Source organism: Blastococcus sp. SYSU D01042, assembly GCF_054050515.1.
Window position 1 is genome coordinate 228,676 of the sequence record NZ_JBJGZM010000006.1, and the last position, 54,690, is coordinate 283,365.

At 75.0% G+C, this 54,690-nt stretch carries 56 protein-coding genes and 1 riboswitch (2 of these 57 cut by a window edge); of the genes, 36 read left to right on the top strand and 20 right to left on the bottom strand.

Annotated elements, in window-relative coordinates; genetic code table 11:
* Nucleotides 1-412, bottom strand: the 5' portion of a protein-coding gene (locus ACI79H_RS13275; RefSeq protein WP_456554868.1) for a DUF3097 domain-containing protein. 398 nt of this gene lie to the left of the window's left edge; the window shows 412 of its 810 coding nt (coding positions 1-412); it begins with the start codon at nt 410-412; its stop codon lies off the left edge, out of view.
* Nucleotides 413-752: 340 nt separating this feature from the next.
* Between ACI79H_RS13275 and ACI79H_RS13280 the strand changes: the two genes are divergently transcribed.
* Nucleotides 753-1,619, top strand: a complete 867-nt coding sequence (locus tag ACI79H_RS13280) for a DUF2382 domain-containing protein (RefSeq protein ID WP_456554869.1) — start codon at nt 753-755, stop codon at nt 1,617-1,619.
* Nucleotides 1,620-1,717: 98 nt separating this feature from the next.
* On the opposite strand, the gene ACI79H_RS13285 is transcribed toward ACI79H_RS13280, so the two are convergent.
* Entirely contained in the window at nt 1,718-3,013 is a 1,296-nt protein-coding gene (locus ACI79H_RS13285; protein ID WP_456554870.1) for a M18 family aminopeptidase, read from the bottom strand.
* Nucleotides 3,014-3,040: 27 nt separating this feature from the next.
* On the opposite strand from ACI79H_RS13285, the gene ACI79H_RS13290 reads away from it, so the two are divergent.
* From ACI79H_RS13290 to ACI79H_RS13305, 4 genes are all read left to right on the top strand, one after another.
* Complete coding sequence (locus tag ACI79H_RS13290; protein WP_456554871.1) at nt 3,041-3,616, top strand: molybdenum cofactor biosysynthesis protein; 576 nt, start codon at nt 3,041-3,043, stop codon at nt 3,614-3,616.
* 26 nt (nt 3,617-3,642) lie between these two features.
* A complete protein-coding gene (locus tag ACI79H_RS13295) occupies nt 3,643-4,308 on the top strand; it encodes a phosphotransferase (RefSeq protein ID WP_456554872.1) in 666 nt (221 codons plus the stop codon).
* 73 nt (nt 4,309-4,381) lie between these two features.
* The gene (locus ACI79H_RS13300; RefSeq protein WP_456554873.1) at nt 4,382-5,053 is read left to right on the top strand and encodes a hypothetical protein; all 672 of its coding nucleotides are present in this window, start codon (nt 4,382-4,384) and stop codon (nt 5,051-5,053) included.
* A 100-nt stretch (nt 5,054-5,153) separates the two neighbouring features.
* Nucleotides 5,154-7,031, top strand: coding sequence for an AAA family ATPase (locus ACI79H_RS13305; protein ID WP_456554874.1), 1,878 nt, complete (start codon nt 5,154-5,156; stop codon nt 7,029-7,031).
* Nucleotides 7,032-7,055: 24 nt separating this feature from the next.
* On the opposite strand, the gene ACI79H_RS13310 is transcribed toward ACI79H_RS13305, so the two are convergent.
* The gene (locus ACI79H_RS13310) at nt 7,056-8,183 is read right to left on the bottom strand and encodes an NDMA-dependent alcohol dehydrogenase (RefSeq protein ID WP_456554875.1); all 1,128 of its coding nucleotides are present in this window, start codon (nt 8,181-8,183) and stop codon (nt 7,056-7,058) included.
* A 159-nt stretch (nt 8,184-8,342) separates the two neighbouring features.
* On the opposite strand from ACI79H_RS13310, the gene ACI79H_RS13315 reads away from it, so the two are divergent.
* Genes ACI79H_RS13315 through ACI79H_RS13325 form a run of 3 tightly spaced genes read left to right on the top strand, consistent with a single transcriptional unit; the run spans nt 8,343 to nt 10,375 of the window.
* Nucleotides 8,343-9,776 (top strand): bifunctional 3-(3-hydroxy-phenyl)propionate/3-hydroxycinnamic acid hydroxylase, encoded by a 1,434-nt coding sequence (locus ACI79H_RS13315; protein WP_456554876.1) that lies wholly within the window; start codon nt 8,343-8,345, stop codon nt 9,774-9,776.
* A 17-nt stretch (nt 9,777-9,793) separates the two neighbouring features.
* Complete coding sequence (locus tag ACI79H_RS13320; RefSeq protein ID WP_456554877.1) at nt 9,794-10,129, top strand: hypothetical protein; 336 nt, start codon at nt 9,794-9,796, stop codon at nt 10,127-10,129.
* A 48-nt stretch (nt 10,130-10,177) separates the two neighbouring features.
* Complete coding sequence (locus ACI79H_RS13325; protein ID WP_456554878.1) at nt 10,178-10,375, top strand: hypothetical protein; 198 nt, start codon at nt 10,178-10,180, stop codon at nt 10,373-10,375.
* 88 nt (nt 10,376-10,463) lie between these two features.
* Here the strand turns inward: ACI79H_RS13325 and mftD are convergent, their stop codons facing one another.
* Together mftD and ACI79H_RS13335 are read right to left on the bottom strand one after the other, a co-directional pair.
* Nucleotides 10,464-11,705 (bottom strand): pre-mycofactocin synthase MftD, encoded by a 1,242-nt coding sequence (gene mftD, locus ACI79H_RS13330; protein WP_456554879.1) that lies wholly within the window; start codon nt 11,703-11,705, stop codon nt 10,464-10,466.
* Nucleotides 11,706-11,868: 163 nt separating this feature from the next.
* A complete protein-coding gene (locus ACI79H_RS13335) occupies nt 11,869-12,471 on the bottom strand; it encodes an acyl-CoA-like ligand-binding transcription factor (protein WP_456554880.1) in 603 nt (200 codons plus the stop codon).
* Between the two features lie 125 nt (nt 12,472-12,596).
* Between ACI79H_RS13335 and mftA the strand changes: the two genes are divergently transcribed.
* The 8 genes from mftA to ACI79H_RS13375 all read left to right on the top strand — a co-directional run bounded on the left by mftA (nt 12,597) and on the right by ACI79H_RS13375 (nt 20,049).
* Complete coding sequence (mftA, locus tag ACI79H_RS13340) at nt 12,597-12,713, top strand: mycofactocin precursor MftA (protein WP_456554881.1); 117 nt, start codon at nt 12,597-12,599, stop codon at nt 12,711-12,713.
* A gap of 17 nt (nt 12,714-12,730) precedes the next feature.
* A complete protein-coding gene (mftB, locus tag ACI79H_RS13345) occupies nt 12,731-13,033 on the top strand; it encodes a mycofactocin biosynthesis chaperone MftB (protein ID WP_456554882.1) in 303 nt (100 codons plus the stop codon).
* The gene (mftC, locus tag ACI79H_RS13350; RefSeq protein ID WP_456554883.1) at nt 13,030-14,262 is read left to right on the top strand and encodes a mycofactocin radical SAM maturase; all 1,233 of its coding nucleotides are present in this window, start codon (nt 13,030-13,032) and stop codon (nt 14,260-14,262) included. The genes mftB and mftC overlap by 4 nt, the downstream gene beginning before the upstream one ends.
* A 136-nt stretch (nt 14,263-14,398) precedes the next feature.
* Nucleotides 14,399-15,235: a mycofactocin-coupled SDR family oxidoreductase gene (locus tag ACI79H_RS13355; protein ID WP_456554884.1), complete on the top strand. Its 837-nt coding sequence runs from the start codon at nt 14,399-14,401 to the stop codon at nt 15,233-15,235.
* Entirely contained in the window at nt 15,235-16,071 is an 837-nt protein-coding gene (locus tag ACI79H_RS13360) for a mycofactocin-coupled SDR family oxidoreductase (RefSeq protein WP_456554885.1), read from the top strand. The genes ACI79H_RS13355 and ACI79H_RS13360 overlap by 1 nt, the downstream gene beginning before the upstream one ends.
* A 71-nt stretch (nt 16,072-16,142) precedes the next feature.
* A complete protein-coding gene (locus ACI79H_RS13365) occupies nt 16,143-17,099 on the top strand; it encodes an AAA family ATPase (protein ID WP_456554886.1) in 957 nt (318 codons plus the stop codon).
* A 24-nt stretch (nt 17,100-17,123) separates the two neighbouring features.
* The gene (locus ACI79H_RS13370; RefSeq protein WP_456554887.1) at nt 17,124-18,092 is read left to right on the top strand and encodes a vWA domain-containing protein; all 969 of its coding nucleotides are present in this window, start codon (nt 17,124-17,126) and stop codon (nt 18,090-18,092) included.
* 73 nt (nt 18,093-18,165) lie between these two features.
* Nucleotides 18,166-20,049, top strand: coding sequence for a putative bifunctional diguanylate cyclase/phosphodiesterase (locus ACI79H_RS13375; RefSeq protein ID WP_456554888.1), 1,884 nt, complete (start codon nt 18,166-18,168; stop codon nt 20,047-20,049).
* A gap of 6 nt (nt 20,050-20,055) precedes the next feature.
* Here ACI79H_RS13375 and ACI79H_RS13380 read toward each other — a convergent pair whose 3' ends face one another.
* Together ACI79H_RS13380 and ACI79H_RS13385 are read right to left on the bottom strand one after the other, a co-directional pair.
* Nucleotides 20,056-20,535, bottom strand: a complete 480-nt coding sequence (locus ACI79H_RS13380) for a pyridoxamine 5'-phosphate oxidase family protein (protein WP_456554889.1) — start codon at nt 20,533-20,535, stop codon at nt 20,056-20,058.
* A gap of 44 nt (nt 20,536-20,579) precedes the next feature.
* Nucleotides 20,580-21,179, bottom strand: coding sequence for a TetR/AcrR family transcriptional regulator (locus tag ACI79H_RS13385; RefSeq protein ID WP_456554890.1), 600 nt, complete (start codon nt 21,177-21,179; stop codon nt 20,580-20,582).
* A 77-nt stretch (nt 21,180-21,256) separates the two neighbouring features.
* Between ACI79H_RS13385 and ACI79H_RS13390 the strand changes: the two genes are divergently transcribed.
* Nucleotides 21,257-22,807: an MFS transporter gene (locus ACI79H_RS13390; RefSeq protein ID WP_456554891.1), complete on the top strand. Its 1,551-nt coding sequence runs from the start codon at nt 21,257-21,259 to the stop codon at nt 22,805-22,807.
* A gap of 6 nt (nt 22,808-22,813) precedes the next feature.
* Here the strand turns inward: ACI79H_RS13390 and ACI79H_RS13395 are convergent, their stop codons facing one another.
* Entirely contained in the window at nt 22,814-23,191 is a 378-nt protein-coding gene (locus tag ACI79H_RS13395; RefSeq protein WP_456554892.1) for a YchJ family protein, read from the bottom strand.
* 45 nt (nt 23,192-23,236) lie between these two features.
* Here ACI79H_RS13395 and mftE point away from each other — a divergent pair, with 45 nt between their 5' ends.
* A complete protein-coding gene (gene mftE / locus ACI79H_RS13400; protein WP_456554893.1) occupies nt 23,237-23,929 on the top strand; it encodes a mycofactocin biosynthesis peptidyl-dipeptidase MftE in 693 nt (230 codons plus the stop codon).
* A 22-nt stretch (nt 23,930-23,951) separates the two neighbouring features.
* On the opposite strand, the gene ACI79H_RS13405 is transcribed toward mftE, so the two are convergent.
* A complete protein-coding gene (locus ACI79H_RS13405; protein ID WP_456554894.1) occupies nt 23,952-24,950 on the bottom strand; it encodes an iron-siderophore ABC transporter substrate-binding protein in 999 nt (332 codons plus the stop codon).
* A gap of 99 nt (nt 24,951-25,049) precedes the next feature.
* Between ACI79H_RS13405 and mftF the strand changes: the two genes are divergently transcribed.
* From mftF to ACI79H_RS13425, 4 genes are all read left to right on the top strand, one after another.
* Nucleotides 25,050-26,486 carry a mycofactocin biosynthesis glycosyltransferase MftF gene (mftF, locus tag ACI79H_RS13410; protein ID WP_456554895.1) on the top strand — a complete coding sequence of 479 codons (1,437 nt, stop codon included), beginning with the start codon at nt 25,050-25,052 and terminating at the stop codon, nt 26,484-26,486.
* A 73-nt stretch (nt 26,487-26,559) separates the two neighbouring features.
* The gene (locus ACI79H_RS13415) at nt 26,560-27,822 is read left to right on the top strand and encodes a multidrug effflux MFS transporter (RefSeq protein ID WP_456554896.1); all 1,263 of its coding nucleotides are present in this window, start codon (nt 26,560-26,562) and stop codon (nt 27,820-27,822) included.
* Nucleotides 27,823-27,826: 4 nt separating this feature from the next.
* The gene (locus ACI79H_RS13420) at nt 27,827-29,083 is read left to right on the top strand and encodes an MFS transporter (protein WP_456554897.1); all 1,257 of its coding nucleotides are present in this window, start codon (nt 27,827-27,829) and stop codon (nt 29,081-29,083) included.
* Nucleotides 29,084-29,165: 82 nt separating this feature from the next.
* Entirely contained in the window at nt 29,166-30,263 is a 1,098-nt protein-coding gene (locus ACI79H_RS13425; protein ID WP_456554898.1) for an SRPBCC family protein, read from the top strand.
* Nucleotides 30,264-30,275: 12 nt separating this feature from the next.
* On the opposite strand, the gene ACI79H_RS13430 is transcribed toward ACI79H_RS13425, so the two are convergent.
* Genes ACI79H_RS13430 through ACI79H_RS13440 form a run of 3 tightly spaced genes read right to left on the bottom strand, consistent with a single transcriptional unit; the run spans nt 30,276 to nt 32,238 of the window.
* Nucleotides 30,276-30,899 carry an alpha/beta hydrolase family protein gene (locus ACI79H_RS13430; protein WP_456554899.1) on the bottom strand — a complete coding sequence of 208 codons (624 nt, stop codon included), beginning with the start codon at nt 30,897-30,899 and terminating at the stop codon, nt 30,276-30,278.
* On the bottom strand, nt 30,896-31,564 hold the full coding sequence (locus tag ACI79H_RS13435) for an HAD-IA family hydrolase (RefSeq protein ID WP_456554900.1): 669 nt from the start codon (nt 31,562-31,564) through the stop codon (nt 30,896-30,898). Before ACI79H_RS13435 ends, ACI79H_RS13430 begins: the two co-directional genes overlap by 4 nt.
* Entirely contained in the window at nt 31,561-32,238 is a 678-nt protein-coding gene (locus ACI79H_RS13440) for a DedA family protein (protein WP_456554901.1), read from the bottom strand. Before ACI79H_RS13440 ends, ACI79H_RS13435 begins: the two co-directional genes overlap by 4 nt.
* Nucleotides 32,239-32,310: 72 nt before the next feature.
* Here ACI79H_RS13440 and ACI79H_RS13445 point away from each other — a divergent pair, with 72 nt between their 5' ends.
* The 3 genes from ACI79H_RS13445 (at nt 32,311) to ACI79H_RS13455 (ending at nt 34,533) form a co-directional block, all read left to right on the top strand.
* Nucleotides 32,311-33,609, top strand: a complete 1,299-nt coding sequence (locus ACI79H_RS13445) for an amidohydrolase family protein (protein WP_456554902.1) — start codon at nt 32,311-32,313, stop codon at nt 33,607-33,609.
* Nucleotides 33,610-33,697: 88 nt separating this feature from the next.
* Nucleotides 33,698-34,051, top strand: a complete 354-nt coding sequence (locus ACI79H_RS13450) for a metalloregulator ArsR/SmtB family transcription factor (protein ID WP_456554903.1) — start codon at nt 33,698-33,700, stop codon at nt 34,049-34,051.
* Nucleotides 34,048-34,533: an SRPBCC family protein gene (locus ACI79H_RS13455; protein ID WP_456554904.1), complete on the top strand. Its 486-nt coding sequence runs from the start codon at nt 34,048-34,050 to the stop codon at nt 34,531-34,533. The genes ACI79H_RS13450 and ACI79H_RS13455 overlap by 4 nt, the downstream gene beginning before the upstream one ends.
* Before the next feature lie 78 nt (nt 34,534-34,611).
* Here ACI79H_RS13455 and ACI79H_RS13460 read toward each other — a convergent pair whose 3' ends face one another.
* Nucleotides 34,612-35,430, bottom strand: a complete 819-nt coding sequence (locus ACI79H_RS13460) for an MBL fold metallo-hydrolase (protein WP_456554905.1) — start codon at nt 35,428-35,430, stop codon at nt 34,612-34,614.
* A gap of 66 nt (nt 35,431-35,496) precedes the next feature.
* On the opposite strand from ACI79H_RS13460, the gene ACI79H_RS13465 reads away from it, so the two are divergent.
* From ACI79H_RS13465 to ACI79H_RS13495, 7 genes are all read left to right on the top strand, one after another.
* Nucleotides 35,497-37,365 carry a cation:proton antiporter domain-containing protein gene (locus ACI79H_RS13465; RefSeq protein ID WP_456554906.1) on the top strand — a complete coding sequence of 623 codons (1,869 nt, stop codon included), beginning with the start codon at nt 35,497-35,499 and terminating at the stop codon, nt 37,363-37,365.
* Between the two features lie 14 nt (nt 37,366-37,379).
* Nucleotides 37,380-38,891: a TldD/PmbA family protein gene (locus ACI79H_RS13470; protein WP_456554907.1), complete on the top strand. Its 1,512-nt coding sequence runs from the start codon at nt 37,380-37,382 to the stop codon at nt 38,889-38,891.
* Nucleotides 38,888-40,276: a metallopeptidase TldD-related protein gene (locus ACI79H_RS13475; RefSeq protein ID WP_456554908.1), complete on the top strand. Its 1,389-nt coding sequence runs from the start codon at nt 38,888-38,890 to the stop codon at nt 40,274-40,276. Before ACI79H_RS13470 ends, ACI79H_RS13475 begins: the two co-directional genes overlap by 4 nt.
* A gap of 270 nt (nt 40,277-40,546) precedes the next feature.
* Nucleotides 40,547-40,849 (top strand): hypothetical protein, encoded by a 303-nt coding sequence (locus ACI79H_RS13480; protein ID WP_456554909.1) that lies wholly within the window; start codon nt 40,547-40,549, stop codon nt 40,847-40,849.
* 44 nt (nt 40,850-40,893) lie between these two features.
* Nucleotides 40,894-41,382: a hypothetical protein gene (locus ACI79H_RS13485; protein WP_456554910.1), complete on the top strand. Its 489-nt coding sequence runs from the start codon at nt 40,894-40,896 to the stop codon at nt 41,380-41,382.
* Nucleotides 41,383-41,564: 182 nt separating this feature from the next.
* Nucleotides 41,565-42,593: a C40 family peptidase gene (locus ACI79H_RS13490; RefSeq protein ID WP_456554911.1), complete on the top strand. Its 1,029-nt coding sequence runs from the start codon at nt 41,565-41,567 to the stop codon at nt 42,591-42,593.
* A 67-nt stretch (nt 42,594-42,660) separates the two neighbouring features.
* Complete coding sequence (locus ACI79H_RS13495; protein ID WP_456554912.1) at nt 42,661-44,130, top strand: APC family permease; 1,470 nt, start codon at nt 42,661-42,663, stop codon at nt 44,128-44,130.
* Here ACI79H_RS13495 and ACI79H_RS13500 read toward each other — a convergent pair.
* Nucleotides 44,118-44,699, bottom strand: a complete 582-nt coding sequence (locus ACI79H_RS13500; RefSeq protein WP_456554913.1) for a YdeI/OmpD-associated family protein — start codon at nt 44,697-44,699, stop codon at nt 44,118-44,120. The genes ACI79H_RS13495 and ACI79H_RS13500 overlap by 13 nt on opposite strands.
* Before the next feature lie 99 nt (nt 44,700-44,798).
* Here ACI79H_RS13500 and ACI79H_RS13505 point away from each other — a divergent pair, with 99 nt between their 5' ends.
* The 4 genes from ACI79H_RS13505 (at nt 44,799) to ACI79H_RS13520 (ending at nt 48,361) form a co-directional block, all read left to right on the top strand.
* Nucleotides 44,799-45,539 (top strand): histidine phosphatase family protein, encoded by a 741-nt coding sequence (locus ACI79H_RS13505; protein ID WP_456554914.1) that lies wholly within the window; start codon nt 44,799-44,801, stop codon nt 45,537-45,539.
* On the top strand, nt 45,520-46,410 hold the full coding sequence (locus tag ACI79H_RS13510) for an NAD(P)H-hydrate dehydratase (RefSeq protein WP_456554915.1): 891 nt from the start codon (nt 45,520-45,522) through the stop codon (nt 46,408-46,410). The genes ACI79H_RS13505 and ACI79H_RS13510 overlap by 20 nt, the downstream gene beginning before the upstream one ends.
* Before the next feature lie 67 nt (nt 46,411-46,477).
* A complete protein-coding gene (gene gdhA, locus ACI79H_RS13515) occupies nt 46,478-47,821 on the top strand; it encodes an NADP-specific glutamate dehydrogenase (protein ID WP_456554916.1) in 1,344 nt (447 codons plus the stop codon).
* A 9-nt stretch (nt 47,822-47,830) separates the two neighbouring features.
* On the top strand, nt 47,831-48,361 hold the full coding sequence (locus ACI79H_RS13520; protein WP_456554917.1) for a gamma carbonic anhydrase family protein: 531 nt from the start codon (nt 47,831-47,833) through the stop codon (nt 48,359-48,361).
* On the opposite strand, the gene ACI79H_RS13525 is transcribed toward ACI79H_RS13520, so the two are convergent.
* The 6 genes from ACI79H_RS13525 to ACI79H_RS13550 all read right to left on the bottom strand — a co-directional run.
* Entirely contained in the window at nt 48,362-49,423 is a 1,062-nt protein-coding gene (locus tag ACI79H_RS13525; RefSeq protein ID WP_456554918.1) for a threonine aldolase family protein, read from the bottom strand.
* 42 nt (nt 49,424-49,465) lie between these two features.
* Entirely contained in the window at nt 49,466-50,536 is a 1,071-nt protein-coding gene (gene metX, locus ACI79H_RS13530) for a homoserine O-acetyltransferase MetX (RefSeq protein WP_456554919.1), read from the bottom strand.
* A gap of 4 nt (nt 50,537-50,540) precedes the next feature.
* Nucleotides 50,541-51,833 (bottom strand): bifunctional o-acetylhomoserine/o-acetylserine sulfhydrylase, encoded by a 1,293-nt coding sequence (locus ACI79H_RS13535; RefSeq protein WP_456554920.1) that lies wholly within the window; start codon nt 51,831-51,833, stop codon nt 50,541-50,543.
* A gap of 42 nt (nt 51,834-51,875) precedes the next feature.
* Nucleotides 51,876-51,994: riboswitch (SAM riboswitch) on the bottom strand.
* A 67-nt stretch (nt 51,995-52,061) separates the two neighbouring features.
* Nucleotides 52,062-52,850 carry an amino acid ABC transporter ATP-binding protein gene (locus tag ACI79H_RS13540; protein WP_456554921.1) on the bottom strand — a complete coding sequence of 263 codons (789 nt, stop codon included), beginning with the start codon at nt 52,848-52,850 and terminating at the stop codon, nt 52,062-52,064.
* An 8-nt stretch (nt 52,851-52,858) separates the two neighbouring features.
* Nucleotides 52,859-53,815, bottom strand: a complete 957-nt coding sequence (locus tag ACI79H_RS13545; RefSeq protein ID WP_456554922.1) for an amino acid ABC transporter permease — start codon at nt 53,813-53,815, stop codon at nt 52,859-52,861.
* Nucleotides 53,816-53,832: 17 nt separating this feature from the next.
* Nucleotides 53,833-54,690, bottom strand: the 3' portion of a protein-coding gene (locus tag ACI79H_RS13550; protein ID WP_456554923.1) for an ABC transporter substrate-binding protein. It continues 69 nt past the right edge of the window; the window shows 858 of its 927 coding nt (coding positions 70-927); its start codon lies off the right edge, out of view; the stop codon is at nt 53,833-53,835.

Consider the following 54,690-nt stretch of genomic DNA (forward strand, 5'->3'; position numbering starts at 1 on the left):
CGACGACCACGCCCTCGATGCGCAGGTCGTGGCCCCACACCTTCTCCACGAGCTCTGCGTCGTGCTTGCCCTCGACGTAGATCCGGCCCTCGCGTGCGACGCGGGCCCGTGCACCGGCGACGTACGTGGAGCCCGACGCGCTGCGGGCCGGGGCGGTGGGGGCCGCCTGCTTCGGCCGCACGAGGACGACGGGGCGCCCGTCGACCCAGAACCCGGGGCCCAGCGGGTAGCCGCGGACGCGCCCGTGCCGGTCCTCGAGGTGGACGACGTCCTTCTCGCAGCGGACGACCGCACCCACGAACCCGGAGCTCGGGTCCTCGACGACGAGGTCCTTCTCGGCCTCGACGGTCGGCACGGGCTTCTTGACCGTCCGGGGGTGGACCAGGTTGTCGTACGGCGAACGGGGAGGCACCTGCCGACGCTAAGCAGAGCCTGCGGCGCGGCCGGGACGACGCGCCGTGACGGCCCGGGCAGGACACGCCCGGCACCGGTGGCCGGTACGGAGCGTGATCGGCCCATAGGAACAGTTGCGTTCCGCACCCCGGTCGTTCGTGCGCCGATGCGCGCGCGGCTGACCTGCACAGACGCACCGCGAGTCGCGGTAGCGGTGCCCGCCCGTCACGGCTACCCGTCCCGAGCCGTCCACGCGGCCGGGCGTGGCGGACCTGACGCGCCCGTTTCGCGCCCGTGAGCACGGTCACCCATCCCGCTGACCGTGAACACCCTCAGCAGTGACGGGAGCGCACTCCACGATGATCGGAACCGAGACCCTCGACCGCGTGATCGGCAAGGACGTCTACGACGAGGCAGGCCAGAAGATCGGCTCCGCCGGCGAGGTCTACCTGGACGACGAGACGGGCCAGCCCGAGTGGGTGACCGTCCGCACCGGCCTGTTCGGCACCAAGGAGTCCTTCGTCCCGATCCGCGACGCGGACCTGACGAACGACGGCCTGCGGGTGCCCGTGAGCAAGGACCGGGTGAAGGACGCCCCGAAGATCGACACCGACGGGCACCTCTCGCCGCAGGAGGAGCAGGAGCTCTACCGCTACTACGGCATGGGCGCCGGCGGCGGCACGCAGACCACCGGGCGCGAGCACCTCGCGGGCACCGAGACGACCACCGGCATGGCGCTGGAGGACACCTCCGGGCGGCACATGGCCGGCACCGGCACGGTCGGCACCGACACCGACACCAACCGGCACGGGACGGTCGGCCACGACACCTCGGGCCCGACGACCGACGACGCGATGACCCGCTCCGAGGAGCGCATGACCGTCGGCACCACCTCGCAGGAGGTCGGTCGCGCCCGGCTGCGCAAGTACGTCGTGAGCGAGAACGTGACCGAGACCGTGCCCGTGACCCGCGAGGAGGTCCGGGTCGAGCGCGAGCCCATCACCGACGCCAACGTCGGCAACGCGATGGACGGGCCGGCCATCAGCGAGGAGGAGCACGAGGTCACGCTGCACGCCGAGCGGGCCGTCGTGGAGAAGGAGGCCGTGCCGGTCGAGCGCGTCCGCCTGGACAAGGAGACCGTCACCGAGCAGGAGCAGGTCTCGGCCGACCTCCGCAAGGAGGAGATCGAGGTCGACGGCGTCCGGGACGACCGGCGCGGGATGTGAGCACGGTCCCCGGCGCGGCCGGGGACGAACACGGCGGCGGCCGGCCGGGCGACCTCTGATGCCCCGGCCGGTCGTCGTGCGTCCGGGGCCGGCCGGGGTCAGTCGGCGAAGCAGGCGGTGAGCGCGCCCACCATGAGCGGGACGTCCAGCGCCGAGGCGACCTCCCGGCAGGAGTGCATGGCGAGCTGGGCCATGCCGACGTCGACGGTGGCGATGCCCAGCCGGGTGGCGGTGAGCGGGCCGATGGTGCTGCCGCACGGCAGGTCGGCCCGCATGACGAAGGACTGCACCGGCACGCCGGCCTCGGTGCAGCGCTCGCGGAACCAGCCCCCGGTCGCGGCGTCGGTCGCGTAGGCCTGGTTGGCGTTCAGCTTCACCACCGGCCCGCCGCCGAGCCGCGGCTGGTGCGCCGGCTCGTGCCGCTCGCCGCGGGTCGGGTGCACGCCGTGGGCCATGTCGGCCGACACCAGCACCGAGCGGGCGATCGCCCGGTGCACCGCCTCGCCGTCGCCGGGGTCGGTGATCGCCGCCAGCCGGCGGACGACGTCCTCGAGGAAGCTGCCGCGGGCGCCGGCCGCCGAGCCGCTGCCGACCTCCTCGTGGTCGTTGCAGACCAGCACCTGGGTGCGCTCCCCCGCGGGTGCGGCGAGCAGCGCGAGCAGTCCGGCGTGGCAGGAGGTCTGGTTGTCCAGCCGCGGCGCGGCGACCCAGGTGCCGTCGGCCCCGGCGCGGGCGGCCGGCTGGGTGTCGGCCAGCACGAGGTCGTGGGCGACGACGTCGTCCGGCGTGGTGCCCGCGGCCTCCGCGACCGCCTCCAGCAGGCCCGGCTCGTCGCCGAGGTCGCCGTCCCAGACGGGCACGAGGTGGCGCTGCGGGTCGAGGGTGAGCCCGTCGCGGACGGAGCGGTCGAGGTGGATGGCCAGCGAGGGGAAGCGCAGCGGCGCGCCCGGCAGCCGGACCAGCGCCGTCCCTCCGCCGCGCAGCACCACCCGGCCGGCCACGGTGAGCTCGCGGTCCAGCCAGGTGTGCCACAGGCCGCCGCCGTAGGGCTCGACGCCGACCAGCCGGTACCCGGCCTGGCGGACGTCGGAGTGCGGGCGGACCTTGAACGTCGGGGAGTCGGTGTGCGCCCCCACGAGGCGCATGCCCGTGTCGCCGAGCGTGCCGGTGCCCACCCGGAAGGCGATCAGGCTGCCGCCACGGACGACGAAGCAGCGGTCGCCGGGCGCCAGGCGCCACCGGTCGACCTCGGCCAGCTCGGTCCAGCCGGCGTCGGTCAGCCGCCGGGCCAGCTCGGCCACGGCGTGCCCGGGGGAGGGCGAGGCGTCCACGAACGCGCGGAGGTCGTCGCCGAGGGCGAGGTCGTCGGCGGGGGAGGCATCCGGCGTCGGCATGCGGCCATGGTGCCCGACACTGCGGACGTGGACCTCCCTGCCCTGCCGCACACCTACGACGTCGAGGTCCTCGGGCTGGTCGCCTCCTCCGGGCACCGCTACGACGGCCGTCCCGGCGGGAGCGTGCCCGAGCAGGCCGGCGACAGCCGGGAGCGGATCGAGGTGCGGGCCGGCCACGGCGTGGTGGGGGACCGCTACGCCGGCCGGCCCGCCCACCGCGACGCCCAGCTCACGGTGCTCGCCGTGGAGGCCCTGGAGGCGCTCGCCGCGGAGCTGGGCGCCGGCCGGCTGGACCCGCTGCTCGCCCGGCGCACCGTCGTCCTGCGCGGCGCGGAGGTGGAAGCGCTGCGGGGGGCGGAGTTCGCGCTGGACTGCGGGGAGGGCGAGGTCCGCCTGCGCGGCGGCCGGCCGGCCAACCCGTGCGCCTGGCTGGACACGGTCCTCGTCCCGGGCGCGCACCGGGGGCTGCGCGGCCGCGCGGGCATCCGCTGCGCCGCGCTGACCGACGGCGTGCTGCGGCTGGGGCCCGCGGTGCTGCGCTCGGCCGTCCCGCTGGACCCCGCGGCGGCCGGGCAGGTGCGACGCCCGGCGCGCCCCGCCTGAGCGCCGGTCCCTGCCAGAATCCGCCCGTGCAGCTGCTGGGTGCGGGCCGGGACGCCGACGTCTTCGCCGTCGGGCCCGGCCGGGTGCTGCGCCGCTACCGCGACGCGCGGCGCTCGGCGGAGCGCGAGGCGCGGGTGATGGTCCACGCCCGGGGTGCGGGCCTGCCGGTGCCGGAGGTGTTCGACGTCTCCGGTCCTGACCTGGTCATGGCCCTGGTCGAGGGGCCGACCATGGCCGCCGTGCTGGTGCGCCGGCCGTGGACCCTGGCCGCGCAGGCGCGGGTGCTCGCCGGGCTGCACCGCACGGTGCACGCGGTCGCGGCGCCGGACTGGCTGGACGCCGTCCCCTCCGCCGAGGGCGGCGCGCTGCTGCACCTCGACCTGCACCCCGAGAACGTGCTGCTGACCGACGGCGGCCCCGTCGTCATCGACTGGACCAACGCGGCCCGCGGGCCGGCCGAGGTGGACGTGGCCGACGCCTGGCTGGTGATGACCGTGGCGCGCCCGTCCGGCGGCCGCGCGCAGGCCGCCGTCGTGGCGGCCGCCCAGGGCACCTTCGCCCGGCTCTTCCGCCGGTCGGCCGGGCTGGACCTCCGCGCGGCGCTGCCGGCCGCGGCCGCCCGGCGGCTCACGGACCCGAACCTCGGACCCCGGGAGCGGGACGGCATCGAGCGGCTCGCCCGTCGCGGATGAGCGGTACGGCGCCGTGGCCTGGCAGTATCCACGGCGCCCGGGGCCTCCGGGTCCCGCGAGACGAGGAGTTCCATTGCGCACGCGTTCGCTCACCGCCCCTGCCGCACTGCTCACCGGCGCGCTGCTGCTCGCCGCGTGCGGCGGCGACAGCCCGCTCGAGGGCAAGACGGGCCCGGAGGTCGCCGCGCTGGCGGCCGACGCGCTCGAGGAGGCCGGCGCCGTCCACGTCTCCGGCACCATGACCACCGACGGCGAGGAGGGCGAGGTCGACCTGCAGCTGCAGGGTGACGACGCCGCCGGCACCATCACCCTCGGTGGGCTCGAGATCGAGCTGATCAGCGTCGGTGGCGACGTGTTCATGAAGGCCGACCCCGAGTTCTGGGCCTCCTTCGGCATGCCCGAGGACGCCGCCGCGCAGCTCGACGGCGAGTGGGTGGCCGTGCCCGGTGACGCCGCCGAGGACTTCGCCGACTTCTCCCTGTCCGGCATCGCCGACGAGCTGCGCTCCGAGGACGAGGTCCAGGAGGAGACCCGCACCGACGAGCTGGACGGCGAGTCCGTCGTCATCGTCGAGCAGGAGGACGGCAGCGAGCTCGTCGTCGCCGACGACGACCCGGCCTACCCGCTGGAGATGCGCGGCGGCGGCGACTCCGAGGGCACCCTCACCTTCAGCGACCACGGCGACGAGCAGGACATTTCCGCCCCGGAGGACGTCCTGGACCTCGAGAGCGTGATGGGCGGCTGACCGGCCGCACCACCCGGAGCCGGCCGGGACCCCGCACGGGGTCCCGGCCGGTCCCGTCCCCCACCGACGGCCGGTCCGGCCGCGCCTCCAGGAGGGCTCCATGACCGTCGATCCGCAGGCGGACCCGGCCGCGCCCGCCCCCGTCGTCGGGCTCGGCCGCGAGCGCGAGGTGCTCACCGTGGCGCTCGCGACGCACCGCCACGTCGTGCTGGAGGGTCCGCCGGGCACCGGCAAGTCCACCCTGCTGCGGGCGGTGGCCGCCCAGACCGGTCAGGACGTCGTCTTCGTGGAGGGCAACGCCGAGCTCACCCCGGCCCGGCTGATCGGCGCGTACGACCCCTCGGCCGTGCTCGCCGGGGGCTACACGCCGGAGAACTTCACCGACGGGCCGCTGCTGACCGCGATGCGCGGCTCGGGCCTGCTGTACCTCGAGGAGCTCAACCGCATCCCCGAGGAGACGCTCAACGTCCTCATCACCGTGCTCACCGAGGGCGAGATCGCCGTGCCCCGGCTGGGCACGGTGCACGCCACCTCCGGGTTCCGGCTGATCGCGGCCATGAACCCCTTCGACGCCATCGGTACCGCGCGGGTGGGCCAGGCGATCGCCGACCGGATGTGCCGGGTCGTCCTGGGCTACCAGACCGAGGACGCCGAGCGGGCCATCGTCGCCGGCGTCACGGGCGCCGCGCCGGAGCAGATCGCGCTCGCCGTCCGCCTCGTGCGGGCCACCCGCGAGCACCGCGACCTGCGCACCGGCTCGTCCGTGCGCGGCGCCATCGACCTCGTGCTGCTGCTCGACGGCCTGCTGCGGATGCGCGGCGAGCAGCTCGCCGGGGGCCGCGAGACCGCCCGCGACGCCGCGCACGCCGCGCTGTCGGGCCGGATCCGCGTCACCGAGGGCGTCGAGCGCACGCCCGAGGCCGTGCTCGACGAGATCCTCGACGAGGTGTGGCCGCTCGACGCGCCGCCGCCGGACGCCGAGCCCGCAGCGGACGGCGACGGTGGCGCGGCCGGGGGTGGTCAGGGAAAAGCCCCGGGCCCGTCGGCTGAGACGGGCACCGAGCAGCCCCGCCCCCGCCGCGACGCCGCCTCGCGCCGTGGCCCGGCGAGCACCGGCCGCCGCGAGATGCAGCTCCGGCACGAGGCGTTCGAGCAGGTCAGCCCCGAGGTGGGCGAGCTCGACGAGGACGCCTTCGCCGGGCTGATGGGCGCCGATCCGGACGCCGCCGCCGCGCTGCTGGCCGACCTGGCCACCGCCACCGACCGGGAGCTGCGGTCGGCCGCGCGCCGGCTGGCCGCGCGGGTGTTCGTGCAGGTGGGGCGGGTGGGTGCGACCCGCGCCCGCGGCACCCGGCGGCTGGTGCCGACCCGCCGTCCCGAGGGCGACCTGGACCTCGACCGCACGCTGGACCGCTGGTCCGGCGCCTGGCCGCCGGCGGCCGAGGACCTGGTCACCCGCAACTGGACCGGCTCCCGGCGCGCCGTCTGCCTGGTCGTCGACCGGTCCGGGTCCATGCAGGGGCTCGGCGTCGCGATCGCCGCGGTCGCGGCGGCGGGCGTGGTCCTGGCGGCCGACGAGCGGCTGCAGACCAGCGTGCTGACGTTCGCGGACGAGGTGGCCGTGCTGCAGGCGCTGGGGCGGCACCGTGCGGCCGAGGACGTCGTGCTGGAGCTCGTGGGGCTGCGCGGGCACGGGACGACCGACCTCGCGACGGCGCTGCGCGGCGCGCACCGGCAGCTGGCCCCCGCGACGGCCGACGAACGGGTGGTCGTGCTGCTGTCGGACTGCCTGTCCACGTCGGGCGAGCCGGCCGAGTCCGCGCTGGCCGGGATCGACCGGCTGCACGTGCTGTGCCCCCTGCCGTCCGGCGAGGCCCTGGACGCCGCCCGGCTGCTGGCGGCCCGCGGCGGTGGGCGGATGGAGCCGGTGCGGTCGTTGAACGACCTCGGGCCCGCCCTCACCCGTCTGCTGGGGTGAGGACGGGCCCGAGGGCCTACGGCGCTACGAGCGGTCGGCGTCGGTGTAGACGATCATGCCGCGGATGTTCTTGCCGTCGCGCATGTCCTGGTAGCCCTGGTTGATGTCCTCGAGCTTGTAGCGCGTGGTCACCAGCTCCTCGAGCTTGAGCTGCCCGGCCTGGTAGAGCGAGAGCAGCTCGGGGATGGCGTTGCGCGGGGCCAGGCCGCCGAAGATGGCGCCCTGCAGGTCCTTCTGCATCAGCGTCAGGTCGAACAGGCTGAGCTTCACGTCCACCTTGTCGAAGCTGCCCATGCCGGTGACGACCGCGCGGCCGCCCTTGCCGGTGATGCTCATGGCGGCGGCGACGTCCTCGCCCTGGATGTCGCCGACGGTGATGATGGTCTTCTCGGCCATCCGGCCCCAGGTGAGCTCGTTGATGGCCGGCGTGGCCTCCTCGAGCGAGGCGTAGGTGTGCGTGGCGCCCATCTCCATGGCCCACTCGCGCTTCTGGGCCACCGGGTCGATGACGATGACCCGCTTGGCACCGGCCGCAGCCGCACCCTGGACGGCGTTCATGCCGACGCCGCCTGCGCCCATGACGACGACGTTCTCACCGGGGCGGACGTCGGCGACCTTCGTCGCCGACCCCCACCCGGTGGTGACGCCGCAGCCGACCAGCGCGGCGATCTCGAGCGGGATGTCCGGCTCGATGCGCACGACCGAGGCCTGGTTCACGGTGATGTACGGGGAGAAGGTGCCCAGCAGGCACATGGGGGAGACGCCCTGGCCCTTGGCGGTGACCCGGTGGGTGCCGTCGGAGATGGCCTTGCCCCCGAGCAGGTGGGCGCCGAGGTCGCAGAGGTTCTGCTGACCGCGCGAACACGGCGGGCACTTGCCGCAGGCGGGGATGAAGGCGGTGACGACGTGGTCACCCTCCTTGAGGTCGGTCACGCCCGGGCCGACCTTGATGACGGTGCCCGAACCCTCGTGCCCGCCGAGGCTGGGGAAGCCGACGGGGGTGGCGCCGGTGACGAGGTGCTCGTCGGAGTGGCACAGGCCCGAGGCGGCCAGCTCGACCATGACCTCACCGGCCTGCGGGTCGCCGACCTCGATCTCCTCGACCGACCACTGCTCGCCCACGCCCCACAGAATCGCGCCCTTGGTCTTCACTGATGTCCCTTCTGACGTCCCGCCCTCGTCGGCGGGGGAACGGCCACGCGGCCGTGCTCCGGGTCACAGCCTCTGCACGTCGGACCGGCGCGTCAAGGTGGGGACCCGTCCAGGCCGCCCGGATGCACCCGCCCGCGTCTCCCGGCGACACTGTTCGGCGTGTCCCGCGCGCCCGTGGTCGTCGTCGGCGCCGGGCCGGTGGGGCTGACGGCGGCGCTGCTGCTCGCCCGCCGCGGGTTGCCGGTGCTCGTGCTGGAACGCCACCGCACGCCCTACGAGCTGCCGCGCGCGGTGCACCTGGACGACGAGGTGTTCCGGGTGCTGCAGGACGCCGGCGTCGCCGACGACCTCGCGCCCCTCACCCGCCCGCTGGCCGGCCTGCGCCTGGTCGACGCCGCCGGCGCGGTGCTGGCCGAGTTCCGCCGCGAGCCGGGCGCCGGGAGCAACGGCTGGCCGCCGGGCTCCCTGCTGCACCAGCCCGACCTGGAGGCGGTCCTGGCCGCCGCCGTCGCCCGGACACCAGGGGTCGAGCTGCGCCGGGGGAGCGAGGTCACCGGCCTGCGGGCGGAGGGCGACGGGGTGGCCGTCACCGTGCGCGCGCACGACGGCGGGGTGGACCGATCCGTCACGGCCGCGGCCGTGCTGGGCTGCGACGGCGCGAACAGCACCGTGCGGGACCTCATCGGGGCGCGGATGCGCGACCTCGGGCCCGCTGACCGGTGGCTGGTGCTCGACGTGCGCTCGCCGGAGCCCCTGCCGCTGTGGCCCGGCGTCTCGCAGGTCTGCGACCCCCGGCGCGCCGCGACCTCGATGCCGGTGACCGGCGACCGGTACCGCTGGGAGTTCCGCCTGGCACCGGGGGAGACCGCGGCGCAGCTGGTCGTTCCGGCGGCGCTGCGCACGCTGCTCGCCCCGGTGGACCCGGCGGCGGTCGAGGTGGTCCGGACGGCCGAGTACACGTTCCGGGCGCAGGTCGCCGACCGCTGGCGCGCCGGGCGGGTGCTGCTGGCCGGCGACGCCGCCCACCTCACCCCGCCCTTCGTCGGCCAGGGGCTCGGGCTCGGACTGCGGGACGTGCACCAGCTGAGCTGGAAGCTGGCCGCCGTCCTGTCCGGTTCGGCCGACGAGGCGCTCCTGGACAGCCACCAGGCCGAGCGGGAACCGCACGCCCGCGCGCTGATCCGGCTCGCGCTGCTGCTGGGGCGGCTGATGACCGGAGGCGGACGCGGGGCGGCGGTGCTGCGGCGGGCGGTGCTCGCCGTCGTGCGCCGGACCCCGGCCGTGGCCCGGCTGGCCACCGACAGCCGCACCCCACCGCTGCGCGGGCCGCTGGTGCAACGCCGCGGCCGGGCCGGCCGGCGGCTGGCCGGGACGCTGGTGCCGCAGCCCTGGGTGGAGGTGGACGGGCGCCGGTGCCGGCTGGACGACGTGCTGGGCCCGGGCGCGGCGACCCTCACGCGGGACCTGCGGGTGCGCCGCGACGACGGGAGCGAGGTCCCGGTCGCGGACCCGTCGGGGACGCTCCGGCGCTGGCTCGGCGCCGCCGCCGCCGTGGAGGTTCGCCCGGACCGCATCGTCGGCGCGGTGCGCTGAGCACCTACGGTCGGGTCATGCACGAGCTGGACGACCAGTCACCCCGCGCGGTGGGGCGCCGGGTGCGCCGGGCGGCGTCGCGCGGGCCGGTGCCCGCCGACCCCGACGAGCGCGAGGCGGCGCACGACCTGGTGCTGGACCACCTCACCGTCTTCGACCGCCAGCGCTGGTGGGCCCCGGCCCTCTTCGTGGCCATCGCCCTCGTGGCGGCGGGCGTAGCGGTCACCGGACCGGCGTGGGTGTGGGTCGTGGTCCCGGTGCTGCTCGCCGCCGCGGTGGGCCACCCCCGGCTGCGCGCCCACCTGCGCCGTCGTGCGGCGCTCCTCGCGCCCGACGGGCCGCCGTCGGGCTGATGGCCACCGGGCGGTAGCCCGGCGGTCCCGCGGGGTACCGCGAGCGCCATGAACATCGACAAGAACCAGATCCTCGAGCTGCTGCGCTCCCAGGGCGACGACACGAAGGCCCAGCAGGCCGACCAGGAGCTGCCCGACCAGGTCGACACCGACAAGGACGCCGGGCTGCTGTCGAAGTTCGGCATCGACCCGATGGAGCTGGTCAAGAAGTTCGGCGGCGGCAAGCTCGGCGGCCTGCTGGGCTGATCCGCCCGCTCACCACGACGACTGCGGGGAACCCGTCCTCCGGGACGGCGTCCGGGGGACGGGTTCCCCGCAGTGCGGGGTCGTGCCCTCAGGCCTCGCGGGTGCGGGCGGCGGCGGGGGAGGTGCTCAGCGTCGCGTTGGCGACGGCGGTGTCGCCCAGCTGGCGCTCGAAGCCCGGCGGGATGACCAGGTCGTCGCTGCTGAGGTCGCTGACGTTCGCCTTGCCCAGGCCGACCATCGCCGAGCCCAGGCCGTCGCGGAGCAGGTCGAGCACGTTGCCCACGCCGGCCTCGCCGTTGGCGCCGAGGCCCCACAGGTAGGCGCGGCCGATCATGACGGCCTTGGCGCCCAGGGCCAGCGCCTTGGCGACGTCGCCGCCGCGGCGGATGCCGCCGTCGAGCAGCACCTCCACCTGGTCGCCGACGGCCGCGGCCACCGAGGGCAGCGCGCGGATGGAGGCCGGGGTGCCGTCGAGGTTGTTGCCGCCGTGGTTGGACACCGAGATCGCGGTGACGCCGGCGTCGACGGCGCGCCTGGCGTCGTCCACCCGCATGACGCCCTTGAGCATGAAGGGCTTGTCGGCGCCCCACAGCTCGCGCAGCCAGGCGACGTCCTCCCAGGTGGGCATGGGGGACTGCATCCACTGGCCGTAGGCCTCGAAGAACGTGGGCGCCGGGTCGCCGGGGTTCGCCACCATGTTGGGCACGGTCAGGTCGGGGATCCGCCCGGTCTTCGCGAAGCTCCACAGCCAGCGCGGCTTCGTGATGACCTGCGGGGCGTAGCGGCGGGCCGCCTCGAAGTTGATCTTCTCCGGGATGAACGGGCTGCCCCAGTCGCGGCCGTAGGCGAACGACCAGTCCAGCGTGGCGATGAGCCCGGCCGCGCCGGCCCGGCGGGCCCGCTCGACCTTGGCGGCCATGACGTCGCGGTCGCCCACCCAGTAGAGCTGGAAGAACGTCTTGGGGTTGGCCGCGATGACCTCCTCCATGGGCTTGCTGGCCATCGAGGACAGCCCCATGGCGGTGCCGCGGGAGGCCGCGGCCCGGGCGACGTCGACCTCGCCGCCGGGCGTGACCGCCTGGACGCCGGTCGGGCTGATCATCACCGGGAGCGAGAGCTCCTGGCCCATGACGGTGACCGCCATGTTCTTCTCGTTGGCCAGGCCGGCGGTGTGCGGCGCGAAGCCGATCTCGGCGAAGGCGGCGAGGTTGTCCTCGGTGGTCAGCCCGCGCTCGGACCCCGCCACGAGCGCGCCGTAGACGCCCTTCGGCAGCCGCTTCTTCGCGCGCCGCTGCGCCTCTGCCACTGACTCGAACCACGGGTTCGCCATCGCCTGCTCCTCGTCCCTGCTCGTCGGACCGGCGGCCGACGGCCGCCGATGGCACTGAGTGCCACCGTACCCGGGTGAGAGCCGGATCACGAGCCCTCGCGGGGCGGTTCCCCGCCGCGGGGCACGTCCCGGTCGACGGTGCGGCGCGCACCAGCTCTGACGCTCAGCGGCGCAACGCCGGGAACCCGCCGGCCACCTCCTCCAGCGCCACCTGCAGCTGGCCGACGAGCGAGGACCGCTCGTCGGCCAGCCAGGCCTGGAACGCCGTCGTGGCCGCGGCCCGCGTGCTCGCCGCCACGAGGCGCGGGACCAGCTGGTCCGGCGAGCCGCCGGTCCGCCCGGCCACGTACCGGGCGACGGCGCGGTCGACCTCGGCGAAGCGCAGCTGGGAGTGCGCCAGCAGCGCCGGCTCGGTGAGGATGAGCTGCATCCGCTCCCGCAGCAGGTGCAGCTGGGAGTCCGGGTAGGCGTTCACCTCGACGTAGGCCGCGCACACCGACGCGAGCACCGGCTGGGCCGGGTCGCCCGCGGCCAGCAGCGCCTCCAGCCGGGCGACGTGCCCGGCGAAGTCGCCCCAGACGGCGTCGGCCTTGGTCGCGAAGTAGCGGAAGAACGTCCGCCGGCTGATGCCGGCCGCGTCGGCCACCTCGTCGCTGGTGACGTTCTCGAAGCCGCGCTGCGCGAACAGGTCCAGCGCCGCCCGCTCCACCCGGGCACGGGCAGCCTCGGCCGGTGCCCCGGCGTGCCCCGTGTCCGCCTGCGTCACGCCCCGATCATGCCGTTCCGGCTCGGGAGGTGGATGCTGCAGAGGCCACCGGAGTGCTCTTGTCGCGTGGCACTGAGTGTCATTAGTCTCAGCTCGTCCATCCTCGATCACCTCCGGAGGCCGCCATGCCCGAGACCACCAGCACCGACGTCGAGACCACCGCCCCGGCCACCGAGGAGGCCCTGGTCGAGGAGTCGCTGGTCGAGGAGGTCTCGATCGACGGCATGTGCGGCGTCTACTGAGCGACGACGGCACTCCCGTGACGGCGTCGACGACGCCGGTCGAGGTCGCGTTCGACCCGGCCGGGCCCTGGCAGCGCGCCCGCTCGGTCGCGCTCCGGCCCGAGCCCTTCGGCGCGCTGGTCTACCACTTCGGCAACCGGAAGCTCTCCTTCCTCAAGTCGAAGACCCTGGTCGCCGTCGTCGAGGCGCTGGCCGACCACCCGAGCGCCTCCGCCGCGCTGACGGCCTGCGGCGTGACCGAGGCGCAGCGGCCGGCGTACGAGAAGGCCCTGGCCGAACTCGCCCGCTCGCAGATGATCGAGAGAAGGACCGACGCGTGACCGCTCTCCTGCCGCCCCGCCCCGCCGCACCCCCGCGTCCCGTCGGCGGGCGCCTGATCGACCAGTTCGAGTACGGCCTGGACGCCCCCATCTGCCTGACGTGGGAGCTCACCTACGCCTGCAACCTGGCGTGCGCCCACTGCCTGTCCTCGTCGGGACGGCGCGACCCCCGCGAGCTCTCCACCGCCGAGGCCGAGGCGGTCATCGACGAGCTGCAGCGGATGCAGGTCTTCTACGTCAACGTCGGCGGCGGCGAGCCCACCGTGCGGCCGGACTTCTGGCACCTGCTCGACTACGCCATCGGCCACGACGTCGGCGTCAAGTTCTCCACCAACGGCATCAAGCTGGACAAGACCCGTGCCGCCCAGCTGGCCCGCACCGACTACGTCGACGTGCAGATCTCCCTGGACGGCGCCACGGCCGAGGTGAACGACCGCGTGCGCGGCACCGGCTCCTACGCGACCGCGATCCGGGCGCTGGAGAACCTGGCCGAGGCCGGGATGAAGGACTTCAAGGTCTCTGTCGTCGTCACCCGGGAGAACGCCGGGCAGCTCGACGCGTTCAAGGCGCTCACCGACTCGTTCGGGGCGCAGCTGCGCATCACCCGGCTGCGCCCGTCGGGCCGCGGGGCCGACGTGTGGGACGAGCTGCACCCCACGATGGCCCAGCAGAAGGACCTGTACCAGTGGCTGCTGGCCAACGGTGACGGCGTCCTGACCGGCGACTCGTTCTTCCACCTCTCCGCGTTCGGCGAGGCGCTCCCCGGGCTCAACCTGTGCGGCGCCGGCCGGGTGGTCTGCCTGATCGACCCGGTGGGCGACGTCTACGCCTGCCCGTTCGCCATCCACGAGAACTTCCTCGCCGGCAACGTGCGCGACGAGGGCGGCTTCCAGCGCGTCTGGCAGCAGAGCGAGCTGTTCGCCGACCTGCGCAACCCGCAGACCGGCGGCGCCTGCACCAAGTGCGCCCACTTCGACGCCTGCCGCGGCGGGTGCATGGCGGCCAAGTTCTTCACCGGCCTGCCGCTGGACGGACCGGATCCCGAGTGCGTGCAGGGGTACGGGGAGACCGCCCTGGCCGCCCGCGACCTCGAGCTGGTCACCCCGCGCAGCCACATCGACCACTCGCACTCCGGCCCCGTGCGCGGGCAGCCGACGCTGCTCGGCATCCCCTCGATCCCCGCCAAGATCTGCGACGAGTCCCCGCTGGCCGGTCTCGACCTGCGCTGACGTCCGCGCCGAAATCCCCGCCCGCCCATTGTGGCGTGGATCACCTTCCGCCTAGCGTCGCTGGGGAGGTGAGCCACGGCCGCGCGTCGTGGCGCCACCGCCGCAGGGCGGTCGACGGCGAGTCGAGGGGGCAGGCATGGGCAGGCTGGACGGCAAGGTCGCATTCATCACCGGCGCGGCGCGCGGGCAGGGGCGGTCGCACGCGCTGCGGCTCGCGCAGGAGGGCGCCGACGTCATCGCCGTCGACGTCTGCGCGCAGGTGGACACGGTGGGTTACCCGCTGGCGACGCCGGAGGACCTGGCGGAGACCGTGCGGCAGGTGGAGGCCCTCGACCGGCGGATCGTCGCGTCCCAGGCCGACGTGCGGGACACCGCCGCGCTGAAGCAGGCGGTGGACGAGGGGGTCGCCCAGCTGGGCCGGCTCGACATCGTCGTGGCCAACGCCGGCATCGCCAGCTTCGCGCCGGTCGAGGACCTGTCCGACGAGATGTGGGACGACATGATCGGCATCAACCTCACCGGGGTCTTCAAGACCGTCCGGGCGGCGGTGCCGCACCTGCGGGCGCACGGCGAGGGCGGCGCGATCGTCATCACCAGCTCCACGGCCGGCATCAAGGGCCTGGGCAATCTCGCCCACTACGTCGCCGCCAAGCACGGCGTCGTCGGGCTGGTGAAGACCTTCGCCAACGAGCTGGCGCCGGACATGATCCGGGTCAACTCGGTGCACCCGACGGCGGTCAGCACCGACATGATCCACAACCGGGCGACCTACGGGAACTTCGTGCCCGACAAGCCCGCGGCGGAGGTCACCCGGGAGGACGTGGCACCGATGTTCCAGGGGCTCAACGCGCTGCCCATCCCCTGGGTGGACGTCGCCGACATCAGCAACGCCGTCCTCTTCCTGGTCTCGGACGAGGGCCGCTACGTCACCGGCGTGCAGCTGCCCGTCGACGCCGGGTCGGTGATCAAGTAATGGCCGGCCGCGTGGAGGGCAAGGTCGCCTTCGTCACCGGTGCCGCGCGCAGCCAGGGCCGCAGCCACGCGCTGCGGCTCGCGCAGGAGGGCGCGGACGTCATCGCCGTCGACATCTGCGGGCCGGTGCCGAGCATCGGGATGTACCCGCCGGCCACGGAGGAGGACCTGGCCGAGACGGTGCGCCAGGTCGAGGCGCTGGACCGGCGGATCGTCGCCACGAAGGCCGACGTCCGCGACTCCGCCGCACTGAAGGCGGCGGTCGACGACGGCGTCGCCCAGCTGGGGCGGCTGGACATCGTCTGCGCCAACGCCGGGGTCTTCGAGATCCAGCCCGCGCTCGAGCTCACCGACGACGCGTGGCGGGAGATGATCGACGTCAACCTGACCGGCGTCTGGAACACCTGCAAGGTCGCGCTGCCGCACCTGCTGGAGGGCGGCCGCGGCGGGGCCATCGTCATCACCAGCTCCACCGCGGGGCTCAAGGGCGTGCCGAACACCGTCCACTACACCGCCGCCAAGCACGGCGTCGTGGGGATCATGCGGACGCTGGCCAACGAGTTCGCCGAGCACTCGATCCGGGTCAACAGCGTGCACCCGACCGGCGTGGACACGGTGATGATCCAGAACCCGAAGACGTGGGGCCTGTTCGCCCCCGACGACCCCGAGCCGACCCGCGAGAAGGCCGAGCCGATCTTCCGCTCCACCAACGCGCTGCCGGTGCCGTGGGTGGACCCGGTGGACATCTCCAACGCGATCCTGTTCCTCGTCTCCGACGAGGCCCGCTACATCACCGGCGTGACCCTCCCGGTCGACGCCGGTTTCACCACCAAGTAGCAGGAGCCCCTCCGGGGCGGCGGGAGGAGGACGAGATCGCGCGGGACGGTGGGTTCGACGGCGACCCGGTGGTGACCGGGCTCCGGGTCACCGGTGACGACGGGGCGGCCGTGCGGGCCGTGCGGGCCCGGGTCGCCCGTCACCTGGTCGGCCGGGAGCGGGAGCTGGACCTGCTGCTGGCGGCGGTGGCCGCCGGCAGGGACGTGCTCCTGGAGGGCCCGCCGGGCACGTCGAAGTCCACCCTGCTGCGCGCGGTCACGGCCGAGTGGGGCATCCCCCTGGTCTTCGTCGAGGGCAACGCCGACCTCACGCCCACCCGGCTGGTCGGCCACCACGACCCCGCCCGGGTGCTGCGCGAGGACTACACGCCGGGCAACTTCGTGCCGGGCCCGCTGATCGAGGCGATGCGGACCGGGGGCTTCCTCTACGTGGAGGAGTTCAACCGGGCCCCGGAGGACACGCTCAACACGCTGCTGACGGCGATGGCCGAGCGGCGGATCGCGGTGCCACGGGTGGGCACGGTGGTCGCCGAGCCCTCGTTCCGGGTCATCGCCTCGATGAACCCCTACGACAACGTCGGCACCACCCGGTTGTCGACGTCGGTCCACGACCGGCTGTGCCGGCTGGCGATCGGCTACCAGGACGCCGGGGCCGAGCGGGGCATCGTGGCGCGGCGGACGGGGGTCGGCTCCTCGCGGCTGGTCGCCGACTCGGTCGCGCTCACCCGGGCCACGCGGGAGCGGGAGGACGTCCGGCAGGGCAGCAGCGTGCGCGGCGCCATCGACGTCGCCCTGATCGCCGCGCAGCTGGCGGCGATGCGGGGGATCGAGCTGCCCGGCGACGGTGCGGTCGACCCGCCGCGGGAGCTGCCGGAGGACTACACCGGGACCGTGCTGGACGCCGTGCTGCTGGCGCTGTCCGGCCGGATCTTCCTGGACGAGGCGGTCGAGAGCACCCCGGAAGCGGTGCTGCTGGAGATCTGGGAGGACCACTTCCTGCTGGGCCCCGCGGCGGCCGCGCCCGGTTGAAGGGCTGTCGAGGCCGACTCGCCGGTGACCCGCCCGTCCCGCGCCGGCCGCCCGCGCGGGGCCCGTCCGCTGCGGCGCCGCCCCAAGCAGCTCACCGAGCAGCCGGACCTGTACGAGCCGGCACCCGGCGGCGCGGGGCTCGCCCTCTCCTCCGGGACCCGGCGCCGGGGTGCCGGCAGCGCCACCCGGCCGGGAGGCAGCGCCCCGGGCACCACGGACGAGCCGGCCGACCTCATCCCGCTCGCCGACCTGGACGCGGCCGCAGCGGACGACGGGCTCACCCGGCAGCGCGCCCGCCGGATCGCCCGGCGGCTCGCCGTGCCCAGGCCGCCCCGCGACCGCCGGCTCCGGCGCGGGGGAGGCGAGCTGGTGAGCCGGTCCTGGAGCGGGGGCTCCGACGAGCTGGACCTGGAGCGGACCGTCGAGCAGATCGCGGGCAACCCCTTCCCGGAGGCGGGCGACGTCGTCGTCCGGGAGCGGGTCCGTCAGCGCCGCGCCGTTGTCCTCGTCGTCGACGTCTCCGGCTCGATGAAGGGAGAGCGGGTGCGCACCGCGGCCGCGGCCGTCGGGGCGCTCGCCGGGGAGCTGGCGCGGGACTCGCTGTCCGTCGTCGCGTTCTGGTCGGACGCGGCGGTGCTGGTGCGGCCGGACGAGCAGGTGGCGCCGCTCGCCGTCCTCGACCTCCTGCTGCGGGTGCCGACGCAGGGGCTCACCAACGTGACCTTCGCGCTGGAGACCGCGGCGCGGCAGCTCGCCGGGGTCCCGCCGCGGGACGCGCGGGTCCTGCTGCTCAGCGACTGCGTGCACAACGCCGGGCCCGACCCGCGGGCCACCGCCGGGCGGTTGCCGAGGCTGGACGTCCTGCTCGACGTCTCCGGCGAGCACGACCTGGAGCTGGGCCGGGAGCTGGCCCGCGCCGGCCGCGGGCGTGCCCGGATCGTCCGCGACCACCGGGACGTCGCCGCGGCGCTCGCGGCGGTCTTCTCGGCCTGAACCTCCCCCCGCGGGGTGAGGTCGGCGGCCCGGCCTCCAGCCGGCGACCCGGGTGGACGATCCGGAGGGGGTGATGCACCTCCTCCGTGCCAGCGCCGTCCGCCTGCTGCCGTCGGGGCGCCGGCTGCCCGAAGCCGTCTGGGAGCGGCGGCACCGCGCCATCGTGCGGCTGTCGGCCGGCTGCGCCATCGGCCTCGTGCTGCTCGCCTGGGCGTGGGGATACGGCCAGCCGGCCGCCGCCGCGGTGCTGGCCGCCGTCGGCGGACCGCTGGTCGTCGCGGTGGTCCCGGGGCTGGGCCGGGCGGTGCACGCGGCCGCCACCACGCTCAGCCTCATGGCCGCCTCGATCGCGCTGGTGCACCTGTGGGCCGGCGTCACCGAGGCGCACTTCGTGTTCTTCGTGATGATCGGCGTCGTCTCGCTGTACCAGGACTGGGTCCCGTTCGGCATCGCCGTCCTCGTGGTCGCGGGCCACCACGGCATCCTGGGCACGCTCTTCCCGGACGAGGTCTTCGGCCACCACACGCAGGGCAACCCCTGGCTCTGGGCCGGCATCCACGCCGCCTTCGTGCTCGCCGCCAGCCTGGCGCACCTCTCCTCGTGGCGGCTCAACGAGGACCAGGTCCTCAGCGACCCGCTCACCGGGCTGGCCAACCGCACGCTCCTGGAGGAGGTCACCCACCGCCTGCTCTCGCGCGGCGGCACGGTGAGCCTGCTGTTCATCGACATCGACGACTTCAAGGCCGTCAACGACAGCCGTGGGCACGCCTCCGGCGACGAGCTGCTGCTCGTGCTCGCCGAGCGGCTGCGCGGCTGCGTGCGCCCGGGCGACGTCGTGGCACGCATCGGCGGCGACGAGTTCGCCGTCGTGGTCAACGGCGGGGCCGACGTGGCCCGCGCCGTCGGGGAGCGGGCGCTCGTCGCGCTGTCGCTGCCGGTGCCGCTGCTCGACGGCATGCTGACCGTGCACGGCAGCGTGGGCGTCGCGACGTCCGCGGACGCGACCGACCGCACGGCCGGGGCGCTGCTCCGCAACGCCGACCTGGCGATGTACCTGGCCAAGGCGCAGGGCAAGAACCGGCTGGTCGTCTACGCCGACGGCATGGCCGAGGCGGCCCGCCGCCGGGCCGCGCTGGCCCAGGACCTCGCCGGCGCGGCCGGCGAAGGCCAGCTCGAGGTGCACTACCAGCCGACGGTGCGGCTCGCGGACGGCGCGACGACCGGGTTCGAAGCCCTGGTGCGCTGGAACCACCCGCAGCGCGGGCTGATCCCGCCGGTCGAGTTCATCCCGCTCGCCGAGGAGACCGGCGACATCGTCGGCATCGGCGCCTGGGTGCTGCGCGAGGCGCTGCGCCAGGGGGCGGCGTGGACCGCCGAGACGGGCACGCCGCTGCGCATGGCGGTCAACCTCTCGCCGCGGCAGTTCCACACCGGGGACGACGTCCCGGCCCTGGTCGCCGCAGCGCTGGCGGAGACCGGGTTCCCGGCCGAGCAGCTGACGCTGGAGGTCACCGAGGGCGTGCTGGTCCGGGACGGCGACGCCGTCGTCGCCCAGCTCGAGGCGCTGCGGGCCCTCGGCATCCGGATCGCGATCGACGACTTCGGCACCGGCTTCTCGGGGCTGTCCTACCTCCGGCACCTGCCCGCGGACATCATCAAGATCGACCGCAGCTTCGTCACCGACCTGCCGCGCGGCCGCTCGGCGGTCACCCTGATCACCTCGATCGTCGAGCTGGCCCGCACGCTGGGCCTGGACATCGTCGCCGAGGGCGTGGAGACCGAGGGGCAGCGCCGGGCGCTGGCCGACCTCGACTGCGGCTCGGCCCAGGGCTACCTGTTCGCCCGGCCCGAGCCGGCCGACCTCGCCGGCGCCAACCTGCCCGGCCGGCCGGGCGCGGTCCCGGCCCAGCCGGGGGCGCCGGCGGTCGAGATGGTCGGCGGGCTCGCGACCCCCTGACCGGGTCTAGAGGTCGACCTTCTCGTTCTCGCCGCCCTCGATCCGCTGACCGGTCGCCTTCGCCTTGACGAAGCTGAAGGCGGTCGCCAGCCGGCCGCCGGGGCTGTCCCAGTACTCGGCCGACTCGCCGTCGACCTTCAGCAGCACCACCGACGGGTCCTCGGGGCCCTGCGGGAACCACGCCTCGACGCCGCTGTTCCACAGCTCCTTCTTCTTGGCCGGGTCGTTGACGACGGTGGCCTGCCCGGTCAGCGACACCCAGGTGCCGCCCGAGCCGACGCCCACGTTGACCTGCGGCGAGGCCAGGACGTGCTGCACGGGGTGCGAGTCGCGCTCGGCGAAGAACCACAGGTCGCCGTCGAACTCGACCTCCTGCAGCGTCATGGGCCGGCTGGTCAGCGTGCCCTCGGGCGTGGTCGTGGTGAGGAAGCCGAAGCGCTGGCCCTTCAGCAGCTCGGCGACCTTGCGGGTGTCCTCTGCGCTCATGGGGAGCACGTGCCCCGGCCCGGCTGCGGCCACACGCGGTCCGGTCAGCCCAGACCTCCGGCGATGCCGACGAGCAGCCGCTCGAAGGTGGCGTCGGGGTCGGCGGTCTGCGTGACCCCGGCCAGCTCGAGGGCCACCGCGCCGTGCACCGCCGCCCAGATGACCGAGGCGACCTCGCGGGGGTCGTCCCGGCGCAGCACACCGACCTCCATCGCCCGCGCCACCTCGTCGACCAGCACGCCGAAGGCCGCGGCGGCGTGCTCCTTGAGCTCGTCGCTGGAGGCGGCCGCGCGGTCGGCGGGGCTGACGCCACCGCCGAACATCGCCTCGTAGTGCTGCGGGTTCGCCAGGGCGAAGCGGCGGTAGCTGCGGCCGCAGGTGCCCAGGCGCTGGGCCGGGTCGGTGTCCTCGCGCACCCGGATGCTCTCGGCCAGGCCGTCGAAGCCGCGGATGAGGACCGCGGCGATGAGCCCGTGCTTGCTGCCGAAGCGGTTGTACACGCCCATCGGCGCCACGCCCGCCTCGGTGGCCACCGCCCGGACGGTCATCCCGCGGACCCCCTCGCGCACCAGCACCCGCTCCGCGGCGTCCACCAGCACGCCTTCGAGGTCCCTGCTGGGGGTGCGCTGCACCGGTTCCGTCATGGCTCCATCCTTCCCCCTTGCCGTTCTGTAGAACGTCGTCCTACAGTCGTAGCACAACGTTCTATTAGGAGGCCGTCATGGACCAGCCGATCCCCGCAGCGCACCCTCGCCCGTGGCGGGTGCTCGCCGTCCTGTGCCTGTCGGTGCTGCTCGTCGGCATCGACAACACGATCGTGAACGTCGCGCTGCCGACGCTGGCCGCGGAGCTCGCCGCGGACACCAGCGGCCTCCAGTGGGTCGTCGACGGCTACACGCTCGTGTTCGCGGCCCTCCTTCTCGTGGGCGGGCACCTGGGCGACCGCTACGGCCGGCGGCGCATGCTCCAGCTCGGCCTGGTGCTGTACGGCGCGACCTCGTTCCTCGCGTCGGCGGCCGGTACCACCGCCGAGCTGGTCACCGCCCGCGCGCTCATGGGCACCGGTGCCGCGCTGATCTTCCCGGCGACGCTGGCGCTGCTGATCACGGCCTTCCCCGGGGCGCGCGAGCGCGCGACGGCGATCGGTGTGTGGTCCGCGGTCACGGGTCTCTCCGTCGCGGTCGGCCCGGTCGCCGGCGGCTTCCTGCTCGAGCACTTCGCCTGGGGCTCGGTGTTCCTCGTGAAGCTGCCGCTCGTCGTGCTGGCCCTGGTCGCCGGGCGGCTGGTCCTCCGCGAGTCCCGGGAGCGGGTGCCATCCCGGTTCGACCCGGTCGGGGCGGTGGGTTCCGTGGCCGGGATCGGGCTGCTGGTCTGGACGACCATCGAGGCGCCGGGACACGGCTGGACGTCGGCCACCACCCTGGGCGGGTACGCGGCGGCCGCGCTCGCCCTCGTCGGGTTCGTCGGCTGGGAGCTGCGCCGCCCGGACCCGCTGCTGGACGTGCGGCTGTTCACCGACGCGCGCGTCTCGGCCGGCAGCGGTGCCATCGCGCTGGCCTTCTTCGCGCTGTTCGGCTTCATCTTCATGATCACGCAGTACTTCCAGGCGGTCCTGGGGTACGGCCCGCTCGCCGCCGGTGTGCGGACCCTGCCCTTCGCCCTGGTCATCGGCGCCACCGCGCCGCTGGCGATCATGGCGATGCGGGCCCTCGGCACCAAGGTCGTCGTGGCGGGCGGTCTCGTGGTGATGTCCCTGGGCTTCGTCGTCGCGGCGGGCTCGGGCGTGGACTCGGCGTACTGGGGGCGCATCGTCCTGTCCATGGTGCTCATGGCCGGGGGGCTCGGCCTCGTGACAAGCCCGGCGACGGAGGCCGTGATGGGCGCGCTCCGTGCCGACGAGGCGGGTGCCGGCTCGGCGGTCAACGACACGGTGCGCGAGGTCGGCGGGACGCTCGGCGTGGCCGTGGTGGGCTCGGTGATGAGCACCGTCTACGCCGGGACCGTGCTGGACGGGCTCGCCGGGCTGCCCGAGCAGGCGCGGGCGGCGGCCGAGGAGTCGGTCGTGGCCGGGCTGGCGGTGGCGGCGCGGGCGGCGGACCCGGCGGCGGCGGACACCGTGCGCCAGGCGTTCGTCGACGGGCTGTCCGCGGGCTCGTGGGTCTGCGCCGGGGCCTGCGTCGTCGGGGCGCTCGCCGTGGTGGCCTGGCTGCCCGCGCGCGGCCGGGACGCCGTCGTCGTGCCCGACGCGGTCCCGACGGTGCCGGCCGCCTGAGCCGGCTCAGCGGCCGTCGAGGTACCGCCAGGCGCCGTCGTCCCGGACGAACCGGCTGACCTCGTGCTGCTCGCCCCGCTGCCCGCCTGCCACCCAGGTGGCCCGGAACTCCACCGTCCCCTCGGCGGCCAGCAGGCCGCCGTCGCGGGTGGCCAGCACGTCCAGGCCCACCCAGCGGAGTCCCGGGTCGAGTTCCAGCGACGGCGGGCGGGTGCGCGGGTGCCAGGTGGTGAGCAGGTAGGCGGGGTCGCCGACGGCGAAGGCGCTGTACCGCGAGCGCATCAGCTGCTCCGCGGTCGCCGCGGTGCTGGTGCCGGCGTGCAGCGGGCCGCAGCACTCCGCGTAGGGCAGGCCCGTTCCGCAGGGGCAGCGTCGGGGGGCCATGGTCCGAGTCTGGGCCCGGTCAGCCCGCCGTGCGAGGCTGCCCCGGTGACCACCCTCGGCGGCGCCACCTGGCCGGGCATCCCCGAGCGGCCGCTGCTGGTCGTCCCGCTCGGCTCGGTCGAGCAGCACGGCCCGCACCTGCCGCTGGCCACCGACACCCGGACGGCGGAGGCGGTCGCCCGGGCCGCGCTGCCGGGCCTCGACGGCGCGCTGCTCGCGCCGGCGGTCTCCTACGGGGCCAGCGGCGAGCACGAGGGCTTCCCCGGCACGGTGTCGATCGGCACCGAGGCGCTCACGACGCTGCTCGTGGAGCTGGGGCGCTCCGCCTGCCGCTGGGCGGGCCGGTTGGTGGTGGTGAACGGCCACGGCGGCAACCACGACGCCCTGCGTGCGGCGGTGCCGCTGCTGCGGGCGGAGGAGCGGGACGTCGCCTGGTGGCCGTGCGCCGTCCCGGGCGGCGACGCCCACGCCGGCCGGGTGGAGACGTCGCTGATGTTGCACGTGGAACCGGGTGGGGTGCACGAGGCGCGGGCCGAGCGGGGGGAGACCGCGCCGCTGCGCGAGCTGCTGCCCCGGATGCGGGCCGAGGGTGTGCGGGCGGTCAGCCCGAACGGCGTGCTCGGCGACCCGGCGGGCGCGTCTGCCGCGGAGGGGGCGGAGCTGCTCGCGGACCTCGCCGGGCGGCTGACCGCCGCGGTGCGGGCCTGGCGGGTGGACCCCGCCGGGCGGCTCGGCTGAGCGCCCGGCGGGGACCCGGCGGTCAGCCGAGCGCGTCCGCGAAGAGCGGGACGGTGTTCTCCAGCGCGTAGCGGATGCCGGGGGTCGTGCCGATGGAGAAGGCGCTGGCCAGGGTCTCGTCCTCGAGGACCACGGCCCGCCCGTCCTGCACCGACGGCAGCGTCTGCCACAGCGGGTTCGACGTGAACTCGGAAGCCTCCACGTAGATCGGGAAGGCGACGGTGAGCCCGGCGTCGAGGATCGGGATCTGCTCCTCGCTCACGGGGACGAAGAAGTTGTCCGTGGCCTGCTCCTGGATGGCCGGCTTGTTGACGAAGCCGAGCTCCTCCATGAAGTCCACCCGGGCGTCGCCCTGCACGTAGGCGCCGAACCCCTCGGAGGTGAAGGCCGCGACGGCGACCTCGGTGCCCTCGAACTCCGGGTTCGCGGCGGCGGCGTCCTCGAACGCCTGCGCCACCTCCGCGCCGATCTCCTCGGCCTCGTCGGTCTTCCCGAGCGCCTGGCCGACCAGCTCGAGCTGCTGGTCCCAGGTGGTCTGGTAGGCCTCGACGCCCTCGGGCTGGCCGATCGTGGGGGCGATCTGGCTGAGCAGGTCGTAGCGCTCCTGCGTGCCGTCGCTCTTGGTGTCCAGGATGAGGTCCGGCTCGAGCGCGGCGATCGCCTCGAGGCTGGGCTCGAGCGTCTCGATGATCTCCGGCGCCTCGTCGTACAGGCCCTCGGACCACGGGCCGACGCCCTCGCCGCCGAAGGCCAGCCAGTCGCTCGCGCCGACCGGCTGCACACCGAGGGCCAGCGCCGTCTCGGCGTCCCCCCAGCCGAGGGCGACGACGCGGGTCGGCTCCTCCTCGATCTCGACCTCGCCGAAAGCGGTGTCCACGGTGACCGGGAAGGCACCCGACGAGCTGCCGCCGCCCGAGTTGCCCGAGGAGGTGTCGGCGTCGTCGTCGGAACCGCAGCCGGTCACGACGAGCGCGGCGGCGGCCAGGACGGCGGCACCGCGGAAGAGGGGGCGGGCGGACATGCGGACTCCTTCGGACGATCAGGTAAGGCTGACCTAAGCACAGGGTGGTCACGAGCGGGTCACCGCCCCGTCCCGCGGGGCCCGGGGGAGACTGCCCGGGTGATCGCGCCGGCACCGCTCCCCGAGGCCCTGCCAGCGCCTCCGGGGGCCCGGCTGCCGGACGGCTTCGCCGTCCGCCTGGACGACCGGGTGCGGCGCCGGGACGGCGGGACGGTGCTGCTCGGCGGTTCACCCCTGCGGCTGCTCCGGCTCTCCCCGCGGGCGGTTCCGCTGCTGGCCGGCGACCGGCTGACCGTCCGCGACGCGACGACCGCGGCGCTCGCCGCCCGGCTGCTCGACGCCGGCCTGGCGCACCCCGACCTCGCCCTGGCGACCGGGACGGAGGACGTCACCGTCGTCGTGCCGGTCAAGGACCGGCAGGTCGAGCTGGCCCGGCTGCTCGCCGCGCTGCGCGCCGATCCGCTCACCGCGGACCTGCCCGTCGTCGTCGTGGACGACGGCTCGACCACCCCGGTGCGCGCCGACGGCGCCGTCGTCGTCCGGCACGGGACCGCCCGCGGGCCGTCGGCGGCGCGGAACGCCGGTCTGCGGGCGGCCGCGACACCGCTCGTCGCCTTCCTGGACTCCGACTGCGTGCCGCGCCCCGGCTGGCTCGCCGCACTGCTGCCGCACCTGGCCGACCCGCGGCTGGCACTGGTGGCGCCGCGGATCACGGCGCTGCCGGGGAGCGGCCCGCTGCACGGCTACGAGGCCGTGGCGAGCGCGCTGGACATGGGGCCGCGGGCCGCGCCGGTCCGGCCGCTGACGGCCGTCGCCTACGTGCCCAGCGCCGCGCTGCTCGTCCGGCGTGCGGCGCTCGGCCCGGCGGGCGGCTTCGACGAGGCGATGCGGGTCGCCGAGGACGTCGACCTGGTGTGGCGGCTGACGGCGGCGGGCTGGCGGGTGCGGTACGACCCCGCCGCCGAGGTGGCGCACGAGCACCCGGTGGGGACGCGCGCGTGGCTGGGCCGGCGGGCGTTCTACGGCACGGGTGCCGCGCTGCTGGCCGCCCGGCACGGCGGTCTCGTCTCCCCGCTCGTCGTGGCGCCGGACGTCGCGGCCGCGACGCTGCTCGCGGTGGGTGGCGGGCGGCCCGCACGGCTGGCGGCCCTCGGGCTGCTCGCCGCACGCGCGGTGCGGCTCTCCCGCCGGCTGGCCCGCCCGGGGGAGCGGCCACCGCTCGGCCTGGCGGCCGTGCTGACCGCCCGGGCGGCCGGCGTCACCGCCCGGACGACGGCCCGTGCCCTCACCCGCCACCACTGGCCGCCGGCCGTCGTCGCCGCGCTGCTCTCGCGGCGTGCCCGGCGGGTGCTCGGCGCGGTCGCGCTGGCCGACGGCGTGCTGGCCTGGTGGCCGCACCGGGGGAGGGTCGGACCGGTCCGTCACCTCGCGGGCCGGCGGCTGGACGACCTCGCGTACGGGACCGGGCTCTGGGCGGGGGCGGTGCGGGCCCGGTCGGCCCGCGCGCTGCTGCCGGTCCGGCCGCCCGAGGGGTGAGGGGGACGTGAACTCCCCGGCATTCCCGGCGCGTCCGGAATGACCGGGGCGCCGCCGGACTTGCCGACCTCCTGTGACCACCCTCCACGAACGCCCGGCCGCGGCGCCGCCCGTCCCGCGGCCCGGCGCCGCCCGCACCGCGCTGGTCCTGGGGGCGTTCGTGGCCATCGGGCCGCTCACCATCGACATGTACCTGCCGGCGCTGCCCACCATCACCCGCGAGCTGGAGACGACGTCGGCGGCGGTCCAGCTGACGCTGACCGGGACGCTCGTCGGCCTGGCGCTGGGGCAGCTGGTCCTCGGTCCGCTGTCCGACGCCTTCGGCCGCAAGCGCCCGCTGCTGGCCGGCACCGCCCTGCACGTCCTGGCGTCCCTGCTCGTGGTCGTCGCCCCGAACCTGGCCGTCCTCGGCGCCCTGCGCGTGCTGCAGGGCGTCGGGACGGCGGCGGGTGCCGTGATCGCCCTCGCCGTGGTGCGCGACCTGTACGACGGGCGGGCGGCCGCCACGATGCTGTCCCGGCTCTTCCTGGTGCTCGGCGCCGCGCCCGTCCTCGCGCCGACCATCGGCGGTGAGGTGCTGCGCTTCACCTCGTGGCGCGGCATCTTCGCGCTGCTGGCGGTCTACGGCGTCGTCATGGTGGTCGTGGGCTGGCGCCTGCTGCCCGAGACGCTCCCGCCGGAGCGCCGCCGGTCCAGCGGGGTCGCCGGGACCCTGCGCGGGTACCGCGAGCTGCTGCGCGACCGCGCCTACGTCGGGCTGGTGCTCGTGGCCGGGCTGACGATGGCCGGGCTGTTCAGCTACGTGTCGGGCTCGGCGTTCGTCTACCAGGGCGAGTTCGGGCTCGACGAGCAGCAGTTCGGCCTGCTCTTCGGCGCCGGTGCGGTCTGGCTGATCGCCGCCACGCAGCTCAACCCCGTGCTGCTCCGCCGCTGGTCCCCGGCGCAGGTGCTCGTGACCGGCACGGTGGCCGGGGCGCTCGCGGGCGCCGTCCTCGTCGCGCTGGCGGTCACCACCACCGGTGGCCTGTGGGGCGTGGCGCTGAGCCTGTGGGCGGTGCTCTTCGCCTGCGGGCTGGCGCTGCCGAACGCGCCCGCGCTGGCGCTGTCCCGGCACGGCAAGGTCGCGGGCACGGCGGCGGCGCTGCTCGGCGCCGTCCAGTTCGGCGTCGGCGCGCTGGTCTCGCCGGTCGTCGGCCTGCTGGGCAACGACGCGGCGGCCATCGGCACGGTCGTGGTGACCGCGCTCGTGCTCGCCATCGGCCTCCTGCTCGTCGTCGTCCGCCCCTGGCAGCTGCCGGTCCCCGACGACGACGCCTCCCCGGTCGCGGTGCACTGACCCCGTGAGCGCTCCCGACCTCACCGCCGTTCCCCGCGGACGCCTGGTCGCCGCCGTCGTCGCGCTGGCCCTCGGCGGCTTCGCCATCGGCACGACCGAGTTCGTGACGATGGGCCTGCTGCCCGACGTGGCCGAGGGCGTCGGCGTGGACATCCCCAGCGCCGGCCACGTCGTCTCGCTCTACGCGCTGGGCGTGGTCGTCGGCGCACCGGTGATCGCGGCCCTGGGCGCCCGGCTGCCGCGCCGGGGGCTGCTGCTGGGGCTCATGGCGCTGTTCGTCGTCGGCAACGCGCTGACCGCGCTCGCGCCGGGCTACGGGTCGCTGCTCGTGGCCCGGTTCGTCGCCGGCCTGCCGCACGGCGCCTACTTCGGGGTGGCGTCGCTGGTGGCCGCCTCGCTGGTCGCCCCGCACCTGCGCGGTCGGGCCGTCAGCTCGGTGATGCTCGGGCTGGCCGTCTCCAACGTGGCCGGCGTGCCCGCGGCGACGTGGCTCGGCCAGCAGCTGGGCTGGCGCAGCGCTTACTGGGCGGTCGTGGTCATCGGCGCTCTGACGATCGCCGCCGTGGCGGCGGTGGTGCCCGCGTCGCCGGGCGCCCCGGAGGCCACGGTGCGCACCGAGCTGACCGCCCTGCGCCGCCCGCAGGTGCTGCTCACCCTGCTCGTGGGCGTCGTCGGGTTCGGCGGCATGTTCGCCGTCTACAGCTACATCGCGCCCCTGGTCACCGAGGTGACCGGCATGTCGCGCGCCTCGATCCCCATCGTGCTCCTGGCGTACGGCACCGGCATGGTCGTCGGGACGGCGCTCGGCGGGCGGCTCGCCGACCTCGCGCTGTTCCGCTCGCTGGTGGGCGCCAACGTCGCCACCGGGCTGCTGCTCGCGGTGGTCCCGCTGGCCGCGCGGACGCCGGTGACGATCGTCGCGGCGGTCTTCCTCATCGGCGCCGGCGCGTCGGTGCTGGTCGTCTGCCTGCAGCTGCGGCTGATGGAGGTGGCGGGCGAGGCGCAGATGCTGGGTGCGGCGCTCAACCACTCGTCGCTGAACGCGGCCAACGCCCTGGGCGCCTGGCTGGGCGGGCTGGTCATCGCCGCCGGTCACGGCTACACCGCGCCGGGCCTGGTCGGCGCGGGGCTGGCCGCGGCCGGGCTGGTCGCGCTGACGGCCTCGGCCGTGCTGCGCCGCCGTGAGCTCGTCGGTGCGTTCCCGCCCCACGCGGCTCAACCCGCTCGCGCCGCACAGGTCACGGGGCAGGTCGGGCGGTAGCGTCGGGCTCCCGCCGGTCCGTACTCGTCCGTCCCGCCCGGGGCCGAGGGGTCGGCGGGACGCAGCCCAGGAGGGTCCAGCCGTGCTACTGGAGAACTCGTTCAGCGTTCCCCTGCCCGTCGAGGAGGCGTGGCCGGTGCTGCTCGACCTCGAGCGGACCGCGCCGTGCATGCCGGGTGCAGCGCTGGACTCCGTCACCGGCGACGCCTTCACCGGGCACATCAAGGTCAAGCTCGGGCCGATCATCCTGACCTACCAGGGCAAGGGGTCGATCACCGAGAAGGACGCCACCGCCCACCGCGCGGTCATCGAGGCGCGCGGCAAGGACCAGCGGGGCAACGGGACGGCGGCGGCGGTCATCACGGCCACGCTGGTGCCCGAGGGGACCGGGACGCGGGTCGACGTGGTCACCGACCTGACGATCACCGGCCGGCCCGCGCAGTTCGGCCGCGGCGTCATGACCGACGTCGGCGACAAGCTGCTGAACCAGTTCGCCGAGAAGCTGGCCGGCCAGCTCGGCGCGACCCCGGCTGCCGCGCCCGCCGCCCCGCCCGGCCCGGTCGCGACGGCCGCGGCGACGGTGACCGGCGTGGTCGAGGAGGTCGCCGCCTCCGTCGAGCAGGTGCCCGGCGAGGGCGCGGCGTCGACGACGGTGAAGAAGGCGGCCGCGGCGGCGAAGAAGACGGCCGCCGGCGCGACCGAGAAGGTCGGCGGGGCCACCCCGGCCAAGGCGACCCCGGCGAAGAAGGCCGCCCCCGCGAAGAAGGCGGCGGCGGCGAAGGCGACGCCCGCCGCCAGGACCGCACCCGCGAAGGCGGCGAAGACCGCGCCCGCGAAGCAGGCGGCGAAGGCGGCCCCCGCGCAGAAGACCACCGCGCCCGACGTCGCGCCCGCGTCGGCCGCCCGGCGTCCCAGCGGTCCGCCGTCGGGGCCCTCGGCGCCGCCGGCCCGCCCGGCGACGGGCGCCCCCGCCCGCAGCGTGCCCTCGGCCGGACCGGGCCCCGCGGCCGGGGCCCCCGCTCCGTCCCCGGCCGCCTCGCCCGCACGGACCGAGCCCATCGACCTGCTCGAGGTCGCCGGGGCGAGCGTCGTCAGCCGCTACGGCCCGGCCGCCGGAGCTGCCGCGGCGCTCGTCGCCGTGGTGCTGCTGGTCCGCCGGCGCCGTCGCCGTCGGGGCTGAGCGCACCCGGCCTCAGCCGCCGGGCAGCACCTCGGTGAGCCAGGAGAGCGCCGCCGCGGCGGCGAGGCCGGGGTTCCGCTTCAGGGAGTGGTCACCCGGCACCGCGTAGACCGACGCCAGCCCGTGGCCGGCGAGCGCGGCCGCGACGTGCTCGGGGCGGCCCATCGCGTCGGTCTCGCCCTGCACCACGACCAGCGGCACCCGGACGGCGGTCAGCTCCGGCGCGCGGCTCTTCTCGGGCTTCCCCGGCGGGTGCAGGGGGAACGCCAGCGCGAGCACACCTGCCGCGCCCTCGGCCGCCGCCGTCCGGCAGGCGACCCGGGCGCCGGCGCTGCGGCCGCCGAGCACCAGCCGGCCGGGCAGCCGGTCGGTCAGCCGCAGCCGGTCGAGCACGGCGCCCCACGCCTCGTCCAGTCGCGGGGGCGCCGGGGCGATCCGCCGCCCGGCCACGCGCCACGGCTGGTCGACGCGGTGCACCAGCCAGCCGGCGGCCCCCGCCTCGGCCGCCAGCGCGGCCAGGTCGACCGACTCCGAGCCGCCGCCGGCGCCGTGGCCCAGGACCAGCGTCCCCGCGGTGCCGTCGCCGGCGCTGAGCACCCGGGCCGGGCCGTGCGGGGTGTCGACCAGGTCGCTCATGCGGGCAGCGCCAGCAGCGCCTCGACCGCCCCGGCCAGGTCGTCGGCCCGCAGGTGCGGCGCCTCGTACACCGACGGGGGCACCCGCTCGCGGCGCGGGAACCAGGCCCCGGTGAGCCCGGCCCGCTGGGCGCCGAGCACGTCCCACCCGTGGGCGGCGACCAGGGCCATCCGCTCCGGGGCCACGCCGCACCGGCCGGCGGCCCACAGGTAGACCTCGCGCGCCGGCTTCCAGGCGCGGATGGACTCGCTGGTGAGCGTCGCCTCGACCAGTGGGCTGATGCCGCCGCGCTCCAGGCCCGCCTCGGCCACGCCCGGCGTGCCGTGCGAGAGGGTCACCACGCGCACGCCGGCCTGCGTCAGCCGGCGCAGCGCGGGCTCCACGTCCGGGTGCGGCGCGAGCTCGGCGAAGCCGTCCAGCACCGCCGCCCGGGCCGCGGCCGGCAGGTCGGTCTCCTGCTCCAGCGCCGCGTCGAACGCGTCGCGAAAGGTGCAGTGGTCACCCACGACGGTGGCCGCGAAGCCGGTGAGCAGGGTGCGGGCGAACACGGTGCCCAGCATCGACGCCGGCTGCCCCGCCTCCACCAGCGCGGCGCGCACCGGCGCCAGGTCCAGCAGCGTCTCGTTGACGTCGAAGGCGACGACGGCGGGGCGCAGCCGGGTCATGCCTGGTCGCGCTCGTCGGCGGGCAGGTGCGCGCCGGCCGTCGGCGGGCGGCGCAACCTGCCGCTGAGCTTCTTCCAGACGAACCAGGCCACCGCGGCGGCGACGGCGGCGACCAGCGCGTAGTCCAGCCAGTGCAGGTTGTCGCGCACGAAGTCGCCGGCGGCGACGCCCAGGCCGATGAGCAGGCTGTTCCAGATCAGGCTGCCGCCGGCGGTGAACAGCAGGAACTGGCCGATCGGCATCCGGACGACGCCGGCGGGCACGGAGATGAAGCTGCGCACGATCGGCACCATGCGGCCGAAGAAGACCGCCGACCGGCCGTGCCGCTCGAACCAGGCGAAGGTCTTGTCGACGTCCTCGGTCTCGACCAGCGGCAGCCGGTCGAGGAAGGCGTGCGACCGCCGGGGGCCCAGCGCCCGCCCGACGTAGTAGAAGAAGACCGCGCCGAGCAGCGAGCCGAGCGTCGCGAAGAGCACGACCGGGACGATGTTCATCTCGCCGTCGTTGATCAGCACTCCGGCCAGGCCGAGCACGGCCTCGCTCGGGATCGGCGGGATGACCGTCTCCGCCAGGATGGCCAGCCCCACACCCACCGGGCCGAGCGAGTTCACCAGGTCGAGCAGGAAACCGGTGATCCCGCCTTCGTCGGACGCGGCGGCGGCGAGGAGATCCATGGGCCCCACGGTATCGGCGGCTCCGGTGCGCTGCCGCGACGCGGGCGGGCCGCGCGGCTAGCGTCGCGAGCTATGCGCCAGCGCTTCACCGCCCGGGCGGTCGTGGTCGGGGACCGCGCCGGAACCGTCGTCCCCGATGCCGTCGTCGACGTCGAGGAGGGCACCATCGCCTGGGTCGGGCCGGCCGCCGAGGCGCCACCGGCCGAGGGAGCCGAGCCCGTCGAGCTGCCCGGTCTGCTCATGCCGGGGATGGTCAACACCCACTCCCACGCGCCGATGGTGCTCTTCCGCGGCCAGGGCGAGGGGCTGCCGCTGGACCGCTGGCTGCAGGAGGTGATGTGGCCGCGCGAGGCCCGGCTGACCGGGGACGACGTCGAGGTCGCGATGACGGCGGCGTCGGCGGAGATGCTGCGCAACGGCATCACCACCAGCGTCGAGATGTACTTCCACCCCGAGCGGATCGCCGCGGCCGTCGGCACCACGGGTGCCCGCGCGCTGGTCCTGGCCACGCTGATCCCCATGCCGAGCCTGCCGCCGGTCGAGGAGCAGCTGGCCGACGCGCAGCGGCTCTTCGCGAGCGCTCCCGGGGACGGGACCGTCGAGTACGGCATCGGGCCGCACGCGGCCTACACCGTGCCGCTCCCGGTGCTGCGCGAGGCGGCCCGGCTCACCCGCGAGCACGGCATGCTGCTGCACCTGCACGTCGCCGAGACCGCCACCGAGGGCGACGACCTGCTCGCGGCGCACGGGGCGTCGGTGCCCTCGCTGCTGGCCGCGCACGACGTCCTCGGCGGGCGGGTGCTGGCGGCCCACTGCGTGCACATGGACGACGGCGACCTCGACCTGTGGGCGGAGTACGACGTCGCCGTCGCGCACTGCCCGGCCAGCAACGCCAAGCTGGCCAGCGGGGTGGCCCGCGTCCGCGACATGCTCGACCGCGGGATCCGCGTCGGCCTGGGCACCGACGGGCCGGCGTCCAACGACTCGCTGGACCTGCTGGCCGACCAGCGCCTCGCCGCCGCCATGGCCCGGCTGCGCGAGCGGTCGGCCACCGCGCTGACCGCCGCCGAGACGTTCTGGCTGGCCACGGGAGCTGCGGCCGACGCGATCGGGCGCCCGGACCTCGGCGTCCTCGAGGCGGGCCGGCGGGCCGATCTCGTGCACGTGGACACCCGCGACGCGGTCTTCGAGCCCGTGGGCGACCCGGGCGACTGGCTGGCCCACCTCGTCTGGTCGGCCGACGGGCGGCACGTGCGCGACGTCTGGGTGGGCGGTGAGCAGGTCGTGCGCGACGGGCGCTCCACCCGCGTGGACGCCGACGCCCTGCGCGCCGAGGTCGCCGAGCGGGCGGCCCGTCTGGCCGCGGGCTGATCTCCCGGCCTTCTTCAACCGGCTGGTTGACCTCGCCCGGGAGCAGGTCTACCGTCTTCCTCAACCGAAAGGTTGAGGAAGGAGCTCCATGGTGGCGGATCCGCTCTCCCGGGTGTTCTCGGCGCTGGCCGACCCCACCCGGCGGGACATCGTGGCGCGGCTCGCGGTCGCCGACGCCACGGTCAACGAGCTCGCCGCGCCCTACGACGTGACCGTCCAGGCCGTCTCGAAGCACCTCCGGGTGCTGGAGGACGCCGGCCTGGTGAGCCGGAGCCGGGAGGCCCAGCGCCGCCCGGTGCACCTCGAGGCCGAGGTGTTCGACCTGATGACGAAGTGGATCGAGCGCTACCGGCGGCAGGCCGAGGAGCGCTACCGCCGTCTCGACGACGTCCTGCGCTCCATGCCGGACGAGCCGCCCCCCGCCGATGGAGGAACGCCATGACCAGCACCACGCACCACGAGACCCAGATCGTCGCCGACCCCGACGTCCCGCTCGTCCGGATCGTGCGCGAGTTCGACGCACCGCCGGAGAAGGTCTTCCGCGCGCACGTCGACCCGGAGCTGTTCGCCCGGTGGACCGGGCCGAAGGGCATGGAGATCCGGATCGACCGCCACGACTGCCGGACGGGCGGCTCCTACCGCTACGTGATGAGCCAGGACGGCGAGGAGTACGCGTTCAACGGCGCCTTCCACGAGGTGCGCCCGAACGAGCTGATCGTCCAGACCTTCGCGTTCGAGGGCATGCCCGACGACGTCGCCCTCGAGCGGCTCGTCCTCGAGGACCTGGGCGGCGGCCGCACCCGCCTCACCTCGACGTCGCTGTGCGACTCGTTCGAGGGCCGCGACGGCTTCATCGCCAGCGGCATGGAGGTCGGCGTGAACGAGGGCTACGAGAAGCTCGACGAGCTCCTGGCCCGGAGCTGAGCGGCGTCCCCTCCGCGAGATCTGCACACTCGGGCTGTTCAAGAGCCCGAAGACCCCGAGTGTGCAGATCTCGCGGGATCAGGCGCGCAGGCTGACCGTCTCCCCGCGCTGCACCGTGCGGATGCTGCCGGGCAGCGCGCGGCGGCCCACCTCGGCGACGAAGTCCCCGAGCGGGCTCCTGAACCGGTCGTAGTCGTCGTAGTGCACCGGCACGGTGACCGGGGGCTTGAGCAGCTCGACCAGGTCGGCGCCCTGCCGGGCGTCCATCGTCACGGTGAGGCCGAGGGCCTTCGTGCCGCCCAGGTGCGGGATGAGGACGTCGAGCGGCCCGCAGCGCTCGAGCACCTCGCCCAGCGCCGGCCGGTAGAGGGTGTCGCCGCTGACGTAGCCGCGCCAGCCCACCCCGCCGTCGGCCCCCACCAGCTCGAGGACGCTGCCCATCACCTGCGGCAGCACCCGGGCCAGCGGGCCGGGCCCGTGGACGCCGGGCACCGAGGTGATCCGCAGCGTCTCCTCGCCGCGGGTGAACTCGTGGGTCTGCCACGCCCGCAGGTCCGCCGTGCCGGTGAAACCGCGGTCGGACAGGCACTTCGCCGCCTCCGGCGTGGTGACGACCGGGACCTCCTTGGGCAGCGCCCTGGTGGCGATGCGGTCCCAGTGGTCGCCGTGCATGTGCGAGAGCAGGATCCCGTCGAGCGCGGGCAGCTGCGTCGGCTGCAGCGCGGGCTCGGTCAGCCGCCTGGCGCGCAGGCCGTAGCCGAGCTTCGCCCGCTGCCCGCGGTGCAGGAAGTTGGGGTCGGTCAGCAGGGTGAACCCGCCGATCCGCAGCAGCATCGTGGCGGTGCCGCCGAAGGTCATCGTCACGTCGTCGGGGCGCTGCCGCGCGGGGTCGCTCATGGGGGTGCGGCTACCCGCTCCCGGTGACCGGGAACACGTCGCGCCCGCTGCTCGGTTGGCCCCGCCGTGGACGTCGTCGCAGAGCTGGTGGCCCTGGTCATCGCCGTCGGGGTGGTCGCCGGGCTCTGCGACCGCTTCGGCTGGCCCACGCCGCTGGTCCTGGTCGTCGTCGGTGCGGCCGCGTCCTTCCTACCGGTCGTGCCCGAGGTCCAGGTGGACCCCGACCTCGTGCTGCACGCGCTGCTGCCCCCGCTGCTCTACGCGACGGCGGTCCGGACCTCGTTGTTCGACTTCAGGCACAACAAGCTGAGCATCGTCGCGCTGTCGGTGGTGCTCGTCGTCTTCAGCACCCTGGCGGTCGGGTGGGTGACCTGGCTGGTGCTGCCCGGCGTCGCCGTCGCCGCCGCGCTGGCGCTCGGGGCCGTCGTCGCGCCGCCCGACGCGGTGGCCGCTGCGGCGCTGGGCCGGCGGCTGGGCCTGCCCCGGAAGGTCGCGACCCTGCTGGAGCAGGAGAGCCTGGTCAACGACGCCGCGGCGCTGATCGCCCTGTCCGTGGCCGTCTCGGCGCTGTCCTCGTCGACGTCGGCGCCGGCGGTGGCCGGCGACTTCGTGTGGGCCGTCGTCGGAGCGCTCCTCGTGGGTGGCGTGGTCGCCGCGCTGCTGGCCGTGGTGCGCGCCCGGCTGCGCGATCCCGTGCTGGACACGCTGATCTCCTTCGTCGCCCCCTACCTGGCCTTCCTCCCGGCGGAGGAGCTGCACGCGTCGGGCGTGCTGGCCACCGTGGTCACCGGACTGGCGCTGGCCCACCTCTCGCCCCGCGTGCAGACGGCGACGGCGCGCGTCACCGAGGTCATCACCTGGCGCACGGTCGCGTTCGTGCTGGAGAACGCGGTCTTCCTGGTCATCGGCATGCAGCTGCCCGGCCTGCTCTCCGACGCCGGCGACAGCGCGCTCGGGGGCGGGCGGATCGCCGTGGTCTGCGCCGCGGTCCTGGGAGCGACCTTGCTGGCCCGCGCGGTCTTCATCTTCTCCGTCGCCGGCGTCCTGCGGTCGGGCACGCCGTGGATGCGGCGGCAGGCGTGGGGGCCCGGCGTCACGGTGCTGGTCTCCTGGGCCGGCATGCGCGGAGTGGTCACCCTGGCCGCGGCGCAGCTGCTGCCCGAGGACCTGCCCGACCGCGAGGTGCTGCTCCTGGCCGCCTTCACCGTCGTGGTCGGCAGCCTGCTGATCCAGGGCTCGACGCTGCCCTGGCTGGTCCGCCGGGTCGGCCTGCCCGCGCCCGACCCCGCCGAGGACGCGCTCCGCGCCGCCGAGCTCGGGGACGCCGCGAGCGCGGCGGGCCTGCGCCGGCTGGCCGAGCTGACCACCGGCGACGAGCCGCCGGGCGTCGTCGACCGGCTCCGCGACCGGTCGACGGCGCGCTCGCACGCCGCCTGGGAGCGGCTGGGTCGCTCGCTCGCGGAGCAGGAGACGCCGTCGAGCGCCTACGCCCGGCTCCGCCTGGAGATGCTGGCCGCCGAGCGGGACGTCGTGATCCGCGCCCGCGACGACGGGACGGCCCCCGGAGAGGTGCTGGCCGCCGCCCTGGCCGCCATCGACGTCGAGGAGTCGCTGCTCGACCGGCAGGAGGAGCTGGACTCGCTCCAGCGCGACCGCACGCTGGTGCCCCGGCCCAGCGACTCGCGCTGCGACCACCTGCGCGTGGCGCCGGCCGCCGGGCCGGAGGGTGCGACGGCCTGCGAGGACTGCCTGGTCGAGGGGACGACCTGGGTGCACCTGCGGACCTGCCTGAGCTGCGGGCACGTCGGCTGCTGCGACTCCTCGCCGCGGCAGCACTCCCGGGCCCACTTCGCCGCCGAGCGGCACCCGGTGGTCGCCAGCGCGGAACCCGGCGAGGCCTGGCGCTGGTGCTGGGTGGACGAGGAGCTGGGATGAGGTAGACACGGGAGGTGCCCCCGAGATCCGTCGACGAGTCCTTCCTCGCCCTCCCCCTGTCGGCGCTGACCGACGCCGCGCTCACCCGCGCGCTGGACCTGGGGTGCGAGCACGCGGACCTGCGCGTCGAGCGCATCCGCACCCAGACGATCAGCCTGCGCGACGCGCGCCCCGAGGCGGTGACCGACGGCGAGGACCTCGGGCTCGCCGTCCGCGTGGTGCACGAGGGCACGTGGGGCTTCGCCGCCGGCGTCGTCCTCACCGCCGCGGAGGCCGTGCGGCTGGCCGAGCAGGCGGTGGCCGTGGCCCGGGTGTCCGCGGCCATCAACTCCGACCGGGTCGAGCTCGCGCCCGAGCCGGTCGCCCCGGACGCGGCATGGGTGTCCGAGTACGACGTCGACCCCTTCGCCGTCCCGGACCCCGAGAAGACCGCGCTGCTCGGCGAGTACTCCGAGCGGCTGCTGGCCGCCGACGGCGTCGAGCACGTGCAGAGCAGCTGCATGCACGTCAAGGAGCAGAAGTACTACGCCGACACCGCCGGCACCCGCACCCGCCAGCAGCGGGTGCGCATCCACCCCGAGTTCACCGCGCTCACCGTCGACCGCGCGACGGGCTCCTTCGAGTCGATGCGCACCCTCGCCCCACCGGCGGGCCGCGGCTGGGAGTACCTCACCGGGACCGGCTGGGACTGGGGTTCCGAGCTCGCCGAGATCCCGGAGCTGCTGCGCGAGAAGACCAAGGCGCCCTCGGTCGAGGCCGGCCGCTACGACCTGGTCATCGACCCGTCGAACCTGTGGCTGACCATCCACGAGTCCATCGGGCACGCCACCGAGCTCGACCGCGCGCTGGGCTACGAGGCCGCCTACGCCGGGACGTCGTTCGCGACCGTCGACAAGCTGGGCACGCTGCAGTACGGCGCGCCGGGGATGCACGTCACCGGTGACCGGACCACCCCGCACGGGCTGTCCACCGTCGGCTGGGACGACGAGGGCGTCGCCGGGCAGGAGTGGGACATCGTCCGGGACGGCGTCCTCGTGGGCTACCAGGTGGACCGGAACATGGCGCGGCTGCGCGGGCTGCCCCGCTCCAACGGCTGCGCCTTCGCGGACTCGCCGGGCCACGTGCCCGTGCAGCGGATGGCCAACGTGTCGCTGCGGCCGGCGCCCGACGGCCCGTCCACCGACGAGATCATCGGCGGGGTGGAGCGCGGCATCTACGTCGTCGGCGACAAGAGCTGGTCGATCGACATGCAGCGCTACAACTTCCAGTTCACCGGGCAGCGCTTCTACCGGATCGAGGACGGGAAGCTGGCCGGCCAGCTCCGCGACGTCGCCTACCAAGCCACGACGACGGACTTCTGGGGGGCGATGTCGGTCGTCGGCGGACCGCAGACCTACGTCCTCGGCGGTGCCTTCAACTGCGGGAAGGCCCAACCGGGGCAGGTGGCGCCGGTGAGCCACGGCTGCCCGACCGCACGCTTCGACCAGATCTCGGTCCTCAACACCGTCCAGGAGGCAGGCCGATGAGCGCCCCGAGCGCGCAGGAGCTCGTCGAGCAGGCGCTGGCCGCCTCGACCGCCGACGGCCAGATCACCTGGGTCACCGAGCAGTCCGAGGCGAACCTGCGGTGGGCCAGCAACAGCCTCACCACCAACGGGGCGATGCGCTCGCGCTCGGTCGTCGTCGTCTCCTTCGTCGACGGGGGCGCCGGGATGGCCGCGGGCACGGTCGCCCGCACGGGGACCCCGGACATCGCCGAGCTGGTCGCCGCCAGCGAGCGCGCCGCCCGCGACGCCGGCCCGGCCGAGGACGCCGTCCCGCTGGTCGCCGAGGCGCCGCCGGGCGCCGGCGACTGGTCGGCCGACCCCGCGGAGACCTCGATCGAGGTCTTCGCCGAGTTCGCGCCGCAGCTCGGGCAGGCGTTCGGGGAGGCACGCGACCGCGGCGAGCTGCTGTTCGGCTTCGCCGAGCACTCGATGCGCACCACCTACCTGGGCAGCTCGACCGGCCTGCGGCTGCGCACCGACCAGCCCACCGGCCGGGTGGAGCTCAACGGCAAGAGCACCGACTTCGCCCGCTCGGTCTGGTCGGGCGCGGGCACGCGCGACTTCCGCGACGTCTCGGTGGCCGCCCTGGCCGCGGACGTGGAGCGGAAGATGGGCTGGTCGCAGCGGCGCATCGACCTGCCGGCCGGGCGCTACGAGACGCTGCTGCCGCCCTCGGCGGTGAGCGACCTGATGATCTACCTGTACTGGACGATGGAGGCCCGGGACGCCGACGAGGGCCGCAACGTCTTCGCCCGCCAGGGCGGCGGCAACCGCATCGGCGACCGGCTGGCCGAGCTCCCGCTCACGCTGCGCAGCGATCCGGCCCACCCCGGCCTGGAGACGGCGCCGTTCCAGGTGGTGCCGGCGTCCTCCGGTGCGGCCTCGGTGTTCGACAACGGGCTGGCTGCGCCGGCGATCGACTGGATCACCGACGGCGTCCTCACCAACCTGGTCCGCCCGCGCGCCTGGGCGCTGAAGCAGACCGCGCCGGCCACGGTCGCCGTCGACAACCTGGTGCTCGAGGACCGGTCAGCCACCGCCACGCCCGAGGAGATGGTGGCCTCGACCGAGCGCGGGTTGCTGCTGACGACGCTCTGGTACATCCGCGAGGTCGACCCGCAGACCCTGCTGCTCACGGGGCTGACCCGCGACGGCGTCTTCCTCGTCGAGGGCGGCGAGGTGACCGGCGCGGTGAACAACTTCCGGTTCAACGAGTCGCCGGTGGACCTGCTGGGCCGCACGGTCCAGGCGAGCCGCACCGAGCGCACCCTGCCGAGGGAGTGGAACGACTGGTTCACCCGTGCCGCGATGCCGATGCTGCGGGTTCCGGACTTCAACATGAGCTCGGTGTCGCCGGCCAGCTGAGGGCCGTCCGGGGGGAGGGTGCGACCCGTCCGTCACACCCGTCACGCGGACGGCGCCGGGCGGTCGAGTTCCCACAACCGCCCGGCGGGACGCTGGGAGGTTTGTGACGGCGACGCCGCGTGCTCGCGGGCTTACCGTGGGTGTCGAAAGTCGGTGCAACAGAACGCTTTACCGCAGGCGCCACCCTGCCGAAACCTTCTGCAGCTCCTTTTTTCGGACAACACGCACGGGCCCGGCTCCGCGGAACGGGCTGTCGAGGGGAGGACTCCCATGACCAGGAGTCACAAGCCGTCCGTCTTCCAGGTCGGCAAGGTCCGCGACGACGGCCACACCGTCGTCATCTCCGGCTGGGGCCTGGGCCTGTGCGCCACGGCCTGCGCCTGCCACCGCCACCCGTCGGCCGGCAACCTCGCCATCGACGAGGACCAGGCCGGTGGCCGCCTGGGTCTGGTCAGCTTCGCCGACGGCGAGTGCGGCTGCTGCGAGGCGTGGACGGCCGACGAGCTGTCCGCGATCCTGCGCGACTTCCAGACCGTCGCCGGCCTGCAGGTGCAGGAGCCGCTCGCCGGCTGAACGACCGCGTTGCCCCTGCCCGCATCGCGGGTAGGGGCTCTCGCATGCTTGGACGAGCCGCGCTGCGCGGTGCTCTGGCGGGCCTGGCCGGCGTCGCGGTGATGACCTCCGTCGAAAAGGTGGAGCAGTCCCTCACCGCCCGCCCGAACTCCTACGTCCCCGCCCGGACCCTCACCGCGGTGACCACCGGCCGGCGACTGCCCGGCTCCGCCCGGCCCCTGGTGCGGAACCACCTCATGCACTGGGGTACCGGTGCTGCGGTCGGAGCCCTGCGCGGGATCTGGTCGGCGTCCGGACTGCGCGGCTGGCGGGCGTCGGCCTGGCACGCCTCCGTCCGGCTGGCCACCGACCAGACGCTGGAGAACGCCACCGGCGTCGGTTCGCCCCCGTGGACCTGGTCCCGCGGCGACCGCGTGGTCGACGTGGGCCACAAGGCCGTCTACTCCTTCGTCACCGGCGTCGTCGCGGACCGGCTGGTCCCGCTCGCCGCCGACCGCGGCGCGGACGGGACCGCCCGCCACCCCCGGCGCTGACGCCGGCGGGCCTCCTGCGCCTCGCGGGGCCGATGTGCCGGGTGGGACGAACGGGAGGCGCACACCCCTTCCCGTCCCGCGCGCCGTCGGCTACACGTCGACACGACCTCCCTACGGTGCGTGTCGACGCGCATCACGAGTGCCCTTCCCCGGCGCCGGCGCAGCTCGATCGGAGGCCGACGGTGCAGTCCGCACGCACGACCCCGCGCCGCCGCTCCCGGGCCGTCCTGGCCCTGGGCGCCGCGCTCGCCGCCGTCGCCACGGGCGTCCTCGCCCCGTCACCGGCCGGCGCCGCGCCCACCACCGTCGCCGAGGCCCGCGAGGCCATGCGCACGGCCGCCCAGGAGCTCACCGCCGTCGACGAGCAGCTGCACGAGGCCGAGCTGGCCGTCGCCGCCCAGCGCCAGGCCGCCGCGGTCGCCGCCGAGGGGGCCACCGCCGCCCACGCGGCGCTGGCCGTGTTCGAGCCGCAGCTGCGCGCCATCGCCCAGAGCGGCTACACCGGCCGGACGCAGTCGCGGATGGCCGCCTTCCTCGGCGGCTCGTCGGCGGACGTGCTCGTCCAGCAGATGACGACGCTGGACCTGATCGCCACCCGCACGAACGCGATCGTCGCCCAGGCCGCCGTGGCGCAGAACACCGCCCGCGAGGCGCAGGCCGCCGCCGACGCCGCGGCCGAGCTCGCCGAGGCCGCCGCGGCGCAGCTCCGGGAGCAGAAGGCCGAGGTCGAGCGCCGCGCGGCCGCCTACCAGGCCGACTTCGACCGGCTCTCGGCCGAGGAGCAGGCCCGCCTGACCACCGCCGTCGCCGGCCGCTCGATCCAGGCCCCCTCGGTCGCCGAGCTGCCCGTCGTCCCCGGATCCGCCGCTGCCGTGGCCATCCAGGCGGCGCTGGCCCAGGTCGGCGACCGCTACCAGGGCGGCGCGAGCGGCCCCGACGCCTTCGACTGCTCCGGTCTCACCTCGTACGCCTACGCAGCCGCCGGCGTGACGCTGCCGCACTCGAGCCGGGCCCAGTCCCAGCTCGGCCGGCAGGTCTCCCGCGAGGAGCTGCAGCCCGGCGACCTGGTCTTCTACTACACGCCGATCAGCCACGTGGCGCTCTACATCGGCGACGGCATGGTCGTGCACGCCCGCACCTACGGGAAGCCCGTCGCCGTCACCAGCGTCGACCAGCGCGGCTACCGGTTCGGCATCCGCCTCGGCGGCTGACCCGGCACAGGCAGCTGTCGCGGCGGTTGCACAATCGAGCGGTGACCGCTCCGACCCGCCGCCCCGGGTGACCACCACCTCGACCGGCTCCCGCGCGACGGCGACGCTCCGCCCCGATGCCGTCGGCTTCCTCGACACCCTCGTCATCGGGCTGGCGGCGACCTCGCCGGCGTACTCGCTGGCCGCCGTCCTCGGGCCGATCGTCGCCCTGGTGGGCGTGCACGCACCCGGCGTGCTGCTCGCCTCGTTCCTGCCGATGCTGCTGATCGCCGGCGCCTTCGCCGCGCTCAACCGGGTCGACCCCGACTGCGGGACCACGTTCTCCTGGGTCACGCGCGCCCTGGGCCCGTGGGCGGGGTGGCTCGGCGGCTGGGCGATCGCGATGACCGGCGTCCTCGTGCTCGGCTCGCTGGCCGAGGTGGGCGTGCGGTTCACCCTGCTCGCGGTGGGCCTGGACGGCTGGACGGAGTCGACCCTGGTCGTCCGGGGGCTCTCGGTGCTGCTCGTCGTGCTCATGGCGGCGATCTGCGTGCGGGGCACGGAGCTCTCGGCCCGGCTGCAGAACGGCCTGATCGTGGCGCAGACCGTCGCGCTCGTCGTCTTCGCCGTCGTGGCGCTGGTGCGCGGGGTCCGGGGCGACAGCCCGTTCGGCGGGCTCACGCCGGAGTGGAGCTGGCTGGACCCCTTCGGCTCCGGCGGCGCCGCGCTGACCGGCGGGCTGCTGCTGGGCGTGTTCGCCTACTGGGGCTGGGAGTCGGCGGTCAACCTCACCGAGGAGACCCGCGACCCGCTGCGGGCACCCGGCCGGGCCGGCGTCTGGTCCACCGTCGTCCTGCTGGTCACCTACCTGGGCGTGGCGACGGCGGTGGTCGCGTTCGCCGGCACCGCGTGGCTGGCCGGGAACGCCGACGAGGAGGAGGCGGTGTTCGCGCTGCTCTCGTCGGAGGCGCTGGGCGGCTGGGACTGGGTGGTCCTGCTGGCCGTGGCCACCTCGGCGATCGCCTCGACGCAGACCACGATCATCCCGGCGTCGCGGACCGGCCTGTCGATGGCGCGGCGGGCCGCCCTCCCGCGCCGCTTCGCCTCGATCTCGCCGCGGCACCGCACCCCCGACGTCTCCACCTGGTGGGTCGCCGGGGTCGGCGCGGCCTGGTACGTCGGCGTGAGCCTGATCAGCGAGAACGCGCTGTTCGACTCGATCACCGGGCTGTCGCTGCTGATCGCGCTGTACTACGCCCTCACCGGACTGGCCTGCGCGGTGTACTTCCGGAGGCAGCTGCTCGGCAGCGTCCGCAACCTGCTGCTCCTCGGGGTGGGCCCGCTGGCCGGCGCCTCGATGCTCACCTGGCTGCTGGTGCTCTCCGTGCGCGACCTCGCCGACGCGGAGAACTCCTACACCGGGCAGGCGTGGCTGGGCGTCGGGCCGCCGCTGGTCATCGGTGTCGGCGTGATGCTCGCGGGCGCCGGCCTGATGCTGTGGTGGCGCCGGCGGGACGCGCGCTTCTGGCTGGAGCGACCGAGCACCTACGCGGGCTGATCGCCGCCGCCGGCCAGCTGCTCGACCGCCGCGGCGATCCGCTTCGCCCGGGTGGCGTCGGTGGTCGCCGTGTGCACCCGGTGCAGCACGGAGTACCGGTCCTGGCCGCCGAGCCGGTCGAACGCCGCCCGGGCCGCCGGGACGGCGTCGAGGGCCGCGGTCAGGTCGTCCGGCACCGTGATCGTCGCCGGGCCGGCGTACGCCCGGTCCCAGCGGCCGTCGGCCTTCGCCGCCTCCACCGCGGCCAGCCCGGCGGGGCGCATCCGCCCCTCGGCGGTCAGCCGCTCGACGGTGGCGACGTTCTTGAGCGACCACACGCTCTTCGGCCGCCGCGGCGTGATCCGCTGGAGGTAGAAGGAGTCGTCGAGCCGGTTGGCGCGGCCGTCGATCCAGCCGAAGCACAGCAGCACCTCGACCATCTGCTCCCAGTTCACCGAGGGGACGCCCGAGGCCTTCTTGGCGATCTTCACGTACAACCCGGGCGCGGTCAGGTGCTCGGCCTCGAGCCATGCCTCCAGCTCCGCCTGGTCGGCGAAGGCGCGCACCGGCAGGTCCGTGGGCAGCGTCACGGCGCCATCCTGCCCGCCGGGGGTGACGGTTTCGGGATCCGCGCGCGCGGCTAGAGCCGGGCGGAGGGCCGCGCGGCGCGGCCGGGACGGGAGCCGCAGGTGGCGAGCAGGGAACCGGGGCCGTCGGTGCTGTGGCTCGTCCGGCACGGCGAGAGCATGGGCAACGTCGCCGACGCGCACGCGCAGCGCGCGGGGGCCGGCCGGCTCGACCTCGACGTGCGCGACCCCGACGTCCCGCTGTCGGACACCGGCCGATCGCAGGCCGAGGCGCTGGGCGACTGGCTGGCCAGGCTGCCGGAGGACCAGCGGCCGACGGCGGTGCTCAGCTCCCCCTTCGAGCGGGCGCTGACCACCGCCCGCCTGGCGACGGCGGACCTGGGCCTGCGCGTGCGCACCGACGAGCGGCTGCGCGAGCGCGACTTCGGCGCCTTCGACCGGATGACCGGCGCCGGGATCCGCGAGCAGTTCCCCGACGAGGCCGAGCGCCGCGACCTGCTGGGCAAGTTCTACTACCGGCCCCCGGGCGGGGAGAGCTGGGCCGACGTCGCGCTGCGCATCCGCAGCCTGCTGGCCACCGAGGGCCTGCGGCACGACTGCGAGCGGCTGGTCGTCGTCGCCCACCAGGCGGTGATCATGGTCTTCCGGTACGTGCTCGAGGAGCTGACCGAGCAGGAGCTGCTCGCCGTCGACCGCGAGGAGCAGGTGGCCAACGCCTCGCTCACCCGCTACGAGCGGGAGGAGTCGGGCGCCTTCCGGCTCGCCGCCTTCAACGAGGTCGACCACCTGGTCGCCGAGCACGAGCACGTCACCGAGGAGCCCGATGCCGTCGAACAGGCCTGACGCCACCACCGTCACCCCCGAGGTGCTGCAGGGCTGGGCGCTGCCCGAGCCCAGCGGCGGCAAGAACGCCCGGGGGTCGATCCTGGTGATCGGCGGCAGCACCGAGACCCTCGGCGCGGTGCTGCTGGCCGCCGAGGCGGCGATGCGGGCCGGCGCGGGCAAGCTGCAGGTGGCGACCGTCGCCTCGATGGCGCCGCACGTGGCCACCGCGCTGCCCGAGGCGCTCGTGCGCGCCCTGCCGCAGACCGACGGGGGCGCCATCGCCCCGGACGCGGCCGACGTCGTCCGGGACCTGGCCGAGGCGGCGGACGCCGTCCTCATCGGGCCCGGCATGGGCGACAAGGAGGCCACCCAGGGCTTCGGCGAGCGGCTGCTGCCGCACCTGCGCGGTCCGCTGGCCCTCGACGCGCTCGGCCTCGCCGTGGTCACCGCCGACGACGGCTGCGTGCACCACCTGGCCGGCCGGGTCGTGCTGACCCCCAACCCGACCGAGGCCGCCTACGCGCTGCACGTCGAGGAGGACGCCGTCGACGAGGACCCGGCGGGCGCCGCCGCCGACCTCGCCGGCCGCACGCGGGCGGTCGTCGGGCTCGGCGGGGCGACGTCGTGGATCGCCGCGCCCGACGGGCGGATGTGGCGCGACGAGAGCGGCAACGACGGCCTCGGGGTGTCCGGCTCCGGGGACGTGCGGGCGGGCATCACCGGCGGGCTGCTGGCCCGGGGCGCCGAGCCCGCGCAGGCGGCGGTCTGGGCGGCGTGGCTGCACGGCCGCGCGGGCGAGCGGCTGGCGCAGTCCGTGGGCCGGCTGGGTTTCCTCGCCCGCGAGCTCCCGGGGCAGGTCCCGGCGGCGCTGGCGGAGGTGCCGACCTGACCGGCGCGCCCGCGCGCGTACCTTGATCCTCCCCCGCTCTCTCGCCGGTCAGGAGGACCCCGTGCACGTGGACGTCCCTGCGAAGGTGCAGGAGATCTACGCCGAGGTGCTGCGGCGCAACCCCGGCGAGGCCGAGTTCCACCAGGCCGTCCACGAGGTGCTCGAGTCGCTGGCGGTCGTGCTCGGCCGGCACAGCGAGTACGCCGAGATGAAGACGATCGAGCGGATCTGCGAACCCGAGCGGCAGATCATCTTCCGCGTGCCGTGGCAGGACGACCGCGGCGAGGTGCAGATCAACCGGGGCTTCCGCGTCGAGTTCAACTCCGCGCTCGGCCCGTACAAGGGCGGGCTGCGCTTCCACCCGTCGGTGAACCTGGGCATCGTCAAGTTCCTGGGCTTCGAGCAGGTGTTCAAGAACGCGCTCACCGGCATGCCGATCGGCGGCGGCAAGGGCGGCTCGGACTTCGACCCCAAGGGCCGCTCGGACGCCGAGGTCATGCGCTTCTGCCAGTCGTTCATGACCGAGCTCTACCGGCACCTCGGCGAGTACACCGACGTGCCGGCCGGTGACATCGGCGTCGGCGCCCGCGAGGTCGGCTACCTGTTCGGCCAGTACAAGCGGATCACCAACCGCTACGAGTCCGGCGTCATCACCGGCAAGGGGCTGGGCTGGGGCGGCGCGCTGGTGCGCACCGAGGCCACCGGCTACGGCGCCGCCTTCTTCGCCGACGCGATGATGCGGGCCCGCGGCGAGTCCTTCGACGGGCGCCGGGTGGTGATCAGCGGCTCGGGCAACGTCGCCGTCTACGGCATCGAGAAGGTGCACCAGCTCGGCGGCCGCGTCGTGGCGTGCTCGGACTCCAGCGGCTACGTCGTCGACGAGGGCGGCATCGACCTCGAGGTGCTCAAGCAGGTCAAGGAGGTCGAGCGCGGGCGGATCAGCGACTACGCCGACCGGGTCGACCGCGCCCACTTCGTCGCGCAGGGCAGCATCTGGGACGTGCCCTGCGAGGTCGCGGTGCCCAGCGCCACCCAGAACGAGCTGGACGGGAAGGCGGCCCGCACGCTCGCCAGCAACGGCTGCCAGTACGTCGTCGAGGGCGCCAACATGCCCACCACCCCCGACGCGGTGTCGCTCTTCCGCGCCGCGGGCATCGGCTTCGCGCCGGGGAAGGCGGCCAACGCCGGTGGCGTGGCGACATCGGCGCTGGAGATGCAGCAGAACGCCTCCCGCGACCGGTGGAGCTTCGAGCACAGCGAGGCCAAGCTCGAGGAGATCATGCGGGGCATCCACGCGCGCTGCCACGAGACCGCCGAGGACTACGGGGCCCCCGGTGACCTCGTGCTGGGCGCCAACGTGGCCGGCTTCCTCGAGGTGGCCGAGGCGGTGCACGCCCACGGGCTGATCTAGGTTCGCGGCGTGGAGAACTTCATCGGCGCCCTGGACTTCGGCACCCCCGCGATCGACGACGAGGCGTTCGTCGCCCCCACGGCGGTCGTCGTGGGCGCGGTGACGATGGGCCCGCGGTCGAGCATCTGGTACGGCGCGGTCGCGCGGGCCGACGCCGAGGTGATCGAGATCGGCGCCGACTCGAACATCCAGGACGGCTGCACGCTGCACTCCGACCCCGGCTTCCCGCTGGTCGTGGGTGACCGGGTGTCGGTGGGCCACCGGGTCGTGCTGCACGGCGCCCGCATCGACGACGACGTCCTGGTCGGCATGGGCAGCGTGGTCATGAACGGCGCGCACATCGGCTCGGGCTCGATCGTGGCCGCCGGCGCCGTCGTCACCCAGGGCAAGGTGTTCCCGCCCCGGTCGCTGATCGCCGGCGTCCCGGCGAAGGTCATGCGCGAGGCCACCGACGACGACCAGCTGCACATCGCGTACAACGCGAAGGCCTACAGCGACCGGCTCGAGGGAGCCCGCCGGGTGCGCCGCCTGGAGGGCTGATCAGCCCGCCAGGGCCGCGATCGCGGTGCGGATCTCGTCGATCCCGAGCGCCAGCGTCGCGTCGCCCACCGGCAGCTCCACCCGCACCGTCCCCGGGTCGCCGGTGACGGTCGGCTGCTCCCACGTCCACAGCCCGTCCTCCGCCAACTGCCGGCCGGCCGCCGTGAACGCCTCCCGGGAGGTGCGCAGCAGCAGGTGCAGCATCGGCGTCTGCGGGGGATCGGGGACGACGGTGACCCCGGGCAGGTCGCGGACGGCGTCGGCCACCGCCCGGGCGCGCTCCAGGTAGGCCGGCATGAGTGGCAGCCGCCGGCGCAGGCAGCTCAGCGCCGACGCCGCACCCGGCCACAGGCCGAACAGCGTGCCGCCCAGCCGGCGGCGCCATTCCCGCACCTCGGCGACGACGTCCTCCGGGCCGGCCAGGCAGCAGCCGGCCAGCGCGCCGATGCCCTTGTAGAAGCTGACGTAGACGGTGTCGAAGGGCCCGGCCACCTCGGCGGGGGAGCGGCCGTAGCCGGCCGCGGCCTCCCACAGCCGGGCGCCGTCGAGGTGCGCCGCCGCGCCGCGCTCGTGCGCCCACTCCGCCTGGGCGACGACGTCCTCGAAGGCGGGCTGCTGCCCGCCGAGGTCGCGCTGCGGCAGCTCGACCAGCAGCGCCGCCGGGCGCTCGGCCACGGCGTCGAGGTCGGCGCGCAGCAGCAGCGAGTGGCGCCCGCCCACGGGCCGCAGGACCAGGCCGTGCAGCCGCTCGAACGCCTGCTCCTCGTGGGCCAGCAGGTGGCTCTCCGGATGGCAGAGCACGGTCCGGCGGGCGCGGCGCTCCGCGTGCACCCGCAGCGCCGCCTGCTGCGCCATCACGCCGCTGGGCAGGTAGACCGCCGCCGGCTTCCCCAGCAGCGCGGCGACCTCGGCCTCCAGCTCGACCACCACGCCGCCCGCGCCGTAGCGGTCGGGCTCCGTGCCGGCCGGGATGGTGGCCAGCAGCGTCTCCGCCCGCCACTCCCCGTGCCCGGTGAGCGCGCGATCGCAGGCGTCGCGCAGCGCGCGCAGGTCGTCGTCCACGAGGGACAGTCTGCCGAGGCCGGCGCCGGCGGCGGGCGATGGCTAGGCGAGCAGCTCGCCCAGCAGTGCACCGACGGCGGGCACCTCCACGAGGAAGCCGTCGTGGCCGTACGGGGACGGGATCAGCCGCAGCGGCACGCCGAGCGCGTCGGCGACCCGCCGCTGCAGCGCCGGCGGGTAGAGCCGGTCGCTGTCGATGCCGGCGACGACGGTGCGCGCGGTGATCCGGGCCAGCGCCGCCTCGACGCCACCGCGACCGCGGCCGACGTCCCAGGAGTTCATCGCCTCGGTGAGCACCACGTAGCTGCCGGCGTCGAACCGGCCGACCAGCTTGTCGGCGTGGTGGTCCAGGTAGGAGGCGACGGCGTAGCGCCCGTCCTCCTGCACGCGGGCGCCGAACCGCGCGTCGAGCTCCAGGGCGCTGCGGTAGGTGAGGTGGGCGATCCGTCGGGCCACCCCCAGCCCGTCCACCGGTGGGTCGGCCGGGTCGAAGTCGCCGCCGCGCCACCGCGGATCGGCCCGCACCGCCGCCTGCTGGGTGCTCTGCGTGCCGATCTGGTCGCCGCTGGCCGCCGCCCCGGACGCGAGGAAGAACAGCGAGCCGACCCGCTCCGGCAGCGCGACCGCCCACTCCAGCGCCCGCATGCCGCCCATGGAGCCGCCGACGACGCACGCCCAGCGGTCCACGCCGAGCGCGTCGGCCAGCGCCACCTCGACCTGCACCTGGTCGCCGACGGTCACCTCGGGGAACCGCGACCCCCACCGCGCGCCGTCAGGGGCGAGCGAGCCAGGCCCGGTCGTCCCCTGGCAGCCGCCGAGCACGTTGGCGCAGACGACGAACCAGCGGTCGGTGTCCAGCGGGCGGCCGGGGCCGACCAGCCCCTCCCACCAGCCGCCGGTCGGGTGCCCGGGACCGGCGGCGCCGACGACGTGGCTGTCGCCGGTCAGCGCGTGCTCGACCAGCACCGCGTTGCCGCGGTCGGGCGCGAGCGTGCCCCACGTCTCGTAGGCCACCCGCACCGACGGCAGCCGGCCGCCGCGCTCGAGCGAGGTGGCGGGCAGGTCGAGGAAGATCCGGTCACCGACCGGATCCCCCTCGACCCACCCACCCATCGCGTCAGGCCTGCTTGGCGGCCCGGAACCCGGCCTCGAGGTCGGCCAGGATGTCCTCGATGCCCTCCAGGCCCACGGCCAGGCGCACCAGGCCGGGGGTGACGCCGGTGGTCAGCTGCTCCTCGGGGGTGAGCTGCGAGTGCGTGGTCGACGCCGGGTGGATGACCAGCGAGCGCACGTCGCCGATGTTCGCGACGTGGCTGTGCAGCTCGAGCGCCTCGACGAACTTCTGCCCGGCCTCCTTGCCGCCGTGCAGCTCGAAGGTGAGGACCGCGCCGGCGCCCTTCGGGGCGTACTTCTGCTGCGCGGCGTGCCACTGGTTGGTGGGCAGGCCGGCGTAGTTCACCCGGTCGACGGCGTCGTGCGCCTCGAGGAACTCGGCGACCCGCTGGGCGTTGGCCACGTGCCGCTCCATGCGCAGCGACAGCGTCTCGATGCCCTGCACGACGAGGAAGGCGTTGAACGGCGAGATGGCCGGGCCGAGGTCGCGGAGCAGCTGCACGCGGGCCTTGAGGGCGTAGGCCGGCGCACCGAGGTCGGCGTAGACGACGCCGTGGTACGTCGGGTCGGCCGTGGTGAACATCGGGTGCTTGCCGCCGCGCCAGTCGAACGTGCCGCCGTCGACGATGAGGCCGGCGATCGCGGTGCCGTGGCCGCCGAGGTACTTCGTGGCCGAGTGCACGACGATGTCGGCGCCGAACTCGAACGGGCGGATCAGGTACGGCGTGGCCACCGTGTTGTCGACGATCAGCGGGACGCCGTTGCGGTGCGCGACGCCGGCGACGGCCTCGATGTCGAGGATGTCGCCCTTCGGGTTGCCGATGGTCTCGGCGTAGAAGGCGCGGGTGTTCTCCTGGACCAGGGCCTGCCAGGCCTCCGGGTCGTCGGGGTCCTCGACGAAGGAGACGGTGATGCCCAGCTTGGGCAGCGAGTGGTGCAGCAGGTTGTACGTGCCGCCGTACAGCGAGGCGGAGGCGACGACGTGGTCGCCGGCCTCGGCCAGGTTGAGGATGGCCAGGGTCTCCGCGGCCTGCCCGGAGGAGACCGCGAGCGCGGCGACGCCGCCCTCGAGCGAGGCCACGCGCTGCTCCAGCGCGTCCTGCGTCGGGTTCATGATCCGGGTGTAGATGTTGCCCATCTCGGCCAGCGCGAACAGGTCCGCGGCGTGCTGGCTGTCGCGGAACTGGTAGCTGGTGGTCGCGTAGATGGGCAGGGCGCGGGCCCCGGTGGTGGGGTCCGGGCTGGTCCCGGCGTGGATCTGCCGGGTCTCGAAGCTCCAGCTCTGCGGGTCGCTCATGCGCCGTCTCCTCTCGCTCGGGAGACCCCGCGGCGCACGGGAGCTCCGTCCTTGCCCTCGCGGCGGGCGCCGCGACAGCCGGCTCTTCCCCTGGAGCACCTCAGACGGAGTAGGAGGTTGCCGGGCAGTCAGCCAGGTGCTTCGCACTGCCTCTCGTGAGCCACGGTGATCTTAGGCACGCGCGATGTCCCACGTGGAACACGGGTCACAGGGCGGACGGCTCGGCCTTCACAGCACCTTCGAGAGGAACGCCCGGGTGCGCTCGTGCTGCGGGTCGGTGAGCACCCTTCGCGGGTCGCCGGCCTCGACGACGGCGCCGTCGTCCATGAACACCAGGCTGTCGCCGACCTCGCGGGCGAACCCCATCTCGTGGGTGACCACGACCATCGTCATGCCGTCGTCGGCCAGCCCGCGCATGACGTCGAGGACCTCGCCGACCAGCTCCGGGTCCAGGGCCGAGGTGGGCTCGTCGAAGAGCATGAGCTTGGGCTCCATCGCCAGCGCCCGGGCGATGGCCACCCGCTGCTGCTGACCGCCGGAGAGCTGGTTCGGGTAGTTGTGCACCCGGTCGCCGAGCCCGACGCGCTCGAGCAGGGCCGCGCCCCGCTCGCGGGCGTCGGCCTTGCTCACGCCCTTGACCTGCACCGGCGCCTCGACGACGTTCTCCAGCGCGGTCATGTGCGGGAACAGGTTGAAGCGCTGGAACACCATGCCGATCTCGCGGCGCTGGGCGGCGACCTCGGAGTCGCGGAGCTCGTGCAGCTTGCCGTCCTTCTCGCGGTAGCCCACGAGGTGGCCGTCGACCGACAGCCGCCCGGCGTCGATCCGCTCGAGGTGGTTGATGCAGCGCAGGAAGGTGGACTTGCCCGACCCCGACGGCCCGACGATGCACATGACCTCGCGCGGGGCGACCTCCAGGTCGATGCCCTTGAGCACCTCGACGTGCCCGAAGGATTTGTGCACCCCCTCGGCCTCCACCATCGGCGGGACGGCGCTGCCGGCCGCCGGGCTGCTCATCGCGCTGCTCAATGCGTGCTCCCGACCTCGGTGGCCCGGCGGGCCGCCCGCTGCTGCCGGGTCTCCCGGCTGCCGAAACCGCGGCTGAACCGCTTCTCGAGGAAGTACTGCCCGACCATCAGCAGGCTGGCCAGCGCGAGGTACCAGAGGATCGATGCCACGGCCATCGGGATGACCTGGAAGGTACGGCTGCCGATGGCGCGCAGCTGGAAGTTGAGCTCGTTGGTCACGGGCACCGCGATGAGCAGCGAGGTGTCCTTGAGCATCGCGATCGTCTCGTTGCCCATCGGCGGGATGATCACCCGCATCGCCTGCGGCAGCACGATCCGGCGCATCGTCTTCGCGCGGCTCATGCCCAGGGCGGCGGCCGCCTCCGTCTGCCCGGGGTCGACCGACTGGATGCCGGCCCGGACGATCTCCGCCGCGTAGGCGGCCTCGGAGAGCGCCAGCCCGATCAGGCCGGCGACGAACCCGCGGAAGATGTCGTTGCCGTCCAGGCTGAGGAAGCGCCAGTCGCCCGTGATGCCGAACAGGTCCATGAGCTGCTGGTCGAAGGGGAAGCCCAGCTCGTAGGTGGAGTACAGCGCCCCCAGGCTGGCCGAGAAGAACAGCAGCACGATGCGCGGGATGGCGCGGAAGAACCAGATGTAGACCCACGCGGCGCCGGCGACGACGGGGTTCGACGACAGCCGCATGACCGCCAGCACGATGCCCAGGGCGATGCCGATGACCATCGCCAGCACGGTCATGACCAGCGTGGTCCGCGCACCCCGGAGGACGCCTTCGCTGAACATGTTGTCGACCATGAAGTCCCACCGGAACACCGGGTTGGTGACCAGCATGTGGACGAACATGGCCACCAGCACAGCGATGACGGCGGTGGCGATCCAGCGACCGGGATGCCGGACCGGCACCGCCCGGATCGGTTCGGGCGGTGCCGGTGTCGTGCTCGTGTCGTCGGGCATCGGCGGAGCGGGAGGGGTCAGCCGGCCGGGTTGACTTCGGGTGTCTCGATGGCGCCGGCCTCGACGCCCCACTTCTCGAGGACCTCGGCGTAGCTGCCGTCCTCGATCAGCGCGGCGAGCGCGTCGGCGAGGACCTGGGCGAGCTCGGTCGAGGCCTGGGGGACGACGTAGCCGTAGGGCGCCGAGTCGTAGATGTCGCCGAGCAGCTCGAGCTGGTCGTTCGTCTGCTGGACGGCGTAGGCCATGACCGGGGAGTCGGCGAGACCGGCGTCGACCCGGCCGGAGACGATCGCGGCGGTGGCCTCGTCCTGGCCCTCGAACTGCTGGATGTCGATCGCCTCCTCGCCGGCGGCCTCGCACTCGGCCGAGCGGGCGGTGATGTCGTCGACCTGCACCGTGCCCCGCTGGACGGCGATGCTCTTCCCGCAGGCGTTGTCGGCGTCGACGTCCTCCGGGTTGCCCGCCTGGACCGCCCACTGGGTGCCGGCGGAGAAGTAGCTGACCATGGTGGCCTCGGCGAGCCGGTCGGGGTTGATCGTGAACGAGGAGACGCCGACCTCGTACCGGTCCGAGCCCACGCCGGCGATGATGGAGTCGAACGAGGCCGACTCGAACTCCGCCTCGAGGCCGAGCTTCTGGGCGACCAGCGTGAACAGGTCGATGTCGAAGCCGACGATCGTCTCGCCGTCCTCGGCGATGAACTCGCTCGGGGCGTAGCTGGTGTCCGTGCCGACGGTGATCGTCCCGTCCTCGCTGATCTCGGCGGGTACCCGCGCGGCCAGCTCGTCGTCGACCTCGACCGAGGGCAGGCTCTCGTCGGCGGCCGGGGTCTCGGAGGAGCCCGAGCTGTCGGAGTCGTCACCGCAGCCGGTGAG

Bases quoted from the DNA above. Each gene is read 5' to 3' on its own strand.
- ACI79H_RS13280 (WP_456554869.1), top strand. From the start codon at position 753: ATGATCGGAACCGAGACCCTCGACCGCGTGATCGGCAAGGACGTCTAC.
- ACI79H_RS13285 (WP_456554870.1), bottom strand. From the start codon at position 3,013: ATGCCGACGCCGGATGCCTCCCCCGCCGACGACCTCGCCCTCGGCGAC.
- ACI79H_RS13305 (WP_456554874.1), top strand. From the start codon at position 5,154: ATGACCGTCGATCCGCAGGCGGACCCGGCCGCGCCCGCCCCCGTCGTC.
- ACI79H_RS13320 (WP_456554877.1), top strand. From the start codon at position 9,794: ATGCACGAGCTGGACGACCAGTCACCCCGCGCGGTGGGGCGCCGGGTG.
- ACI79H_RS13325 (WP_456554878.1), top strand. From the start codon at position 10,178: ATGAACATCGACAAGAACCAGATCCTCGAGCTGCTGCGCTCCCAGGGC.
- mftD (WP_456554879.1), bottom strand. From the start codon at position 11,705: ATGGCGAACCCGTGGTTCGAGTCAGTGGCAGAGGCGCAGCGGCGCGCG.
- mftA (WP_456554881.1), top strand. From the start codon at position 12,597: ATGCCCGAGACCACCAGCACCGACGTCGAGACCACCGCCCCGGCCACC.
- ACI79H_RS13355 (WP_456554884.1), top strand. From the start codon at position 14,399: ATGGGCAGGCTGGACGGCAAGGTCGCATTCATCACCGGCGCGGCGCGC.
- ACI79H_RS13360 (WP_456554885.1), top strand. From the start codon at position 15,235: ATGGCCGGCCGCGTGGAGGGCAAGGTCGCCTTCGTCACCGGTGCCGCG.
- ACI79H_RS13375 (WP_456554888.1), top strand. From the start codon at position 18,166: ATGCACCTCCTCCGTGCCAGCGCCGTCCGCCTGCTGCCGTCGGGGCGC.
- ACI79H_RS13380 (WP_456554889.1), bottom strand. From the start codon at position 20,535: ATGAGCGCAGAGGACACCCGCAAGGTCGCCGAGCTGCTGAAGGGCCAG.
- ACI79H_RS13385 (WP_456554890.1), bottom strand. From the start codon at position 21,179: ATGACGGAACCGGTGCAGCGCACCCCCAGCAGGGACCTCGAAGGCGTG.
- ACI79H_RS13390 (WP_456554891.1), top strand. From the start codon at position 21,257: ATGGACCAGCCGATCCCCGCAGCGCACCCTCGCCCGTGGCGGGTGCTC.
- ACI79H_RS13395 (WP_456554892.1), bottom strand. From the start codon at position 23,191: ATGGCCCCCCGACGCTGCCCCTGCGGAACGGGCCTGCCCTACGCGGAG.
- ACI79H_RS13405 (WP_456554894.1), bottom strand. From the start codon at position 24,950: ATGTCCGCCCGCCCCCTCTTCCGCGGTGCCGCCGTCCTGGCCGCCGCC.
- ACI79H_RS13430 (WP_456554899.1), bottom strand. From the start codon at position 30,899: ATGAGCGACCTGGTCGACACCCCGCACGGCCCGGCCCGGGTGCTCAGC.
- ACI79H_RS13435 (WP_456554900.1), bottom strand. From the start codon at position 31,564: ATGACCCGGCTGCGCCCCGCCGTCGTCGCCTTCGACGTCAACGAGACG.
- ACI79H_RS13440 (WP_456554901.1), bottom strand. From the start codon at position 32,238: ATGGATCTCCTCGCCGCCGCCGCGTCCGACGAAGGCGGGATCACCGGT.
- ACI79H_RS13445 (WP_456554902.1), top strand. From the start codon at position 32,311: ATGCGCCAGCGCTTCACCGCCCGGGCGGTCGTGGTCGGGGACCGCGCC.
- ACI79H_RS13450 (WP_456554903.1), top strand. From the start codon at position 33,698: ATGGTGGCGGATCCGCTCTCCCGGGTGTTCTCGGCGCTGGCCGACCCC.
- ACI79H_RS13455 (WP_456554904.1), top strand. From the start codon at position 34,048: ATGACCAGCACCACGCACCACGAGACCCAGATCGTCGCCGACCCCGAC.
- ACI79H_RS13460 (WP_456554905.1), bottom strand. From the start codon at position 35,430: ATGAGCGACCCCGCGCGGCAGCGCCCCGACGACGTGACGATGACCTTC.
- ACI79H_RS13475 (WP_456554908.1), top strand. From the start codon at position 38,888: ATGAGCGCCCCGAGCGCGCAGGAGCTCGTCGAGCAGGCGCTGGCCGCC.
- ACI79H_RS13480 (WP_456554909.1), top strand. From the start codon at position 40,547: ATGACCAGGAGTCACAAGCCGTCCGTCTTCCAGGTCGGCAAGGTCCGC.
- ACI79H_RS13485 (WP_456554910.1), top strand. From the start codon at position 40,894: ATGCTTGGACGAGCCGCGCTGCGCGGTGCTCTGGCGGGCCTGGCCGGC.
- ACI79H_RS13510 (WP_456554915.1), top strand. From the start codon at position 45,520: ATGCCGTCGAACAGGCCTGACGCCACCACCGTCACCCCCGAGGTGCTG.
- metX (WP_456554919.1), bottom strand. From the start codon at position 50,536: ATGGGTGGGTGGGTCGAGGGGGATCCGGTCGGTGACCGGATCTTCCTC.
- ACI79H_RS13535 (WP_456554920.1), bottom strand. From the start codon at position 51,833: ATGAGCGACCCGCAGAGCTGGAGCTTCGAGACCCGGCAGATCCACGCC.
- ACI79H_RS13540 (WP_456554921.1), bottom strand. From the start codon at position 52,850: ATGAGCAGCCCGGCGGCCGGCAGCGCCGTCCCGCCGATGGTGGAGGCC.
- ACI79H_RS13545 (WP_456554922.1), bottom strand. From the start codon at position 53,815: ATGCCCGACGACACGAGCACGACACCGGCACCGCCCGAACCGATCCGG.